The organism is Geobacter grbiciae (assembly GCF_018531165.1).
GTDB lineage: Bacteria > Desulfobacterota > Desulfuromonadia > Geobacterales > Geobacteraceae > Geobacter > Geobacter metallireducens.
This window is the reverse complement of sequence record NZ_JAHDIW010000001.1, coordinates 400,624-458,294: the sequence shown is the minus strand read 5'-3', so window position 1 is coordinate 458,294 and position 57,671 is coordinate 400,624. Positions and strand designations below refer to the sequence as shown.

Here is a 57,671-nt window from a genome sequence, read left to right as displayed (position 1 = left end):
GCAAAGCCGATCCCCTGGCCGGCGGCCACGATGGCGGTGTTGATGCCGATCACCTCCCCGTGGACGTTCAGGAGCGGCCCCCCCGAGTTGCCGGGGTTGATGGAGGCGTCGGTCTGGATGAAGTCCTCGTAGGTTTCGATCCCCATGTTGGAGCGGCCGGTGGCCGATACCACCCCCACGGTCACGGTCCGGTCGAGGCCGAAGGGGTTGCCGATGGCGATGGCCCACTGCCCCACCTGGAGCTTGTCGGAATCGGCCAGGACCGCCACGGGGAGATCCTCCTTGGCGTCGATCTTGATGACGGCGATGTCGGTCTTGGGATCGCTGCCGACAACCCTGCCGTCATAGACATTTTCGTTGGAGAGCTTGACCTTGATGGTCTCGGCGTCCCGCACCACGTGGTCGTTGGTGACGATGTAGCCACTCTTGTTGATGATGAACCCGGAGCCGAGGCTCTTGTCGCGGCGGTAGCGGGGCCTGCCGTCGCCAAACAAGTCGCCGAAGAAGGGAGAAAATTCGAAAAAAGGCTGCTCGACCTTCTTCCTGCTGATGGTGGAAATGTTGACCACCGACGGCGTAACCTTCTTCACCAACTCCACGAAGGCCTGCTGTGTGGCCATGATGTCCTTGGGAACGTCCTTTACCGGCGCTTCGGCCCGCCCCGTCTCATAGAAGAGCTTATCTTCCTTCTTCGAGCAGGCGGGCACAACGGTAAAGAGCGCAATGAGGACAATGAACAGGCGACAGATACGCATCGGAAATGCCTCGGCAGCAGCGGAAGGGATGACCTTAAACCGTTGAAAGAGTAGCCAAATTACCCTGCGATGTCAACGTCCTTTCGGCTGTCAAACTCACTCGGATTCCCATTATATATAAGCTCTTGACGCTGCCCGTTCGATTGCCCTATAACGGGCGGGAGAGAGGAGGTGACCGTGCCAGACATAAAATCCCAGATCAAGGAACTGCGGCTCGGCGAGAAGGTCCGCAAGCTCCGCCAGGAACAGCGGCTCACCCTCCAGGAACTCTCGGAGCTCTCCGGCCTCTCCAAGCCGCTCCTGTCCCAGATCGAAAACGAACAGGTCACTCCCCCCATCGCCACGCTCCTCAAGATTTCCAAGGGGCTCAAGGTGGGGATCCACTACTTCTTCGAGGAAGAGGAAGATCAGCAGAAACTGGTGCTGACGCGAGCCACCCAGCAGACAGCAACCCGGCGCCGTACCGGGAACGACGCCCCCCACGGCTACGTCTACCGCTCCCTCGCCCCCGGCATCCGCCAAAAGCCCATGGAGCCGTTCCTCGTGGAATTCGAGCTGACAGAGTGGGACGACGCCTTCTTCTACCGCCACGACGGCTTCGAGTTCATCTACCTTCTGGAAGGGGAGCTGGAATTCCACTACGGCACCGACGTCATGCGACTCAACCCGGGGGACAGCATCTACTACGATTCCTCCGAGCCCCACGGCTACATGTCGGTGGGAGAGCAGAAGGCAACAGCGGTGGCCGTCCTCTACTCGAAGGATTAGAGCTTGCGCTTTTTCAGCTCCGCCATAAAGGAGCGGAGCACGCCCCTCTTCTCGGCGTCGAGATCGCTGAACGCGAGCCCCATCCCCCCCTCCGGTTCCAGACGGCTCCAGACCACCCGGGCCTCCAGGGTGACGGCCTGCGCAGACCGGGAAGTGTAAAACTGGAGCTTTACCACCTGCCCCACCGGCCGGGGATCCTTGGTGATGATCGAAACCCCGTTCTCCGAGATGTCGAACGTATAAAGGCAGGATGCCCCGTCCAGCTCCACGAGCCAGCATCCCACCTTAACGGGCGTTCTCCTGCACGAGCGCTCTTCCACGACACCACCCTACTCGGGCAACTCCTCGCAGTCGGCATAGACCCAACTGTCAAACTGGCCGTTCTCCAGCGTGACCTGGATCGTCTCTCCCGCCTCGGTGCAGAAGGAGGTGTACCCGATCTCGCCGCTCTTCAGGTTCCTCACCTTCACCCGTTCTTCCTTCCGCTCTGTCCGCTCGCATACTGCTACGCGATCCTTGTCTTTCATGATGTTCCTCCTGTGTCCAAGCGTAGTTACACCACTAGCGTAGCACGGCAGCCCCGCTTTGCAATCGGTACCGGCTACAGCTCCTCCCCCTGACAGACCCGGACCGGCACGACCCTCGCGCAGGCCGTGCAACCGGTCAGCTGCCAGTAGAGCCGGGCCAGGAACCGCACCGTCACCACCTTGTGGATATGCGCCTGAGTGAAGCGATAGAGGAACTTCCTTACAGGGGAAACGGGAGCGCTCCCCAGAAGCAGCGGTCGGGAGTGGGCAAGGCGGAGCGTAAGCCTCACGCCACCTGCGGCTTCTTCAACAAGAAACGAAAGGGCTCCCTGGCTGGCTAACACCAGAAGGCCGCCGCAGACGGGGAGAGACAGGGATGCCCCGCTCCCTTCTTCCGACCTGACGGGCGATGCGAAGCTGATGAGGCTCACGGGGAGGCCCAGAAGGCGAAACTCAACCCCGTTGTCCGTCACCTTTGGACGGATGAGAGAAAGGGTGAATCGCCTGATGTAGGCGAGGTAGCGGTCAAAGAGGAGATCGGGGGTAACGCCGGCCGCACCGGGCTCCGGCATGGTCAGCCACTGAATGGAGAAAACCGAGGAATCCTCCAGGAGCACCTGCTGGCACGCTATCAACGGTTCAACGGGGGGCGATATTCCGGTCATGCATTCTCCAGCGGACACCATATCACACCCGCCCCTCCTTGTCCCCTCCATACCGGAGACCTGCCACAGGATCCTTGAGTTTTAGAAAAAAGTGGGCTATAAGTAAACCTCTTCCGGCCAAGACCAGCCGGACGTGTTCTCTCAAACAGAATATCACTTCAGGAGAGATGGCCGAGTGGTCGAAGGCGGCAGACTCGAAATCTGTTGTACCGCTTGCGGTACCTAGGGTTCGAATCCCTATCTCTCCGCCATATTTACCTCAGTGTAATCAACTGGTTAGACTGAGCAGGCCCCTGACTTTCACAAAAACTTTCACAAAGAAGGTTTTTATGAAACGGCAGGGGTCTTCTTTTTATCTCGACATAGTCCTTGCCGAAACAGTTGAGGACGTCCCAGTAATCGTTCTCCAACCCGTCAATATAGTTGCGACCATCTGCTTGCTCCCATGCCCCATGAGCCGCACGAGACGGAGAGCCGTCTGCATGAGCGCCACCAGCGTCGCCAATCGAGTCTCCGTGGTCATGAACCCACACCCCGGCCACATTCTGCATCCAGGTACCCAGGTTGGAGACAAGTGATGCAATCCACAGACAGCGGAAAACCGCGTGGCGGAGCGGACCCCTACCGTTGTCGAGTCTGCCATGCTGATTCCCTTTGATCTATCTGGCCAACCAGACACCGGCAGCGGTCAGCATAGTTTCAAGACCGGTTTGCAGTGTGGGATACAGTACGGGCGCCCAGAATGGTGAATGGGGACCGGGCAGCCGTTCCACCGCCCCTTCCCGTACCGCCTGGTCGTACTTTTCGGGGTCGCTGCCTCCGACAAACCAGTACATATACGGAGACTTCCATGCCTGACCGAAACGACCGAAGTCTTCGCTGGCACCCTGGGATGGCGCTTCGAACAACTGGTCGCCAAACTGGCCACGGAACGCATCGGCAACCTTTCTGGTCACTTCCGCATCATTGACGGTCAGCGGGTAATTGTTGATTTCTTCGAACTCCGGATCTTTCGGCGCATCAGAGGCGCGGGCCTCGGCGACGCAGATCCGCCTGATCGCTGCCAACACATGATCGCGCACGGCTTCGTCCGTCGTCCGCACATTCAGCTTTATATACGCCTCGGCCGGAATGATGTTTTCCGCCGTGCCTCCATGGAACTCCCCTACCGTCACCACAACCTGGGCCTGGGGAGAAATCTCGCGACCGACGATGGTTTGCAGGCGCAGTACCGCTGAGGCCGCCATCACGATCGGATCGATGCCGTTTTGCGGCATGCCGCCATGGGCTCCCTTGCCGAAAAAACGTACCAGCAGGCTGTCGCCGGAGGTCAGAATTTGCCCCGAACGATAGCCGACAGTACCGGCTCGGAACGGCAGTAGATGCTGACCCAGGATGACGTCAGGCCGCGGGAAACGCTCCGTCAGTCCGTCATCGAGCATCGCCTGCGACCCCTGGGCGGTCTCTTCCGCCGGCTGGAACACCGTCATGAGCGTGCCATGCCAGGTCTCGCGTGCCAGGGACAGTACCGTGGCGGCGCCAAGCAGCCACGAGGTGTGCATGTCATGTCCGCAGGAATGTGCCACCGGCACGGTCTCCCCCTTGGCGTTGAATCCTTCCTTGGTGCTGGCGTACGGCACTCCGGTATCTTCCTTCATCGGCATGGCATCCATGTCTGCACGCAGCATGACCGTCGGACCATCGCCATTTCTCAGGATGCCGACCACCCCGGTCTTGCCGACTTTTTCCGTTACCTCAAAGCCGGCTTCGCGCAACTTCTGCGCAACAATGCCGGCAGTACGCATCTCCTGCAGCGCCAGTTCGGGATTCTGATGGAGGTCCTTATAGATGGCTTCGATCATGGGGAGCACCCGCTCGACCTGATCGGATAACAGACTGACGAATTGTGACATAACCTCCTCCCATATTTTCAATAACTACCTTGCGCACGGGTACCGGCCGCTATTCGTGTTTTATAAACGTTCCTCGCTGATACTCCTCAAAAGCGGTTTTCAGCTCTTCCTGGGTGTTCATGACAATAGGGCCGTACCAGGCGATTGGTTCGCCGATCGGCTTCCCTGATACGAGGAGAAAGCGCACCGGCTTTTCAGTCGTGGAAACCCGCACGACATCCCCTTCATGTTCGAACAGTACCACCGTTTCCGGCTGGCAGACACAGTGGCGCTCGGTATCGGACCAACCGGCGCTGGTTGTTTCGTGGGCATACGCGTCGCGGCACTCGTCGAAATAGGCTTCCCCCGACAGGATGTAGGCAAAGGCGGTGTGCCCTGCAGGCAGAGGCCGCTGAAATACGGTGCCGGCCAGGACGCTGATGTCCAGCATCTCCGGATCGATGACGATATCTTTCACCGGCCCCTGTACGTTTTCAACCGTTCCGGCAATAACCTTCACCGATACGCCGTCCTCCAGGGTTACCTCGGGAATATCCGCCGCCTTCACATCCCGATAACGGGGGGGCATCATCTTCTGGCTGGCCGGCAAATTTGCCCAGAACTGGAATCCCCACATGGTGCCAGTGGGGCTTTCCTTGGGCATTTCCTGGTGGATGATGCCGCTGCCGGCGGTCATCCACTGCACGTCGCCGGCTCCGATCACCCCCTTGTGCCCCATGCTGTCACCATGCTCCACCAGCCCCTCCTGAACATAGGTGATGGTCTCGATCCCGCGATGAGGGTGCCAGGGGAAACCGGGCAAGTAATCAGCCGGGTTGCTGGAATGGAAATCATCGAGCATCAGGAACGGGTCGAACTGGGGTACCTGGGAGTAGCCGAAGGCCCGTTTGAGGTGGACGCCTGCCCCCTCGATTGTAGGCCTCCCCTTCAATATTTGCCTGATCTTGCGGACTGAATTCATGGCAACTCCTTTCGATTGCAGCCAATCTCTTCATGTCAGCTTATATTTCACGCTGCCGTCACCAGCGTCCACAGCTGGTGAGGCCGAGGCGATTCAGTTCCCGCATGAAGTGGCGCGAGGAGTTCATCTGCTGTTCGGGGGGAAGTCTCGGCTGTTTGCCGACGGTGGCATAGCGGTTGCCGGCGTTGGGACAGGCGATACCTGCCTTGATAAATTTGGCTCCAATCACTCAAGCCTACCGCGATACGTCAGTAATTCAATTCACTATTTGAACAGCTTTACCCGGCCTGCAACTGGCTGAAATTCTTTACTGACAGGCTCGGCAACCGGCTTACCGAACGGCATCTGCGCAATGAGTTTCCAATTGTCCGGGATGTTCCAGCCTGCTTTGACCGAATCATCGATGACCGGATTGTAATGCTGCAGCGATGCTCCCCATCCTTCCAACTCCAGGGCCGACCAGATGGCGTACTGCAGCATGCCGGATGACTGATTGGACCAGACGGGGAAGTTGTCGCTGTATAGGGGGAACTGCTGCTGCAACCCCCCGACGACCTGCATATCCTCGAAATAGAGGATCGAACCGTAGCCGCTGCGAAATGCTCCGTTTATCTTTTCCTCAGTTGCCTGGAAGCTTTCCTGGGGCATGAGTTTTTCCAACTCCGACTTGGTCATATCCCACAACCGGTCGTGGTGTTCCCCAAGGAGGACAACCACCCGGGCGCTCTGGGAATTGAACGGCGACGGCACATGCTTTACCGCTTCACCGACAATCTCCCCGATCCGCTCATCGCTCGTCACCCGTTCCTTGCTGAGAGAGTAATAGGTCCTTCTCTGTGTCACTGCATCCCAAAAGTGGGTTTTCATGATGTAATCTCCTGATCAGTCGATGTAACTTACGGCGCCCTTCATAGTGCGCTCGCCAGTGGTGAACTTGCTCTCAGGCGCCGCGTACCCCACGATGACTGCGCACTGGACACGGTACCCATCAGGGATACCCGCTTTCTGTAAAAGATCGCTGCCATCTGCTCCGTCGAACGCCAGCGTCGGGGAAAGGAGAAAACACGATCCCAGTCCGGCGCCGGTTGCCTGGAGAAGCATGTTCTCAGCGGAGACCGCCGCATTGACGGCGCTGATCGGGATAGTCACCGGACCTGAAATGAGGATCAGAACTGGAGCGTCGTAAAGCGGCTGATAGCCAGGCAGCACCGCCCTTTGCTGCAGGAATTCGATGCCTGAGTGAGCCATGGCGTCCAGTGTCACGTCGTTAATTTTCTTCCGCAGCTCGACGTTGCGGACCACCGAAAGCTGGATTGGCCCGGCATTCGGCGCCCAGCGCCCTGCTTCAACGATCTTTTCCAGGACATCCGCCGGGACCGGTGTGTCAAGATAGGCCCTTACGCTCTTTCTCGCTGTTATTGCCTCTGTAACGTTCATTCTTAACCTCCTTGCCTATCCGTTCTTGTGTTGTTCAATGGTCGGTATTTATGGTGATCATGGTTTTTGCTCCTTGCAGGTACTCCGCACCTGCTTGCCGGCACCCCTGAGTATCTTGTCCAGATTGCGCAGTAACCGGTACGTTATCCCCCAGAGCGGCTGTTCCGTCCCGTCGCCGACTCGCAATGCGGGGAATCTCCTCTGCCTTCTCCGACCGATAAATTCCACCCGGGTAAGGCGGGCAGGGTTGTTCAATTCACGGACCGGCAGCCAGAAGGCACGGGCTATTTCCGTTCTGTCCAGATTCAGGACCGGCTGTCGGTCTACCGCATACACGAAACACGCGATAACGATCTGCAAGCCGCCTGGCACAAGGTCATTGAGCCGTCCAAGATACGTTGCGATGCCAAGATCCAGGCCGATCTCTTCACGCGTCTCCCGCTCGGCGGTCTCTCGCGTACTTTTGTCGCTTGTTTCCGTTCTTCCTCCCGGGAACCCAATCTGACCAGACCAGTAATCGCATTCGTCGGTTGACCGCTGGATAAAGAGGATGTTCGGCCCGTCTGGCTGTTCCTCCAGAATCAGGGCCACTGCGGCATGGGCGCGTTTGCCAGGCTCGATAATGCGAACCGGGTGGCTGTTGAGCGCAGTGCTGATGTCTTGGGCCTGTTTCATAGCGATCTGTCCTTAGAAACGATACTGCCGGGTCAGTCTATGCTTCCTGCGATAACCGCTCAGGCCGGGAGGGGGAGGGTGCGGTCGCACCCTCCCCCTCCCGGCCCAGAGCCATTCTCTTTACTTCTTTATCATCTCGATTTCCAGGGTAATGGCTATTTCATCGCCCACGGCGACTCCGCCGGTTTCAAGGGCCGCATTCCAGACCAGGCCGAAATCCTTGCGGTTGATCTTGGTGGTGGCGGTGGCGCCTTTGCGGATATTCCCCCACGGGTCCTTGCTCTCCTTGGTGGGCCCTTCCACATCAAGCACTACCTGCTTGGTAACACCGTGCAAAGTCAGGTCTCCCGTAACTTTCAGCTTGTTTTTGCCATTCTTGGCCACCTTCTTCGAGACAAAGGTCATGGTCGGATATTTGGCCACATCGAAAAAATCGGCGCTGCGCAGATGCTCATCCCGCTTTTGCACGTTGGTGTTGATGGAAGCGGTGTCGATGCTGACGTTCACCTTGGACTTGGTGATGTCTTTGTCATTGATTTCAACGGTACCGCTATGCTTGTCGAAATTCCCCTTCACGTTGGACACCATCAGGTGACGGACTTTGAAACCGACATTGGAGTGGTCGGGGTCGATAGTCCAGGTGGAGGCGAAGGCAAAGGCCGGAAGGGACAGGGCGGCGATAGTGGCGATTGATGCGATGATGCGTTTCATGAATGGTTTCTCCTTTTCTGTTGTTATGCCTGGCTGGATGCCAGATAATTTGACATTAAACTAGTTGGACAAATTTTTTATGCTTGGCTGGTTCCCCCTTTCAATCCCAGTTTCTTGCACAAACTTCCCAGCTGTTCCTGCTCATCAGCGGAAAGCGTGGACATTTCGGCAACGATCGATGCCTCAACATCCGCAAACACTTTATTAATGAGTATTGTCCCCTTCTCGGTCAGATGGACAGTCAGATAGCGCCGGTCTTCCATGTCACGCTCACGCCTCACCAGATCCTGTTTCTCCAGGTTGTCGATCACCATGGTGATGTTGCCGGTGCTCTTGAGGATCTTGGCCGCGATGTCCCGCTGACACAATGGTCCCTTGTGCAACAGAGCTTCCAGCACGCCAAACTGGCTGATGGTCAGACCTGCTGCCGTCATCGGCCGACTGGTGCGGGAGGTCACTGACTCCGCCGCACGCATCAGCTTGGTGTAACTGTTCAGAGCACGATAGGCAGTGTAGTTGTTTGCCTGTTTCATTTTCAGCCTCTTTATTTTCATGTCATATAGCTTAACGTTAAGCTATATGATTCCAGCAAACTTGTCAAACATATTTTTCATACTGGCCAATCGGGTAACGCGTCCCGAAGCGCCTCAGACCGGAAATCCCTCTGTGAATCGCATAGTTACGAAGGACTCATAAGCGGAAATTAATCGCAAAATATATATACTTTCATACAAAAGGTGCTGTAGGATACTTGACAGAAACAGTAGTTAAATGCCGACTCGGCGCACGAAGGAGGAAAACACGATGAAGAAGGTACTTGTGGCGGTTCTCATTCCCATGGCTGTAACCATTGCCGGATGTGGTGGTGGAGGGGGCGCAGGCAGTCCGGCCACGACAGCAATCAGCGGCACTGTTGCCGATGGTTATCTCATCGGGGCAGAGGTCTTTCTGGACAAGAACGGCAACTACCAGTGGGATAGCGGTGAGCCAAAGACGACGACTGATGCCAACGGGGCATACCGCATGACGGTATCGGCCGCCGATGCTTCCATGTACCCGGTCGTCGTCCGCGCCATTGCCGGAACGACCGTTGACAAGGACACCAATACCGCGGTCGCGAACAACTATGTCATGTCCGCCCCCGCGGGGCACCCGGGATTCATAAGCCCCATGACTACGCTTGTCAGAGAAAAAATGACGGCCAATCCCGCCATGACCCTGACCGACGCCATGACGCAACTCCGGAACCAGATGAATCTGCCCGCAGGTATCGACGTGATGGCTGATTACATGGCACAGTCCCAGTCGGGAACAAATGCGGCTTCCTACCAGACCATGCACTCAATCGCGCAACAAATGGCGGGCCTCATGGGGGGACAGGCGAACCTGGTCATGCCCGGCAGCAGTGTGCAGGTCAACCGGTACCGTGACATGATGGCCACGATTAACACCAATATGTCGGGAATCGCGGCAAATGCCATGAATGGACTCGGCATGACCAGCACGTTCATGACAACCATGACGACAACCATGCAGTCACAAATCGGAGCGATACCAACGACTGGCGGCTTCGTGAACTATTCGGCCATGTTCCGCAATATGACGAGCAACCGCTATTACTGGAGCAACACTACTCCCATGACGCCAATGCGCGGCGGCATGATGTAACAAATCGATCCCTCGCCCGGATAGCGGTCTCGACGCCCTATCCGCCAACCAGCCTGAAACACTGCACTATTTGCCCGCGCACCGGGATTTGGACCAGGATTTGGTCCAACCGGTCGCGGGCATGTTTTTTTCACAGCCCATTGCCGCTTATCAGACTTCTGATACGGGCATCACCGGCTGACGGCAAGTGGAAATTCCATCGCACTACGGCGTAACTGTGGTATGAAAAAGGAATATCAAGCAACATCAGGCACAAAGGGAGGCGGTAATGTTCGTTTCGCCCACGGTCATAGTGACGGCAATTGGCTTGATGCTCGGGCTGATTGCCGGCTTTGTCATGCACCGTGCTGACTTCTGCATTGCCGGCATGTTCCGGGACCTGTTCCTCTTCCGGTCGACGGCCAGGCTGCGCGCCCTGGTCCTCTACCTGGCCGTGGCCATGGTGTTGTTTGAAGGTGCCCGACTCCTGGGTCTTCTGCCTCTCTATCCGTTCCCCCTCCTCGGTCCGGCGTCGCTTGCCGGTACCTTGGGAGGGGTGCTGTTCGGGATCGGCATGGTGCTGGCCGGGGGGTGTGTCGTCGGCACCCTCTACCGCCTGGGGGCAGGGAACCGCCCCAGCCTCGTTGCTTTCATCGGCCTGATCATCGGCAGCGCCCTGTACGCTGAGTTCCATCCGTTCTGGAAGAGCCTCCTGACCGCAACCACCCTCTTCTCAGGAAGCATTACCATTCCCCAATATTTCAGTCTGTCACCGACCCCCCTGATTGCCGTGGCGATTGCCATCCTCGGCGGACTAGTCACGTTCTGGTGCCGGCACGGACAGTTGTCACGCAGGCTCTATGCCAAGGGAGCCCTGCAGCTGTGGCAGGCGGCCCTCGTGCTTGCCGGCGTCAGCCTCGCCTCGTATCTGCTGATCGGCATGCCGCTGGGGATCACAAACGCCTACGCGAAAATCGGCGCCATGGGTGAACAGCTTGTATTCCCGGACCATGTGGCGGGCCTCGGTTTTTTTGCTTCCCAGCCCCTTTCCTGCCGAAATCCCCTGACCGGCATGATGCTGACCGGAGGGCCGGGGCCGGCCCTAGACGGTATTGCCCTGATCCAGTTCCCGCTCATTGCCGGCATCATCCTGGGAAGCACGGTTTCCGCCCTCTCCCTTGGCGAATTCACCCTTGGCCACCCCGCCCCCTGGCGGCAGTACCTTTCGGCGGCAGTGGGGGGAATCCTGATGGGGCTCGCCTCGCGCATGGCTCCTGCCTGTAATGTCTGGCATTTTCTGGGGGGGCTGCCCATCCTTGCATTTTCCAGCATTTTTTTCCTGGCAGGAATCCTTCCGGGCGCCTGGCTCGGAGCTTGCATACTAACCAGATGGGTAGTGCGCTGAGCGTGTCGCCCTACATTTTGCCGGAGATACAATCATGACATCCGCTGCTGTCGACACTATCGAATACGACATCCGGGGCCAGATATGCCCGTCCACGCTGCTCATCGCCCTGCGGGAGATCAACAGCCATGCTGCTGCCTTGCGCAAAGGCGAGGTAGCCCTCCTGTTCCTGACCACCAATCGCGACTCGACCCACACCATTCCCGAATCGGCGCAAAACATGGGATTTTGTGCTGTGGTGGCCCCCCGGGACGGCTACTATGCCATCAGGGTGTCCGGCAATGAGTGAGCATCAACCGCAAACCAGCGGCACGATAACGGCTCGAGTCCCTGACGGCCCCGCGGCCGAGCTCGCGCAACTCAAGGAGGAAAATGCCCGGCTCCGCGCCCGGCTCGCCAGCAAGTCCGACTACATCCGCCGCAAGGTCGACCAGATGCTCACGGTCATGGGCACCCGGCCGCTCCGCCAGGAGGAACTCGACGACAACACCCTGATCGACGTGGACCCCTTGGGCATCCTGGTGGATTCCTTCGCCCACATCCTCGACCATCTCCACACGACAAACCGCGAACTCACCGAGAATCGGGAGTTGTTGCAGACCATCTTCTCCTCTCTCGAATCGGGCATCCTCCTGATCCGGGAGGAAGACCATGTGATCACGGACGTGAACGAAACGGCGTGCCGCAGCCTTGGGCTGAAGCGTGAAGACATCCTCGGCCAACTCTGTTTTTCGTTCATCTACCCCGACTGCACCGGTGCCTGCCCCATGAAGGAGCAGAACCTGAAAATCGACAATTCCGAACGGATGCTCCGTGCGGCTGACGGTCACATCGTGCCGGTGCTGAAAACCGTCGGGCGGGTCATGGTGCACGGCATTCCGCACTTTCTTGAAAGCTTCATTGACATCACTGCCCAGAAAGAGGCGGAAGCAGAGATCCTGGCCCTGAATGAAGACCTGGAAATGCGGGTGCAGGAACGAACGGCGGAATTGATCCAGGCCAACCGCGAGATGGAGTCGTTCAGCTACTCCATCTCCCATGACCTGCGGGCGCCGTTACGGCACATCAACGGCTATATCAACATTCTCCGCGAGGATTATGGCGGCCATCTGGATATGGCCGGGATCAACTGCCTGCAACGGGTCGATGCCGCCAGCAAACAGATGGGAATGCTGATCGACGACCTCCTTTCCTTCTCGCGGATCCCGCGAACCCTCAAAAACCCTCAAACGGTCGACCTGAGCCAACTGGCCCGCGACGTAACCGTCATGCTCCGCGAAACGGAGCCCGACCGGCAGGTGGAGGTGGAAATCCAGGATGGATTGGTTGCCCATGGGGATGTTTCACTGTTGAACATGGTAGTCCAGAACCTGATCGGCAACGCATGGAAATTCACGGCAAGGAGCAGCCGGGCGGCCATTTCTTTCGGGAGGAAACGACAGGGGGAGAGGGACGTATTTTTTGTGCTTGACAATGGCGTCGGCTTCGACATGACCTATCAGAACAAGCTTTTCAAGGTCTTCGAACGGCTGAACGGCGAAGAATTTGAGGGAACCGGCATCGGCCTGGCAATAGTCAAGCGGATCGTCAACCGTCACGGCGGAGATATCTGGGCTGAGTCTTCTCCGGGCAACGGGGCAACCTTTTACTTCACATTGGCCTCCCCGCGGCAACCTTAGGCCCCCATCCATGATCAGTGGCTGTGCCTGTGGTGGATATCGGGCCAGTGAACGTGGGAATGGGTGAGCGGCTCATGCAGGTGGGGATGGTCATGGGGTTCCGTCCCCTCACCTTCAGCGTGCTCATGTTGATGATGCTCATCATGCAGGTGCTTGTGGGAATGAGAAAGCTCCTCGTGAGTATGGGGGTGGCCGTGCATTTCCCGCTGGAGGAGCGCTATCCCCGCCAGCATGAGTGACGCGGCAACCCAATAGGTCGCTGGCGGGCGCTCGCCGAGAATGAGAACGGAGAGGAACGTCCCGATGAAAGGGCCAATGGCAAAGAGGGTACTGGTCCTGGCTGAACCGATTCTCCGCAACGCCTCGACGAACAGAACCAGGCTCATGCCGTAGCTCATGGCGCCGATCAGGAGCGAACCGGCGACCTGAGGGACGGTTGCCGTTCCGGTTGAGAGAGCGAGCGCCAGGAGTGTGTTGAACGCCCCGGCGCCAAACCCTTTGATGCTGGCGAGAACCGTTGCCGGCAGCTCCTCGATGTCGCGAGTCAGGTTGTTGTCGATCCCCCAGAACGCGCAGGCCAGAAGGACGAGCAGCCCGGCAGAGGAAAAGGCAAGAGCGCCGTCGTTTTTAAGAATAACAAATACCGAGCCGAGAAGAATAAGCGCCTTGCCCCCCCACACGCCGAGGCCCACATGCTCCCTGAAGACAAACCACGCAATGAGTGTGGTTGCCACCGTTTCAAAATTCAATAGGAGAGAAACCTCTGAAGCGGTGCCCAATTTTATGCCATAGGCAAGAAAGAGCGGAGCGACAATACCACCGGAGAGTATCGAACCCAGCAAGGCAAGCCGCTTCTTCGGGGATAGCCGCTTTACCTCCTCGATTGATTTTTTCCCCTGAAACAACAGAAGGATGTGCAGTCCGATCCCCGACCCTAAATAGAGAAGGCCTGCCAACAGGGCAGGCGACATTTCACCGATCACCAGCTTGCATAAGACAGGAGAAATGCCGAAGAGCACCGCGGAGATGACAGCAAGGAATTGTCCGGAATACATGGGCATCCTTCAACTAGTGGCTTTGTTCAAGCGCTTCAGGATACCATACGCCTCCCAAATTGTCTGAATGAATTACCTGATTGGGGCCGCCAGTGCCCCATCACCGCGGCTGTGCCTTCAGCAGGTCCGAGATCTCCCCTTGCATGTCGGTTGCATCGATCTTCGCATTCTGGAGGAGCGCTCCCCAGCTTTTCTTTCCGCTTTTGACCTCGTGGTAGAGTTGTGGGGCCGGTTGTTTCGTCTTCCGGGCAATGACGGAGGCAATGATCAGCTCCTGGGTGGAGGCGCCATCCTTGTGCATCCCCGCCAGTTCCCCATCGTTCAGCAACCGGTACCGAAGGAGCAGCTCGTCGACCACCGCGCCGGCAAGGCGCGCTGCCGGGGCCTTCGCGGCAAGGGTGCCGGAGAACCGGGGGCCGAGGACGCCGGCCGATATCCCCTGGGATGCCACGACATCCTTCCACGATGCCCTGGACTTCTTCGCCTCAAGGAGGGACTCCGGCGACGCCGGGGATTTGGACGCGATCCAGTAGGCTACCCAGAGGTCATCCGCAGAGGTTCCCCGCTGTTTCTTCATCACGATCGTCTTTTTTTCCACATTGAACGCCGTTGCGAAAAACGAGTTCTGGGTGGTGGCCAGGAAGTACGGATCGGCCACCGTGGGGCTCGCCGGATCGTAGGAGCGGTCGGTGAAGCAATGGCAGGTGATGGCGGGAATCGCCTGCGCCGGCAGTGGGGCAAGCAACAGCAGAATCAGGATCAGGTTGTAGATACCGTAACGCATGGGTGTTCCTCTCTTTGCTGACCAATGACAGCGATTGTCGTGATGGGAGGCGGGGCACTGCCCCGCCTCCCCTGTCCATCCGGCTGGATCAGTGCTCCGCCGCGTCGTGCCCGGCCGGGGAATGCCCGGCGCCGCCGTGCTGCTCGGCATGGGGGTCTCCGCCGTGCTCACCGTGGGCGCCCGCGCCGGTGGCATCCGTATGGAGCCGCTCGACGTAGTGGGTGAACTCCACATACGCCTTCACGAACTCCCGCCCCTGGGCGACACTCTCATCCTTATGCCGGTAGGTCTCCGCGGCATGCTCGTAGCGTTTCCTGATCCCCGCCGCAACATCGTCGCTGACCAGTTTCACCAAGGCGTCGGCAGAACCGCCAACCAGGGCCTTGTCCGCCTCGGCGACGGCGGGCTCCACCGCTCCGGCAGGCTTCAGGCCGGTGAACGGTGCTCCCTCGCCGGCCCGATGGACCTTGACGAGGGTCGTGAAAAATCGTGTTTCCGCAGCCTCGGCATTCTTCCCCTTGGCGGCCAGCACCGCGTTGAAAGCGCTCTTTACCGCATGTTCATCCGTCGGCCGTACCCATTTCAGGACCGGGGTAATATCCTTGGCTTCGATGGCCTTTCGCGCGTCCTGAACGACCGGCCCGTCGAGGGTATCGCAATGGGCCGAGACGAATTGAGGAAGCGCGAGGGAGAGGGCGATGGTTGCCGCGATTCCCGCCGTTTTGATAGAGAGTATATGTTTCGTGTTCATGGTTATCTGTCTCCTGTTCTTTGATTTTTGAGTTTGGAGTAATCACGCCCGCATGGTTTTCCGGGCGCCCATGGTCAGGCAGCATTCCTCGGGGGGATATACAGGGGCCGGGGATAGCCGAGGAGGAGTCTGCCGGCATAGGAAGGGGAGAGTTCCATGATGAGCAACGTTACGGCATGGGATTGACTATGTGTGACGACAAAAGGGGTGTCCGGATGGCAGATGCCGGAGTTGTGGTTATGGCCCTCCGTGGAGTCGTGGCCGGCGTCAACATCGGTGGCAAGGCAGACGATATCCGAGGCGTGGGGCCCGCCAGGCTCGACGAACGCAAGGCCTTGGGCGTGGACCAGGGGGAAGAGGAACAGGTGAAGCACCACCATCACCATGGCCACGGCCTGTATGGGTACATGCGAAAATTTCATGGTCGCGTGTTGCCCTTTCATTAAATTGCCATGTTTTATTCTACACTTATATACCCGGTACCGACTTGTAATTCCTTGACCGAGGTCAAAAACCGTCCCCTTTTCCCGTCGCGTTCATCGCCACGGACACCTCCATCTCAGCCGAGTCTCTTGCGGAACCGCAGGGCACTCAGGGACATGACCGCCACCCCCAGGGCCAGGAGCGCGGCCATTTGGGGCCAGAGGACACCGATGCCGTTTCCCTTCAGGAAGATCCCCCGGATGATGACCAGGAAGTAGCGGAGCGGATTGAGGAAGGTGCCGTACTGGATCGCCTCCGGCATGTTCTCGATGGGGAACATGAAGCCGGAGAGGAGCACCGCCGGGATGTAGAAGAGAAAGGTGGCCATGAGGGCCTGCTGCTGCGTCCGGGAGATGGTGGAGATGAAGAGCCCGACCCCGAGGACCGACAGGAGGTAGATGCCGGTAGCGAGGGTGAGAAGCGGCAGGGAGCCCTTTATGGGGATGCCGAACCAGAAGACCCCGACCGTGGTCACCAGTGCCATGTCGAAGAAGCTGATGACGGCGAAGGGGATGGTCTTCCCCAGGATCAGCTCCACCGGTTTCAGGGGGGTTACCATGAGCTGCTCCATGGTCCCGATCTCCCGTTCCCGCACCACCGCCATGGCGGTGAGCAGCAGAGAGGTGAGCATGATGATAATGGCGATGACCCCCGGGACGTTGTAGTTTCGGCTCCGAAGATCCGGGTTGTACCAGGCACGGGGGCGGAGATCGACTCTCCCCGTCTTCGCGAGGGGCCGGGTCATCGCCCGGCTCCCCATATCCTTGCCGAACCGGGCAATGACCCGCGTGGCGTAGTCCATGGCGACAGAGGCGGTGTTCGAGTCGGTGCCGTCCACGATCACCTGCACCTCCGTGGGGATCCCCCGCGCCAGGTCGCGGCCGAACCCGCGGTTCACCTGCACCGCAGCGAGGACCTTCCCCCGGTCGATGAGTTCCCCCAGCTCCTCCGGCGAAGCAGGGGTGGAGGTGATGGTGAAGTAGCCCGAGGATTCAAGTCTTCGGGCAAGCTCCCTGCTTTCATATGAGCGGTCCAGGTCATAAACGGCGGTGGTGATATTCTTGACATCTGTAGTGACCGCGTAGCCGAACATGAGGAGCTGCAGGATGGGGGTGACGAAGATGATCGCCTTCATCCGCCGGTCCCGGAAGACCTGGCTGAACTCCTTGATTACCATTTCTCTTATCCGTTCGAACATCTCACACGATCCTTTTCCTGAATTTTCTGACCGACAGGATGAAGACCACTACGCCGAAGAGGGCGAGGAGGGCGGTTTCCGCCGCCAGGAGCCGGAGGGTGCTCCCCTTGAGGAAGATCCCCTTGAGGATCGAGACGAAGTAGCGGGCCGGGATGACCCGGGTCACGTTCCGCAGCGGCGTCGGCATGTTGGCGATGGCGTACATGAACCCGGAGAGGAGGAAGGCGGGGAGAAAGCTCACCACCATGGCGATCTGGCTCGCCACAAGCTGGGACCTGGCGGCCACGGAGATGAGAATTCCCAGGGAGAGTCCGCCGAAGAGGAAGAGCGAGGAGAGGAGGGCGAGAAGAAGGAGGCTCCCCCGCAACGGAACGTCGAAGATGAGCGTCGCCATGGCCACCGAGAGGGCCACGTCGATGAAACCGATGAAAAAGTAGGGGATGAGCTTTCCGGCGATCAGCTCGGTGGGCTTTACCGGGGTGGCGATCAACTGCTCCATGGTCCCCCGCTCCCACTCCCGGGCGATGGTGAGGGAGGTGAGAAGGGCGGCGATGACCGCCATGATCACCGCGATGAGGCCGGGAATGATGTAGTTGCGGGACTTCAGCTCCGGGTTGTACCAGACCCGCACCCGGGGATCGATGGTGGGGGTCGCGAGCCCTCCCGAAGTCCGCTGACTGAAGCGCTCCGCAACCGCCTCCACGTAGCCCAGGGCGATGGTGGCGGTGTTGGAATCGCTTCCGTCCACCACCACCTGGAGCGGGGTGCTTTTCCCCCTCCGAAGGTTCTCGGAGAAATCCTCCGGGATCCAGAGCGCCACCTGTCCCCGGTTCGCGTCCAGGGCGGCGTCGATGTCGCCGCCTTGCTCCAGGGTGGCGACAATGGTGAAATACCCCGACTCCCGGAACTGGGACACGAGCTCCCGGCTCAGGGAGCTTCGGTCCAGGTCGTAGACCACGGTGCGCAGGTTGTTCACGTCCATGGTGATGGCGTAGCCGAAGATGAAGAGGAGGATCACCGGCATGAGAAACGCCATGGCGAGGCTCAGGGGGTCGCGGAGAACCTGGATCAGCTCTTTCTTGGCTATGGCACGGATGCGAGAGAGTTTCATGGCGATATTCCTTTGCTCCCCCCTTTATGAAAGGGGAGCCGGGGGGACTTTGCAAGCATTGTTCACGACGTCTCGATCAACGTCACGAACACATCCTCCAGCGACGGGACGATCTTCTCGATCCGCGCGGCCCCGATCCCTCCCCCGGCAAGGGCCTCCCTGATCCGCGGGATATCGTCGGCCGAGTTTTCCACGGTGGCATGGAGGACACTGCCGAAGATGGCCGCTTCGATGCCGTGACTGTCGAGGAGTTCCAGCGCCTCCACCACCCCCTCCACCTCGATCTCCAGGACATCCCGGGCCATGTGCCGCTCCTTCAGGGTGCCGGGCATTCCCTCGGCAATGATCCGTCCCCGGTAGATGAGGGCGAGCCGGTCGCAGTACTCCGCCTCGTCCATATAGTGGGTGGTGACGAAGATGGTCTTCCCCTCCCTTGCCATGTCGTAGATGAGCCGCCAGAAGTTGCGCCGGGAGATGGGGTCGACCCCGGAGGTCGGCTCGTCGAGAAAGATGATGGGGGGCTCGTGGAGGATGGCGCAGCCCAACGCCAGCCGCTGCTTGAACCCGCCGGAGAGGGTCCGCGTGAGGGCGCCCCGCTTGTCGGCGATCCCCGCCATCTTCAGGACCCACTCCTTCCGCTCCCGCTTCTTCTCCCTCGGCACCCGGTAGATCCCGCTGAAAAAGTTGATGTTCTCCTCAACGGTGAGGTCGTCGTAGAGGGAGAACTTCTGGGACATGTAGCCGATGGTCTTCTTGATCTCCTCCGCTTCCCCCATGATGTCGAAGCCCCCCACCATCCCCTTGCCGGCCGTTGGAGTGAGGAGGCCGCAGAGCATCTTGATGGTGGTGGACTTTCCGGCGCCGTTGGGGCCGAGAAAGCCGAAGATCTCCCCCTTGCGGACCGTGAGGCTGATGTGATCCACGGCGGTAAAATCGCCGAAGACCCGGGTCAGCCCCTCGAACTCCACTGCCGTACCGTTTCCGTTCATTTCCCCTCCACCATGGCGATGAAGACATCCTCCAGGGATGGGAGGATCGGCCGGTGCCCCTTCACCTCGATTCCCTCCCCCTTCAGCCTCCCGGCCACCAGCTCCTCGATCCCGCTCCGCTCCAGGGAGACGTGGAGCTTGTTGCCGTAGATGCTCACGCTCCGCACCCCGTCGGTTCCCCGCACGATCTCCTCCGCCAGCCTTGCCTCGCCGGTCCAGAGCTCCACCATCGGGAAGCCGAGGGAACCCTTGATCCGCGCCGGGGTGTCGTCGACCAGGATTCTCCCCCGGTGCATGAGGCCGACTCTCGTGCAGCGCTCCGCCTCGTCCAGGTAGGCGGTGGAGACGAAGATGGTGATCCCCTCCTTCAGGAGATCGTAGAGGATTCGCCAGAAGTCCCGCCGGGAGACCGGATCGACCCCGTTGGTTGGCTCATCGAGAAAGAGGATCTCCGGGGTATGGATGAGGGCGCAGGCAAGCCCCAGCTTCTGCTTCATGCCGCCGGAGAGTTTTCCCGCCAGCCGGTCCCTGAAGGGGGTGAGGTTGGAGAAGCCGAGAAGCCGCTCGAAGCGCGGCGGCCGCTCCCGTTTCGGCACCTCGTAGAGGTCGGCGTAGAAGGTGATGTTTTCCATGACGGTCAGCTCTTCGTAGAGGCCGAATCTCTGGGACATGTAGCCGATCCGCTCCTTGATCCGCTCTCCTTCTGTCCGGACCGAATGCCCGGCCACCCATGCCTCGCCGGACGAAGGCTCCATGATGGCGGTCAGAAGGCGCATGGTGGTGGTCTTGCCGGCGCCGTCCGGACCCACCAGGCCGAACAGTTCCCCTTTGCCGATCTCCAGGGTCAGGCCGTCCACGGCGGTCAGCGGGCCGAAGCCCTTGGTGAGGTTGTCGGTGCGGATGACCGGGTTCATTTCCTGGTCCCCGATTCCCGGTCCCCGGTCACGATCCTGACATCGGCCGGCATGCCGGGCTTCAGCTCCTGGTTCGGGTTGTCCACGCTCACCTTGACCCCGAAGACGAGCTTCACCCGTTCCTCCTGAGTCTGCACGTTCTTGGGAGTGAATTCCGCCTCGGAGGAGATGTAGGTCACCACCCCCGCGAACTTCCTGCCGGGATAGGTGTCGACCGTCACCTCGGCCTTCTGGCCGAGCTTCACGAGCCCCAACTTGTCCTCCTTCACATAGATCTTCACCCAGGGGTGCTCCAGTTCCCCCACAGTGAAGATGGGGGTCCCGGCGGTAACGGTTTCACCCGCTTCCACGTTTTTCCGCAGGACCACCCCCTTTACCGGCGTTTTCAGCTCCATGTCCGCCAGCTGCTCCCGGTAGACCCCGAGCTGTGCCCCGGCCTGCCGCACCTGGGCCTCCGTCGCCCTGATCGTCTCCAGGCGCGGCCCTTCCTTTACCAGGCTCTCGTTCTGCACGGCATGATCATGCTGGGCCTTTGCCACCTCGAAGGAACGCTTGGCGACGTCCCGCTGCTGGGCGGCGATGGCGCCGTTTCTGAAGAGGGTCTCGGCCCGTTCGAGGTCCTTTACAGCCTTTTCCAGATCAGCCGATGCCGATGCGACCATGGCCCGAGCGCTCCTTTTTTCCTGGGGGCGGGAGCCGTGCTGCAGTTCCAGGAGCCGGGCGCTGCTGGCGTCGATGACGGCCCGCTGCGCTTCCATCTGGCGCAGGAGTTCCGAGCGGTCAAGCACCGCCACGGCCTCCCCCGCTGCCACCTTCCTCCCCTCGTCGGTCAGGAGCCTCTCCACCCTCCCGGGAACCTTGAAGCCGAGATCCACCTCGGTCACCTCCACGTTTCCGGAGCTTAGCAGGATACCGGTATCGTCCTTTTTCCGATTCAGCAGGAAGAAAGCGGCAACACCCGCAATGACGACCACAAGTATTAGAAGTATCAGTTTCCTTTTCATCGTGAGGCCACCTCCCCGTATGCGTTGCTCCCCAAGGCCTTGTCCAGGGCCGCCTTCGCCGCCGCCAAGTCGTAGGAGGCCTGATGCCGGTCGGTCGTTGCCCGCAGGAGCGCCGTCTGGGCGTCGATCACGTCCCTCGTCGTCCCGACCCCGGTTTCATACTTCAACTGCTCTACCCGCAGGTTCTCTTCCGCCGAGGAGATCGCCTCCCGCGCCACGGCAAGCCTCTTCTCCGCGTCGGCGACGGCAAGATACGCCTCCCTCACCTCCCGGACGATCGAAAGCCGCACGGCACGGAGCTCTTCGCCGGTCCGCTCCAGCTCCACCATCCCCTTTTTGATCTCCGCTCTGGTTATCCCGCCGTCAAAGAGGGGGTAGGAGAGCCGAAGACCGATGTTCCAGTTCTCCTTGAACGACAAGGAATCCCCCGCCCTTTCCCCGTACTCCCCCGCCACATCCACGGATGGAAGGCGTTTCCCCCTGGCGAGGTCGAGCCGTGCCTGGAAAAGTTCCGTCCGCGCCTTTACCTTCAGGTAGTCGGGACGCTGCCGCAGGGCGACCTCGACCGCTTTTTCTTCAGGCGGATACCCCTTTTCAGGGAAAGGCTCTTCGGCCACGGTGAATCGCGGGTAGCTTTCGTCCACCCCCATGAGGGAGCGCAGCAGCGCATAGGCGGCAGCGCCGGCGTTTTGCGTCGCCAGGACCTGCTGACGGCCATGGGCGAGCTCCACGTCGGTCTTCATGAGGTCCACCCGCGCCGCGCTCCCGGCCTTGACAAACTGCTCGGTGACTCGCCGGTGCTCTTCGAGTTGCCGCACATTCTGCTCGTGGGCCTTGAGGAGCTCCTCCAGCTCCAGGATCTTGCAGTAGACGCTCGTGACGTTGAAGACCAGCTCCTGTCTCCCCTGATGAAGGGCCCGCTCCGCAATCAGCCGGTTGATCTCCGCAATCTCCACGTTTTTCACCAGGCGTCCCCCCCGGTAGATGGGAAGCTTCAGGGTCAGCGACGCATCGTAGATGTCTTTGTCGAAGGGGGGGAATCCTCCGCCATTCTGCGGGGCCCCGGAGATAGGGGTGATGGGAGCGGCATAGCGGTAGCGCGTGATGCCTGCCTCCAGATCGAGCCTTGGCCACCTCCCCCCCTTGGCGGCGTCGACGGTGTGTTTTGCCGCCTCGATATCCTTGCCCAAGACCGAAAGCTTCGGCTCGTTCTCCAGGGCGAAATCAATCACCCGGGAAAGGGTGAAGGCCGGCACGCCAGCCTCTGCAAAGACTCCATGCGGCAGAAGAACCATCCCCATCAAGATCACTAACCTTTTCATGCCCGTCTCCGTTATGAAGGTTGAGTCCGCAAAATCCCCGAAGTCAGATATTCCTCGTAATTGCGCCAGAGCTTCATCCCTTCATTGACCAGGGAAAAGGAATAACCGTTCAGCGACCATTTGAGGGTCATTGCCAGCACCATTCCTATCAGCATCGAGGCGGCGGCCGCCGGATCAACAACATGCCCGATGGCGCCAGTCTTTTTTCCGTGCTGAATGAGCGCCTCTAATTCGGTTGAATACGTGTCGACAACCTCTGACACCTTTTCCCGCAACCCTTCCCCGGCCATGAAGATGCCCCCGGAGAAGACAAGCCGCACAATTCCCATATTTGCCTTGATGTAGTCGAGGTGCAGGATGAAAAACCTTTTCAGGCTGACAACGACAGAAGGATCACTGTCGTAAATGTAATCGAGATTTTTCATGAGTTCTGCGCCGATCCTCCCGACTGTTTCACTGAGGATTTCATCCTCGTTAGTGAAATGACGGTGGAGGGTGGCCTCCGTTATGCCGATTTCCCCTGCAATGGCGGTCGGCGTCAGGGTTTTAACCCCATTCTGGGCAATAATGCCGAGTGCGGCGTCCAGAATCTGTTCCCGCTTTATTCCCCCATGGTGTTTTGTTGCACTTTTGGTCATAACCCGCCTCCCTGCAAGTTAGCGCTCACTAGTGAGCGAGTTGGAAGATCTTGCCTGCAATCTCACACCTTGCAGACGAGCGACTTCACAAAGGTTTCCCAGAGCCTTTCCCCCTCATCGCTCAGTTTCGAGGAAAACTTGTTCATTACCCACCGCAGGGCGGTAAAATTGACCGTGCCGATGAACATGGTGGCCAGAGCGTTCGGGTCCATTTCCCTGTTCAATGCCCCCGCTTCCTGTCCCTGTTCGATAACGGCGCTGATCCCCCTGAAATAGTGCATGAGATTTCCCCTGACTTTTTCCCGGAGGGTCTCGTTCAGCACCAGAACCTCCTCGGTGAAGATGGTGCGGGGAATGCCCACATGCTCTTCGATGTACGAGAGGTGCCGCTTGAAGATTTCCTCAAGTCTGCGCAGTGGTTCGGCGATATCCGCAGCGGCATCGAGAATCGATGCGAGATCGTTTCCGATCTTGTCGATCACTGACCCGAGGATCTCTTCCTTCCCCTTGAAGTGCCGGTAAAGGTTTCCTTCGGAGATGCCGCTCGCAGAGGCGATCTCCGCTGTTGTTGCGCCGCTTATTCCTTTCGTTCCGATAATCCTGAGGGCCGCCTCGGTAATCTGCTGTCGCCTTACTTCCGTGGGCTCTTTTTTTCGTGGTTTCATGGTCGGTCTCTTTGCAAGTGAGCGGTTACTTGCATGACAGTATTGCAGGCTCCCTCCCGGTTTGAGTTTGATCTAAGTCAAAAAGGGCTATTTCTCTGGCAAAGACCGTCCCTAGCTCCATCTCGGCCGAACCCTTTGCATCCATGCCGTTGCCTGTTAGTCTTTCAGAGATGATTGCAGCAGGCGGGGGCCACGGAGTCGGCCCTCTTACCCTGCCGGAAAACGGCCGCGCACCGGCGCAGCCATAACCCGGCTGACGGCACAGGGAAGGTGTGAACATGGGAGAGTGGCATCTGGACATGGGGGCGACCCCCCTTGCCGGGGGAGTTCGCTTCAGGGTATGGGCTCCTTTGGCCGAGTCCGTGGCGGTCATCCGCTGCGGGGAAGAGGCATCGTACCCCCTCTCCCGGGCCGGCGAATACTTCCAGGGGACCATCGCCGGCATGGCCTCGGGAGACCGTTACTGGTACCTGCTGGACGGCACTCTCCGGCGTCCCGACCCCGCGTCACGGAGCCAGCCCGACGGGGTCCACGGTCCATCCCAAGTGGTGGCTCCGGTCTCCTTCTGCTGGACCGATGGCCAGTGGCGGGGGCTGAAGCTTGAAGAACTGATCACCTACGAGCTCCACGTGGGGACCTTCACCCCCGTGGGTACCTTCACGGCGGCAATCAGTCGCCTCGATTACCTGGTGGAACTGGGGGTGACCGCGGTGGAGCTCATGCCGGTGGCGGAGTTTCCCGGCAACCGCAACTGGGGGTATGACGGGGTTTTCCCCTTTGCCCCGCACCACGCCTACGGAGGAGCGAAGGGGCTCAAGGCCCTGGTGGACGCCTGCCACCGGCGAGGGCTCGCCGTGATCCTCGACGTGGTCTACAACCATCTCGGCCCCGAGGGGAACTATCTCCACCCCTTTGCCCCCTACTTCACCGACCGCTACCGCACGCCGTGGGGAGATGCCGTCAACTTCGACGGACCCGACAGCAACGGGGTGCGCCACTACGTGATCGCCAACGCCCTCCACTGGGTAAGCGAGTACCACGTGGACGGCCTGCGCCTCGACGCCATCCACGGCATCTACGACTTCAGCGCCCGCCACATCCTTCTTGACATCAGCCAGGCGGTCGATTCCCTGGCCCGACAGCTGGGGAGGAAGGTCCACGTCATCGCCGAGAGCGACCTGAACGACGTGCGGACCATCACGCCGCCGGAATGGGGGGGACACGGCTGCCACGCCCAGTGGTGCGACGATTTCCACCACGGGCTCATGACGTACCTCACTAAGGAACGTCAGGGGTATTACGCGGATTTCGGCCTCTTCGGCCACCTGGAGAAGGCTTTCCGGGAAGGGTTCGTTTACTCCGGCCACTACTCCCGCCACCGCCGGCGCCGCCACGGCAGCCCGTCGGCGGCCCGTCCACCCCGGCAGCTGGTGGTCTTCTCCCAGAACCACGACCAGGTGGGAAACCGGCCACGGGGGGACCGCCCCTCGCTCCGCCTCTCCTTGGAGCAGCTCAAGCTGGCCGCCGGCGCGGTCATCCTCTCCCCCTACCTCCCCCTTCTCTTCATGGGGGAGGAGTACGGCGAAACCGCACCCTTTCCCTACTTCACGAGCCACGGCGACCCGGACCTGGCGGAGGCGGTGCGGCAGGGGCGCCGGGAAGAGTTCGCCTCCTTCGGCTGGGAGGCCGAGGTGCCTGACCCCCAGGCCGAAGAGACCTTCCTCGCCGCCAGAATCGACCCGGAGCGCCGTCACCAGGGGTGGCACCGCTCCCTGTACGCCTTTTACCGGGAAGTGATCCGGCTCCGCCGGGAGCTTCCGCACCTGCGCCGCCCCGAGCGGGAGGAGGTGGCGGTGGCCGGGCTGGAAGCGGACCGGGTCATCGCCCTCCACTATCGCCATGGCGGGAGAGAACTCATCACCCTCTTCGCCCTGGGGAAAACTCCCCGCAGCGTCCGGCTCCCCTTCAGACACGGCGAATGCCGCAAGCTCCTCGATTCGGCCGGGAAGAGCTGGGGCGGTCCGGGGGGCATCGCGCCGGAACGGATCGGCGCTGACGGCGATGGCGCAGGCCTCACCCTCGCGCCCTTCAGCGTCACGCTCTACGGCACAGGGTAAGAGCCACGGCACCCCACGGAGTCACCCATGAACCAGACGAACCTTGCCAAGGCACGGATACCGACGGCAACCTACCGCCTCCAGTTCAACGAAGGGTTCCGCTTCCAGGATGCGGAGCGGATCGTTCCCTACCTGAGCGCCCTGGGGGTGAGCGACGTCTATGCCTCCCCCTTCTTCAAGGCCCGGGCCGGGAGCATGCACGGCTACGACATCGTCGACCATAACCGCCTGAACCCGGAACTCGGCACCCGGGAGGATTTCGACTCCTACTGCGACTGCCTCGGGCGCCACGGCATGGGGCAGGTACTCGACTTCGTCCCGAACCACATGTGCGTCGAGGGGGGAGGCAACGAGCGGTGGCTCGACCTGCTGGAAAACGGCCCCAGCTCACCCCACGCGGCCTTTTTCGATGTGGACTGGTCGCCGGTCAAGAAAGAACTGGCCGACAAGGTGCTCATTCCGGTTCTCGGCGACCAGTACGGAACGGCTCTGGAAAAGGGGGAACTGGCCCTCTCCTTCGAAGAAGGGGCATTCTTCATCAGCTACTACGAGCACCGGTTCCCCATCATCCCCAAGACCTACTGCCCCCTCCTCACCCACCGGCTCCAGGAACTGGAGCGGCTCCTCCCCCCTGATCACGAGGCGTACCAGGAGCTTCTGAGCATCGTCACCGCCATCTCTCACCTCCCCTTCTACACGGAGCGCGATCCGGACCTGATCCGGGAGCGCTATCGGGAAAAGGAGGTGATCAAGCTGCGGCTCGCGGCCCTCTGCCGCGATTACTGGCCCGTCAAGACGTTCATCGATGAGAATGTCCGGATCTTCAATGGCGAGAAGGGAAATCCCCGCAGCTTCGACCTGCTGGACGGAATCCTGCGCCAGCAGGTCTACCGCCTCGCCCACTGGCGAACCGCCACCGACGAGATCAACTACCGCCGCTTTTTCGACATCAACGCCCTCGGTGCCATCCGGATGGAGACCCCCCGGGTCTTCGAGGAGACCCATCGGCTGGTGCTGGAACTGGTGCGGGAAGGGAAGGTGACGGGGCTGCGGATCGACCACGCCGACGGGCTCTACAACCCCACTGACTATTTTCGGCGGCTCCAGCGGAGCTGCTTCCTGGAGACTCGCCTGGCAGGCCTCGGGAACAGGAGCAGGGCCAGGGAAGAGGAAGAACCCGCGGGAACTCTCGCCGAGGGGATCCTTCAGCTCTACGACGAGATGCTGGAGGTTTCGCCCCGGATCAAGCCCTTTTACATCATCGGCGAAAAAATTCTCATGAAGAACGAGCGGCTCCCCGAGGACTGGCCGGTCCACGGCACCACGGGGTACGAATTCGCCAACGCCGCGACCGGCCTCCTGGTGGATACCCGCAACGGCCGCCGGCTCGACACCATCTACGCGCGGTTCATCCACGAAAAGCCCGATTTCCCCGAGATCGCCTACCAGAAGAAGAAGCAGGTCATGAAGTTCTCCATGGGGGGCGAAATCAACACCCTGGGGCACTACCTCAACAAGCTTTCGGAGACCAACCGCCACACCCGCGATTTCACCCTCGGGAGCCTCACCAAGGCCCTGGTAGAGGTGATCGCCCATTTCCCCGTCTACCGGACCTACACGGCAACCCGCAAGGTGGCCGACCGGGACCGCCAGTACATCGAATATGCCGTGGCCAGGGCCAAGCGGCGCAATCCGGCCATGAGCGAATCGATCTTCACCTTCATCGAGGATGTGCTCCTGCTCCGCTTCCATGACAGCACCAGCGGGGATGAGCAGGAGCAGTGGCTCGACTTTGTCATGAGGGTCCAGCAGCTCACCGGACCGGTCATGGCCAAGGGGCTGGAGGATGCCGCCTTCTACGTCTACAACCGGCTCGTCGCCCTCAACGAGGTGGGAGGAACCCCCGAGCGCTTCGGCATCACCATCGAGGCCTTCCACGGCCAGAACATCGAGCGGGCCAGGAGCATCCCGACGGCGCTGCTTACCACCTCCACCCACGACACCAAGCGGAGCGAGGATGTCCGCGCCCGGATCTGCGTCCTCTCGGAGGACCCTGGAGCGTGGCACGACTGCCTCATGCGCTGGAGTCGGATGAACCGCCCCCACAAGGCGACCGTCCAGGGGATCAAGGTGCCGAGCCGCAACGAGGAGTGCCTCCTCTACCAGACCATCGTCGGCGCCTGGCCGGCAGAGGATTTCACGGGGAATGAACGGGACGTTTTCGTGGGACGGATCAGGGAGTACATGCTCAAGGCCATGCGGGAGGCCAAGGTGAACACGAGTTGGATCAACCCGGATTCGGTCTACGAAGAGGCGGCGCTCCACTTCGTTGACACCATCCTCCAGGACGTCACCGCCAACAACTTCCTTGCCGACCTGCGGCGGACCCTTCCCCCCCTCATCCGCTGCGGGATGCTGAACTCCCTCTCCCAGACCCTGCTCAAGGTGGCCTCGCCCGGCGTCCCCGACTTCTACCAGGGAAACGAGCTCTGGGACTTCAGCCTCGTGGACCCGGACAACCGCCGGCCGGTGGATTTCGCGAAGCGGATCGCCATGCTCGATGGATTGCGGACTGCGGAGGAGGAGCGGGGCCCCCGTGCCTTGACGCGGGAGCTCCTCGAAACCATGGCCGACGGCCGGGTGAAGCTATTCCTCATCGGGAAGGCCCTCTCCCATCGCCGTGCGCACCGCTCCCTCTTCGAGCTCGGCACATACCTTCCGCTTGAGGTTCAGGGCGAACAGAGCGACAACGTCTGCGCCTTCGCGCGCTGCCACGACGGCGCGATGGCCATTGCCGTGGTTCCGCGCTTCTTCACCCGGCTGGGGGTTCCCCCCCTGGGTGCCGCGGTCTGGGAGGATACGCGGCTCGTCATCCCTGCCGCGGGGAGCGGCCGCGCCTGCCGCAACATCTTCACCGGCGAGCGAGTCGCGATGTCGCAGCAGGAGGGAATGGCGACCCTCCCCCTTTCCGCCGTGCTCTCGGATTTTCCCGTGGCCCTGCTGGAAGCATGAAGGGATGAGTGACAAGGAGGTACCCCATGGCACGCAGAGAACCGTTGCGGAGCGGCAATCCCCTCTGGTACCGGGACGCCATTATCTACCAGCTCCACGTCAAGGCCTTCGCCGACTCGGACGGCGACGGCATGGGGGACTTCCGGGGCCTCATGGGGAAGCTCGACTATCTCCAATCCCTGGGGATCACCGCCATCTGGATCCTCCCCTTCTACCCTTCGCCGCTACGGGATGACGGGTACGACATCGCCGACTATTACAGCGTGAACCCCAGCTACAACACCCTGCGGGAATTCCGGGAGTTCCTCCGGGCGGCACACGCCCGCCGCATCCGGGTCATCACTGAGCTGGTCCTCAACCACACCTCGGACCAGCACCCCTGGTTCCAGCGGGCCCGCCGGGCCAAACCGGGATCGGCCCACCGCGACTACTACGTCTGGAGTGACAACCCCGACCGCTACCAAGGAACCCGGATCATCTTCCAGGACTTCGAAACCTCCAACTGGAGCTGGGATCCGGTGGCCAAGGCCTACTACTGGCACCGGTTCTACTCCCACCAGCCCGATCTCAACTACGACAACCCCAAGGTCCAGGCAGAGATGCTCCGGGTCATCGACTACTGGCTCGGGATGGGAGTGGACGGGGTGCGCCTCGACGCGGTCCCCTACCTCTTCGAGCGCGAGGGGACCAACTGCGAGAACCTCCCCGAAACCCACGTATTCCTGAAGAAGCTCCGAGCCCACGTGGACGCCTCGTTTCCCAACCGGATGCTCCTCGGCGAGGCCAACCAGTGGCCCGAAGACGCCATCGCCTACTTCGGCGAGGGGGACGAGTGCAACATGCTCTTCCACTTCCCCCTCATGCCCCGTATGTACATGGCCATCGAGATGGAGGACCGCTTCCCCGTGATCGACATCATCGACCAGACCCCCTCCATCCCCGAGGGGTGCCAGTGGGCCATTTTCCTCCGCAACCACGACGAGCTGACCCTGGAGATGGTCACCGACGAAGAGCGGGACTACATGTACCGCATCTACGCCGCCGACCCGAAGGCCCGGATCAACCTGGGGATCCGGCGGCGCCTCGCTCCGCTCATGGAGCGGGACCGGCGGAAGATCGAGCTGATGAACGCCCTTCTCTTCTCGCTCCCCGGCACCCCCATCATCTACTACGGCGACGAGATCGGCATGGGGGACAACTACTACCTGGGGGATCGCAACGGCGTCCGCACCCCCATGCAGTGGAGCCCCGACCGCAACGCCGGCTTCTCCGGCGCCAACCCCCAGCGGCTCTACCTGCCGGTCATCATCGACCCCGAATACCACTACGAGGCGGTAAACGTGGAGATCCAGGAGCGCAACCCCACGTCGCTCTTATGGTGGATGCGCCGCACCATCGCCGTGCGCCGCCGCCACCGGGCCTTCAGCAGCGGCACCCTGGAGCTGCTCTATCCGGCCAATCACCGGGTCCTCGCCTTTCTCCGGCGCCACGAAGACGAGGTGATCCTCGTGGTGGGAAACCTCTCCCGCTTCGCCCAGGCCGTGAGCCTCGACCTGAAGGAGTTCGCCGGCATATCGCCAGCAGACCTCTTCAGCCGGAACCGGTTTCCGGTCATCCGCGAAATCCCCTACCCCCTCACCCTGGGCCCCCACGACCATTTCTGGTTCATCCTGAGCCGTGCAGAGTCGCCACGCCTGCCAGAGGGAGAACTGCCGCGGATCAGCCTCCCGGGAGGACTCCCCTGGTGGGAGGCCCTCCAGCATACCGGAGGGGACACCCGCCTGGAACGGGCGACCACCGACTACCTGAACCGAAGCGGCTGGTTCCGGGGGAAAGCCCGGGCAATCATCGGCTATGCCCTGCGCGACACTGTGCTGCTGCGGACATCAGACCAGGTCTTTCCCCTCTTCTTCCTGGAGGTCCGTTACCAGAACGGCGCGCCGGAAACCTACCTGATCCCCGTTGCGTTTCTCCGGGGCGCCGGGGCGAAACGGGTCGATGCCGAATCGCCGCAGGCGGCCATTGCGGCCCTCTCTGTGGGGGACGAGGAGGGGATTCTCTGCGACGCGGTCTACGACCGGGAGTTCCGCGACGCGCTCCTCGCCCTGGCCCTTGGCCGGCACCGGCTTCACGGCAAACGGGAGAGCCTCCTTGTACCGCTCCACAGGGGAGGAGGCAGCATCGAACGGATGGAGGGAACGGCACATTTCATTTCCGAACTCGTCCCGGGAGAAGAGACGAGCAGCGTCATCCTCTATGGTGATCGGCACGTTTTCAAACTGTACCGCACGGTGGAACCGGGGGTAAATTCGGAGGTGGAGCTGGTCCGGTTTCTTACGGAAAAGTCCCGCTACCCCAACATTGTCCCCTTCCAGGGGAGCCTCGAGTTGCGCCATCCCGGCGCCGAACCATGCACCATTGGCCTTGTGCAGGGATATGTGAATAACCAGGGGAACGGCTGGCGGCTCGCGCTCCACCTCCTCGGCCAGTACTTCGAGCGGATTCTCTCCCGCCGGGGCGAGCTCCCTCCGCCACCGAAGCGGTTCTCGAGCCTCCTGGACGGCAGCGCATGCACCGTTCCGGAACTGGTCGCGAATCTCATTGGCGGCTTCTATCTGGAAATGGCGGGACTTCTCGGGCGTAGAACCGCCGAACTCCACCTGGCCCTTGCCGCGGGGGGAAACGATCCGGCCTGGAAACCGGAGGCGTATTCAACCATTTACCAGCGCTCCGTGTACCAGTCCATGCGCAACCAGGCACGGCGCACCCTTCAGCTCCTGTCCCAGAACCGCAATCTTCTGCCGATCGACGACCGTGAACCGGCTGACCGGGTCCTGGGGGCCGAAAAGGAGATTCTCTCCTGGCTGGCCCAAATCGTCGGCCGGCGGATAGGGACGATGAAGATCCGCATCCACGGCAATTTTCACCTGGGGAAAGCGCTCTTCACCGGCAAGGATTTCGTAATCCTCGACTTCGAGGGGGAGCCGGACCGGACCCTCAGCGAGCGCCGCATCAAGCGCTCTCCCCTGAGGGACGTGGCATCAATGATCCGCTCCTTCCACGCTGCCACGCTGACTGCCCTCGCACGGCATGGGAACGGCCGTTCCGGAGACGTCCAGCTTCTGGAGCCGTGGGCGGATGCCTGCTATTACCACGTGAGCTGCCGCTACCTCGCGGGGTACCTCGAACGGATGGGGAACAGTCCCCTCGTTCCGGCAGACCGGAACGACCTGGCGACCCTCCTCCGCTCGTTCCTGCTCGACAGGGCGCTCCGCGACCTCGGTTTCGCCCTGGGCAACCGCCCCGAAACGGCCTCGTCCCCCCTGAAGGGGATCGAGACGGTGCTGCGGGAATACGGGGAATAGTCCGCGCCGCCGCGTTAGAACAGCGCTGGGAAAATCAGTTGCGCAATTCCCGTGGCGTCAGTATAAAATCTGCGTGCCCATGAAACAACAACCCCCTCGACGAGCTCCGCTCTGGCCCACGCCATTGGTCCTGATCCACGACCTCCACCTGCTTCGCCGGTTCGTTCGGCTACGGCGGAGTGTCCTGGCCCTCCTCTCCCGTCTGCGGATCAGCGAGAGCACCCTCATGGCAGTCCTGGCCGTGGGGATAGGGCTCCTGGCGGGACTCTGCAACTACGCCTTCCGTTCGTGCATCGATTTTTTCCGCTGGCTCATCATCGACAACGGTGCCCGACTGACCGGCTATTCCCCCGACACCTGGGACGCAAGCCGGCTCTGGGCGTTGGCCTTTCCCGTCATCGGCGCGACCATCATGCTCCCCCTCTTCATCTGGTACCGAGAGGACATGGCCTTCGGCTTCCCCCGTTTCCTCGAGAGGGTCAACCTGAGGGGGGGACGACTTCCCCTGCGGCTCATGTTCACCAGGGGGATTTCATCGGCCCTCACCATCGGCTCCGGCGGCTCGGCCGGCCAGGAAGGCCCCATCGCCCAGATCGGCGGCACGGCCGGCTCCGTGGTGGGCCATCTGCTCGGCATGCCGGAGGAACGGCTCAAGATCCTGATCGGCTGCGGAGTTTCCGGCGGCGTGGCAGCCACCTTCAACGCCCCCCTCGCCGGCGTCTTTTTTGCCCACGAGATCGTCCTTCTCTCCAGCTTCGAGCTTTCCTCTTTCACGAGCATCGTCATCTCATCCGGCATGGCCACGGTCGTCTCCCGGGCCATGTACGGCGACATCCCCGCCTTTGACGTACCGGCCTACCAGCTCGTCCACCCCCTGGAACTGGCCTTGTATGCCCTCCTTGGAATCGTGTGCGGCTGTCTCGCGGCCCTCTTCATAACCGGCTATGGAAAAACCAGGGCGTTTTTCGAGCAACTCCGGGTGAATCCCCTCTGGAAGCCGCTACTCGGGGGATTTCTCGCCGGCTGTGTCGGGGTCCTCCTTCCCCAGGTCCAGGGAAACGGTTACGGATTCATTGAAAAGGCCGTCGGCAACGACGTGGGATGGCTCCTTGTCACGCTCCTCATCGTCGGGAAGATGGCCGCCACCTGTGTCACGATCGGCTCGGGGCTGCCGGGGGGAACCTTCGCCCCGTCGCTTTTCATAGGGTCAGTGACCGGCATGAGTTTCGGTTTCCTGGCAAACCTCCTCTTTCCGCTCCATACCGCAACGCCGGGGGCCTATGCCCTGGTGGGAATGGGGGCGTTCCTCGCCTCGGTCACCCATGCGCCCATGACCGGCATCTTCCTCCTGTTTGAGATGACCGGCTCCTACAAGGTTATCATTCCGATCATGCTCGCCTGCTCTATCGGCACCGCCGTGGCCCGCCACTTCCGCAAGGACGGCATCGACACTGCCGACCTGGCAGCCCGGGGGATCGACCTGAGAGCGGGGCGCGAGGAGACGGTATTGGAGAAGATCCAGGTGAGGGGAGTCATGATGCACGACGCGGAGGTTCTCCCCGAATCGATGACCATCCGTGAGTTTCTGGAACGCGCCCATACCCCTCGCCAGCACTCATTTCCCCTGGTAGACGCCGGCGGCGGCCTGACAGGCGTCGTCACGATCCATGACTTCCTGGGCGTCGCCTTCGAACCGGACATCCTGGATACGGTTCCCCTCGGGGAAATGGCAACCGCCGACGTCATCACCGTGATGGGCGACGAAAGCCTCGCTGCTGCGCTCAGGAAGATGGACCTCACCCCCATCGAAGAACTGCCGGTTGTCGATTCCGGCAATGGAAAGGTTATCGGGATTCTGTCGCGACGGGAAGTCATTGCCGCCTACAACCGGGCGATCGTGGAACGGACGTTCCGGGCGTGAGCCCCCTTCCGCCATAGCTCTCGGCATCACTTTCCCGACCTCATGCTCAAGGGGGATGTCCGGGCAAAGGTCATCTGTGGCGAGATCAACGGCGTCCGGGGATCGGTCGGGGACGTGGTCATCGATCCCTCGTACCTGGACGTCACGGTGCCGCCGGAAACGACCTTTACCCTCCCCATCAGGCGCGGGCACGAGATTTTCGCCTACGTGGCCGATGAAGAGGGATACTTCGACCCGGAGCGCAACGCCTATGCCCATGAAGTGGTGGGAGTCAACTACTTCGACATGAAGCGGGACTGCGCCTGCGGCCCGGAAAACCTCATTCTCTACGGGGATGGCGACGAGGTGGAGATTACCGCCCAGGAGAAGCCGGTCCGTTTTCTTCTGGTCTCGGGCCGGCCCATCGGCGAACCAATCGCCTGGTACGGTCCCATCGTCATGAATATCCAGGAGGAACTCCGGATTGCCTTCGAGGAATACGAAAAGGGGACATTTATCAAGCGCGGGCAGGGATGATTGTTATGGTACGTCCTTCAGGCGGTCAGCCCTGCGCCATCAACTAGGAATACTGTGACACCCCAATATGGTGTGGTAAAAAATTCTATTGAAGGACTGAGCAGATAATTGCGGCATGGGAATCTTGTTATTGACATCCCAAATCCGGTGTGATACAAGAATCTTCGCTTTATGCTACAAGGTTATCGGGACGTAAATTCAGGCATTTACAACATGTGCTTGTAGTCAAAACCCAGCAAAAAGCACCGCAGGGTTAACAACCTGCGGAAACAACTCATTCCCCAGTAGCTCAGTCGGTAGAGCGAGTGAGCTTAGAGATAATGACGAAAGCCCATGGATACAGCATCCTTGGGCTTTTTTGTGTTTGTGCCTTTGCAAGGAAATTCGAAGCGAAAAGCTCCATTGCGGTAGAAATATAATGATAACAGTCGGCTTAGACTTGTAGGATGTGTTTGTCCCCAGTTAGCTTGTAGCTTGTTTCTATCTTATCTAGTTCCGGGTACATTCCGAGGTCTCCTGCCGAAAGGGGTCCGACCCGCCCATGCGTCAACGGGGCGTCGTGATGCCACGATCGCCCCGCCGTGTTCCTCTTGTCGCAACTACCCTGATGTTGGGGCTTCGGAGGTGAGTCCCCCGACGCCCGGGCTCACTTGAACCGGGACTTGACCGAATCGAGGGCCTCGCCAACCGCGGCCCAGGCCAGTTCGATGCCCGCCTTCAGGTCTTCCCAGGCACTCCCCCCGGACTTCTGCAGTTCCTCTAACTTCTGACGGGCCACCGCTTGCTTCGCCTTCAGCGCCTCAAGCTGCTCGGCGTAATCCTGCCTGAGTTCCACCTTCACTTCGCTCGCCTTTGCCGAAAGCTTGTCGATATCGGCGTTCCACTCCTCCAGCTTCACGTGCAACTTCTTGACGAACTCGTCTCTGGTGCTCATGATCCGTCTCCTTTCGGGGATGATATGCAGAGATATCCTCTCAAGGGCATAACCAGCATCGATACAATCAGTTTACCACGTCATGGGGCACAGTCATTGGCGCCCCGTCAAAAACCCTCACGATTCGGAATTACCGCCGGTCGGCTCCGCACCGGCTCTGTCCCGCAGAATACGGATATCGCGCCGGGGGAACGGGATCCCGATCCCGTGCTCGTTAAACGACGTGTAGATGGCGTAGTTGAGGTTGCTCTTCAAAAGCCCACGTCGGTGGATGAGGGTGGTGCTCCAGACCCGCAGCTCGAAGTTGAGGCCGCTGTCGCCGATATTAACCACGTCACTCTCCACGTTTCCCACCACGATCCGATCACCGACCTTGATGGGGCGCTCGAAGAGGATGATGATGCCGCTGACGAAGTTGCTGACGATGTTCTGGAGGCCGAAGCCGAGGCCGATGCCGACGGCGCCGGCCAGAACGTTGAGTGTGGTAAGATCAATGCCGGCGGTCTGGAGGATAACGACAAACCCGATGGCGATGACGGTGTAGCGGATGATGGAGCCGGTGGCCCGGCGGGCACCCACCCCCATCCGGGTGCGGGTGAGGAACTGCTCCAAGATCCAGGTCCGGAGCTTCCCCGACAGGTAGAAGAGGAGCGCCACCAGCACCACCAGCTGGATAATGGCCCGGTCACCGGACCCAGCTTCACGAGGGGAACATCGAGGAATTGCCTGATCTGAGCCATAGTGTCTCGGAGCGTTTCCATTGAGCCTCCTTGCTAAAACGGCCAGAACCGGGGGATTAAGATCGTGGCCAACACCCAGAAGAGGATGTTGAGCGGGTCCGGTTGAAGGTCATGGGCCGGTTGAGGAGAGATTCCCCCCGGCGGACGTTTCCAGAACCGCCATGATTTCATCGAGCAGGGCTCCGATCTCGCCCTGTTCACGGATGAAGAAGCGGGCGGCGCTTGCGGCCCTCATCCCCACCCGTATGCCGAAGATTCTGTCATCCCGGAGACGGAACACATCCTCGTCCGTCACGTCATCGCCCACGAAGATGGCGCGGCGACACCCCAGATACTCCATGATGCGAAGGAGCGCTTCCCCTTTGTGGAGGGCATCCCGCGGCACCAGATTCTCCACAAACTTGCCGGAGACCCGCCGGGGACTGGGTTCCAGCCGACTGACCGCCTCCAGGATCTCCCGGTGCGCCCGCTCCGGGTCCGGAGAGCCCCGGTAGTGAAGCGACAACGTTGCACCCTTGTCCTCAATGACGACACCGGCGCTGCCGTCGGCAAGCAGGAGAATTCCCAACTGCTCTCTCCAGCCGCGGCAGAAACAAACGAATTCCCGCTCCGACTCATCGCCACCGGGAAGCCCCTCAGCACCGTGGTTACCCATCAGGAAGCGGGGAACGAACCCCAGGTGCGCCAGGGCATCGGCACGGGAACGGCCGGTGATGATCGCGACGGGCGCCATCCGGTCCAGATGAATCAACCGCGTCCGGATTTCCGAAGGGATCACGATCCCGGCGGGATCGGCGACGATCGGCGCCAGGGTCCCGTCCAGGTCGAAGGCGAAGAGCGTCGTGCTCTCGATGAAAGCCCGGAGCTCCCTTCTCCCTGAATTGCTGAACAGGTAGGTCATCGTCCCCTCCCCGGTCACGACGTTTGCCCAATCCGGGCGGCCAGCTTTTCCCGCTGGCGGACCCGAGCGGCATCCAGAAGCATCCTCCCCGCCCAGCGGTAGACGTTGAAGTCCCGCACCAGGGCGCGCATGCTCCGCATCCGCTCCCGCTGCTCGTAATCGGGCATGGTCAGGGCCCGGTGGAGGGCCTCGGCGGTCTGCTCCACATGGTAGGGGTTGACAATCAGGGCCTCGTGCAGCTCGTGGGCCGCGCCGGTGAACTGGCTCAACACCAAGGCACCCCGCTCGTCGTCCCGGGCCGCCACGTACTCCTTGGCCACCAGGTTCATGCCGTCGTGGAGGCTGGTGACCATACAGACGTTGGCCGCCCGATAGTAGCGGTTCACCTCCTCGGGCTCGTGGTGCTCGGCCTTGAGGATGATGGCCGGGCGTCCGTCGCGGGTAAAGCGCCCGTTGATCCGGTCCGTTATGGCATGGACCCGCGCCTCAAAGCTCTGGTACTCCTCCAGGGCCGAGCGGGTCGGCGCGGCGATCTGGATGAAGCTGAAGCGCCCCACCAGTTCCGGGTGGAGCTCCAGCATCCGTTCCACCGCGGCGAACCGCTCCGGAATCCCCTTGGTGTAGTCCATCCGGTCCACCCCTACCCCCAGCAGATGGTTCTCGGGAAGCCCGTGGGCACGGAGTATCTCTTCCCTGATCCGGGCAACCGGCGGGAGGGTCCCCTGCCAGGCCGGCGGCCACTGGATGGAGATGGGATAGCTCTCCACCATGGTCAGCTGGCCGCGGCGGGAGATGGTGGACGATTCGTGCTCGATCCGGGTCTCCAGGTAGCGGTCCACCGTCTCCAGGAAGTTCTTGCAGTGGTACGGAGTGTGGAAGCCGAGGATGGTGCTCCCCAGCATCCCCTTCAGAAGCTCCTCCCGCCAGGGGCAGATGCCGAAGGACTCGGGGTTTGGCCAGGGGATATGCCAGAAGGTGATGATGGTGGCCTTGGGAAGGGCCTTGCGGATCATTCCCGGCAGGAGGGCAAAGTGGTAGTCCTGCACCAGCACCACCGGGTCGTCGCTGTCCGCCTCCGTGACTACGGCGTCGGCGAACCGCTGGTTGATCTTCACGTACTGCTCCCAGTCGCTGTTCCGGAACACGGGCCGCACGTGGGCGATGTGGCAGAGGGGCCAGAGCCCTTCGTTGGCAAAGCCGTAGTAGTACCCCTCTTCCTCCTCCTTGGTGAGCCAGATCCGCCGCAGGTTGTATTCCGGCTTGTGGGGCGGCACTCGGACCCGGTCATGGGTGTCCACCGTCTCGCGGTCGGCGGAGCCGCTGCCATGGGCAATCCAGGTGCCGGAACAGGCCCGCATGACCGGCTCCACGGCGGTGACCAGACCGCTGGCGGGACGGTTGACCTCGATGGTATCGCCTTTTTTGATATGGATATAGGGCTCACGGTTGGAAACGACCAGAATCCGTTCTCCCACCAGCTGCTTGTGGAGCAGCGTTCGCAGGGATTCGGGGCACCAGGTTATGGTGGCGTCGTCGGCAAAACGGCGCTCCGCATCCAGGGTCCGCAGCAGCGCCCGCAGATCCCCCACCAAGGGCTGGAGTTCGGAAGGGGGGGCCTGCTGGCTGAAGGGCCGGAGGATTCCCTCTCCCCGCAGCATCGCCCTCACCCCCTCCATCCAGCCGCGCCAGCTCAGATGGGCGACAAACACGGTAATCAAGGAAACCACGATACCGAGGACCCCAAAGAGGATGATGACATACTTGCGGGTATCGGCGCTGCGGCGTTCCACAAAACTCATGTCGTGGACCATGATCAGGGAACCGCTCGCCGCCCCCTCCCCCCCCATGGCATGGATGGAGACATGAACCGCCCCCTGGGGGAGATACAGAAGCGAGCTCTCCCCCTTCTCCATGGCGGTGACCGAGGAGCAGCTGAGGGATTCGGGGAAGGTGGGCGTGCGATAGCGCAGGGTTCCGCCGGCGTCACAGTAACCCAGGGCCAGCAGCCGTTCATCCTGGATGGCCCGGAGCAGGAGCGAGTTGATCTTTGCCCGGTTTCCCTGCTCCAGGAGCTGGACCAGGGGCTCGTGCAGGGTGCTTGCGATCAGCTGGGAGCGGATATCGATGTCACGGACGAACCAGCGGAGGGTGAGCTTATCCACCAGCGGCACCACCGCGTAGGCCAGGATGGCCAGGGCGACCACAAGGGGAATGACAAAGCGCAGCGACAGGCGCAGGGACCGAAAGGAAACCATGGCGAACTCCTGAGAAGGTGCTGTCCCAGCATCTGCTGAAGCGGATGGCGGCAGTGAGGGGACCGAAGATACAGAACGGAACCGGGCAATCTCCCCCGGGCATCAGCCTGGGCGCTTTCATGATCGCCGGACACTAGACGGGGCTTTGATCTAACATCTTGATTTTCCATATCATACCATATCACGGGGCTCTGCTCAAAATCACAGGCACGTTCAGGCGGAAAATTGAGGGGTTAGCAGACCTCTTCCCGTTCCATGAGTGCGACCAGAGTACTCAAGATTCAGGCTCCGTCTGGGTTAATGAGCGGCGGATCTCCTCCATCCGGCGCCGGTTCAGCGCTCCGCACGACTGCGGCAACTTTCCGCCCTACTCCGTTGCGTATGCGCGAGCAGCTGTTAGAATCCAGAGTGATCATAGGAGACGACCATGAACGCACGGGTATGGACCCTCTGCCTCCTCTGTTTCACCCTGCTGCCGTGGCCCCAGAGGGGACGCCGGGTTTCCGCGGGGTGCGGAGCTGATCCGGACCGAGGAGGGTGAAATGCTTGCCCACATCAAAACGCCGACACCCTGGTTGGCGCGGGCACCGGCAACGCGGTCACCCATGCCGCCTGGTTCAGGGTGGTGGAGGTGAGGCAGTTGATATAATTCATAAGAATCGGGGGTACCTGTTTGCAGCTTCATGCCAGCTTGAACGACAGATCGAGGAATACCGGCAGCGACCCTGTCGCGCTCCCCTGGCATGCCTCATCGGAGCAGGAGGTCATGGTCAGGCTGGAAACCGGTCCGGACGGCCTGGCTGCCGCCGAAGCGGCGGAGCGTCTGCGGCGCCACGGCCCCAACACCCTTGTCCGGAAAGGGAGCGATGGCCCTCTGCTCCTGTTATGCCGCCAAATCAACAACCCCATCGGCTGGCTCCTCATTGCCGCCGGGGCCCTGGCCCTCGCCCTCCAAAAACCCACTGACGCCGCGGTGGTCTTCGGCGCCGTGGGAATCAACGCCATCATCGGCTTCATCCAGGAATACCGGGCCGGCAAGGCCATAGAGGCCCTGTCGGCCATGATTCCGGAGGCGGCGACGGTCCTGCGGAAGGGGCGCTCCTTGGCGGTCCACGCCGACCTGCTGGTTCCCGGCGATCTGGTGACCCTCCAAAGCGGCGACAAGGTCCCGGCCGACCTGCGCCTCATCAGGGTAAAAAACCTCCTGGTGGAGGAAGCGGCCCTCACCGGCGAGTCCCTGCCGGTGGCAAAGCAGACCGGACCGGTAGCCCCCGACGCCCCCCTGGGGGACCGGGTCTCCATGGCCTACAGCGGCACCCTGGTGGTGCAGGGGACAGCCACGGGAGTGGTGGTGGCCACGGGGAATGTTACGGAGCTTGGGCGGATTAACGCACTCCTCAACCAGACCAGGCAACTGGAGACCCCTCTCACCCGGCAATTGGCGAAGGTCAGCAGCGGCATCACCATTGCCGTGGTGGTCGTTGTGGCGGTGCTGATCGCCTTCGGCATCTGGATCAAGGATGCGCCGGTGGGCGAAGCCCTCATGGTGGCCGTTTCCCTGGCCGTGGCCGCCATCCCCGAGGGACTGCCCGCGGTAATCACCATCTGCATGGCCATCGGCGTCCGGCGCATGGCCGACCGCCACGCCGTGGTCCGCCACCTCCCGGCAGTGGAGACTCTGGGCTCCACCTCGGTCATCTGCTCGGACAAAACCGGCACCCTGACCCGCAACGAAATGACGGTGCAGGTAGCATGGCTTGACGGCCATGAGTACCGGTTTTCCGGCATCGGTTATGTGCCGGTGGGCGACCTGGAACATGACGGCATCCGACTGACGGAAATTCCGTCCACACTGCTGGATCTCCTGACTATCTCAATCCTCTGCAACGATGCCGCACTCCACCAGGAAGGGGACGGCTGGACCATAGCCGGCGACCCGACAGAGGCGGCCCTGGTGGTTGCCGGCCGCAAAGCGGGGATGGAGGCCCACGAACTCCGCACCCGTCATGGACGCCTGGATGTCATCCCCTTCGAGTCGGATACCAAGTTCATGGCCACCCTGAACAGGATGGAGAGCCGTCACCACATCCTGCTGAAGGGGGCGCCGGAGACCGTTATCGAACGGTGCACCCTCGACGAACCGGAGCGGCGCCAAATTCATGAGGCCATGGAGACCTACGCCCGCCAGGGAATGCGGGTGATCGCCTGCGCACGCAAAGACGCCGGCCGGGCCGAGCAGATCTCCCTGGAGGACGTGGCAGGGGGGCTCACCTTTGCGGGACTCCTCTGCATGATCGATCCCCCCCGCACCGAGGCCATGGACGCAATTCGGGTCTGCCACGACGCCGGCATCACCGTAAAAATGATCACCGGCGACCATCCCGTGACGGCCGAAGCCATCGGCCGCCAACTGGGGCTCTTGCAGGAGAGGCAGGCCGCCATGGAGGGTCGCCGGCTGGATGGGCTCTCCGACGGGGAGCTCCAGGAGGCCGCACTTGCCACCAATGTCTTCGCCCGGGTGGCGCCGGAGCACAAGATCCGGCTGGTGGAGGCCCTCCAGTCCCGGGGGTACGTGGTGGCCATGACCGGCGACGGGGTCAACGACGCGCCGGCCCTCAAGCGGGCCGACATCGGCGTGGCCATGGGAATCACGGGGACGGCGGTCTCCAAGGAGGCGGCCAAGGTGGTGCTCATGGACGACAATTTCGCCTCCATCGCCGCGGCGGTGGAGGAAGGCCGCCGGGTGTACGACAACCTGATCAGGTCACTGGCCTTCGTGCTCCCCACCAACCTGGGGCTCGCCTGCACCTTGTCCCTGTCGATGTTCTTCTTCCCCACGGTGCGGGTCGAGGGGGTCAACGAGCTCCTCATGGCCATGTCCCCCAGCCAGACCCTCTGGATCAACCTGGTAGCGAGCGTTACCCTGTCGATCCCCCTTGCCTTCGAGGTTCTGGAGCCCAACGCCATGCGGCGCAAGCCCCGCTTCCCCGACGAACCGGCCTTTTCCGGCTTCATCGTGGCGCGGCTCATGGTCGTGGCGTTCATCATGGCCGCGGGGGCCTGCGCCCTGTTCCTCTGGGAGTATTTCCGAATCGCGGGTCCCGAACCGATCACCGCGGCCCAGCATGCCCTTGCCCTGGCCGAAGCCCAGACCATGTGCGTGACCAGCATCACCTTCACCCAGATCTTCTACCTGCTCAACTGCCGATCGCTCCGGGACTCACTCCTTACCCAGGGGGTCTTCAGCAATCCGGCCATCTTCATCGGCATCGGCATTCTGCTGCTGTTGCAGGCGTGTTTCATTTACCTGCCGCCGCTCCAGGCGATTTTTGGCTCGTCCCCCCTCGACAGCAGCGCCTGGCTCTATGCGATACTGGTGGGAGCCGTTGTGCTGCCGGTCATATCGCTGGGCAAATGGGTCAGAAGGCATCGTCACGGGTAAGGGAGGACTCCATGAAGATCCTGATCATACTCACCGTCGCCACGGCCCTCACGGCCGGATTCGCCTGCCGGGCAGCCATGGAAGCATCGGCCTCCCCCCCGCTCCTGACGGTTGAATACGTTGATCTGAACCGCTACGTGGGGACCTGGCACGAGATTGCCCGCTACCCCAACAGCTTCCAGAAAGGGTGCCTGGGGAGCACCGCAAGCTACACCCTGCGGCAGGACGGCGAGATCGACGTGGTGAACAGCTGCCGGGATGCGGAGGAGGGAGAAATCCGCCAGGCGAAGGGGCGGGCCTGGGTGGTTGACAAAACCACCAACGCTCGGCTCAAGGTCTCCTTTTTCTGGCCCTTCCGGGGGGACTACTGGATCATCGACATGGGAAAGGAGTACGAGTACGCCGTGGTGGGCACCCCGAACCGGAAGTACCTGTGGGTTCTCAGCCGCACACCGGTGATGGATGACACCGTGTATGCCGCCATCATGGAGCGGGTCCGGCAGCTGGGGTTCGATCCCGGAAACGTCGTGCCGGAAGCCGGCTCAGTCCGCACGGGTAACGAACCATGAGACTCTGGGGATGCGGCTTCCACGAAGGCGGACTCGCCAGCGCCCTGACGGTCTGTCGCCACTTCGTAAGGGAGCTCTGAGGGGGACGAGCGGCGTCGACATCTGCACCCGGTGGGACGCGGCCCGGTTGAAGGCCTGGCGTTTCACCCCCCCGGCGAATCCCTGACTGTGGCCATGGCAAGCGAGCGGCAGGGGGAGATCATCCTCTTGGCCCGGCTCGACCTGGAGCGGTATCCCCTGACCAGCGGGAACCTGGCACTGGCGCTCCTTCGGTGGCTCTCCATGACTCTGCGGGTCCTCGCCACCATCTACTGGCAGACCCTGCGGCTCAAACGAAAGGGTGTGCCGTTCCGCAATCGTCCCGAATAGCCACACCTCGCGAAGGGGATTCTCCCCGACTGAGCGCGGACAGTCGCGGCGCTAATCCGTCGTCAGTGGAGATTGTGTCTGCTCCATTCTAACCGTGGAGCCGGCGGTTGCAAGGAAACGGGCCGGTTCAAACCGCCTGAAGTGAACCGTCGGGCGCCTACCGCCGCACCACTATGACCGATGCGGCCGTATCCGCCCCGCTCTTTGGCTTGGCCGGCACCGTCACATTGGCGGCCGGCACACCGAGATCCTCAACCAGGTAGCGCTTCAGGCGATCGGCACGGCGCCTGCCGTCCGGCCCCTCCGACTCCAACGCCCCGGAGCCGCCAGGAAGCTTCTTGACCATCGCCAGGGCCACGATGCTTTCCCGGGACGGGTCCCCCTTTTCATCGAAGGTGACCGGAGACAGGAACGGGACCAACTCCACCCGGAGAGAGACCGGCACCTGCAACCGGCGCTCCAGGAGCCGGGCAAGCAAAATCCGCTCGTCATCGGTTAGGGGGTAGTCACGGCGGATGGCAATGGATACCTGGGCCGGTCCCGGCTTTTCTCCGAATTCGAGCCGGATGTCGTCCACGACAAAGGGGGCCGTAAACGCCTCCAATTCAGTCCGCGCATCCCTGAGAAGCCGTGAGGTGGATGCCTGAACCGATGCGGCGCTCTCCTCACGGACAGCAGCCGACTGGCCCACCGTGGCGGCCGCCGGCAGCTCGGCCTTCTGCTCGATGGAGCCGGCCGTCACCACTACCTGCTCCAGGTTCAGATCGGCGCTCCGCCCCAAAAGTGATCCGATCTCCCTCTCGATCTCCTCCTCGGCTCCCTTCTCATAGGGCCTCACCGTGTTGACCGTCACGTTCACGCCGATCCGGCCGTTCTTCTCCTCCACCGAAAATCCAGTCACCCTGGAATGGGCCTCCTTTTCAAGGTGCAGCTTAAGCACCCGTTCCACCCGCTTCGCGAGCTTCACCTTGCGCAGGTCGGTCACCAGGGTGTGGACGAGCGGGATGGACAACAGCACAAGCACCGTTCCGAGGATCAGGAGCCGCTTGCGGGCCGGGTACCGCTCCTCCGAGACCATGGAGCTATGGAAATTGAAGAGGAAAAAGACCAGGTCCGACGCAAGGACGATGGCCACGAAGTTGGTGAAGAAGAGGAGAAAGCCGCCAAGCCCCAGCATAATCCGGCCGCTCCCCAAGCCGAAGCCGACAACCGACAGCGGAGGGATGACCGCCGTGGCCACGGCCACCCCGCTTGCAGTGATCATGTAGTTCTTCTTGGTGCAAAGGGCGATTGCCCCGGCCGTGCCGGCCAGGACCGCCACGAAAAGGTCATAGATGTTAGGGCGGACCCGGCTCAGGATCTCGGCCGTCGGCTCCTTGAGCGGAGACAGAAGTGTCACGAAGGCAGTCAGCGCGATGGTAAGCCCCACGCTCACGGCTATAACCCGCAACCCCCGGCGGGCCAGGGCCAGATCCCCGATGGTGAAGGCCAGGCCAAATGAAAGGATCGGTCCCATGAGAGGGGAAATGAGCATGGCCCCGATGACCACCGCAACGCTGTTGGTAAGGAGCCCGAGCAGGGCAATGAGGCTTGCCAGAAGAAGCAGCGACAGGTAGCTACCCGAAATCTCGGCTCCTGTCACAACATTTTTAATGGTAGCCCGGTGATCAATGTCGGAAGTGCGCTCGGCGATGTATTCGCGCAGGCGCTTTATCCGGTAACGGATGTATGGGTACGACACGGCATTCCTCCCGCTGTCTCGCTCGCAAGACGGCACGATTCAGTTTCCATCAACAGTATCAGGATATACCACTCCCCTCAACCGTCACGCCGCACAGAGCGCGGTTCGGACGCTTCAGCGCAATGCCCCGTTCCGCCGACTCGCTGATTCACCCCTCAGTTTTGCATGACAGGTGTTGACTGGTATTCTTTGTATTCAGGTCATTCTGAAGGGAGGCCCCATGAAATTCGCTCTTGTTCTCGCCATCGCGCTGGCCGCGCTGATGGTCACGTTCTCGTTGCAGAACGCCCAATCGGTCCAGATCCACTTTTTCACCTGGTATTTCGAAGGGGCCCTCATCCTCGTCCTCCTCATGAGCTTCACGGTCGGCGCCCTCACCATGTACCTGGCTTCGCTCCCGGCACGCTTCACCCGCAGCCGGCAAATGGCGGAGTATCGGCGTCAACTGGAGACCTGCAACCGCTCGCTCCAGCGGCTCCAGACCGGGAAACAGGGCGAGAAGCCATCGGAGGTGTAAACCATGGAACATGACCACCGGCTCGTGAGCGTTGAGGAGTTTAAAGCATACATCAGCCCCGAAGCCGTGGAATCCCTCCTCACCCGCCTCATGGAGGAGTATCTCGACCCGTTCGCGGCGTTTCGACCAAAGTTTCAGCTGGCCGGGAACTTACTCCCCAAGGGTGTGGCTTCTACCGGAACAGTCGAGTGATCGTGGAAAAGAACAACGGGGTACATACCGGCACTGTTCGTCAGTCTCTGGGACTGAGCCTGGCAGCCCTGGGGGTCGTCTACGGCGACATCGGAACGAGCCCCCTCTACGCCATGCGCGAGTGCTTTCACGGCAGGCACCCCCACCCCGCGACCCCCGACAACGTCCTTGGCGTTCTTTCCCTGATCGTCTGGGCCCTGCTCCTCGTCGTCTCCCTCAAGTACCTGGTGTTTGTGCTACGGGCCGACAACCGGGGCGAAGGCGGCATCCTGGCCCTGACGGCGCTCCTCAACCCCTGGGGCGATGAAAACCGGCCGCCGCGAAAGGTCCTGGTGTTTCTCGGCCTCTTCGGCGCGGCCCTGCTCTACGGGGACGGCACGCTGACCCCGGCCATATCGGTCCTGAGCGCCATCGAGGGGCTCAAGATCGCGACCCCCTTGTTCCAGCCCTACATCGTTCCCTTCACCATCGCGATCCTGGTCCTGCTCTTTCTGATCCAGCACCGGGGTACGGCCCGCGTGGGCGCGCTCTTCGGCCCGGTCATGGTTCTCTGGTTCACGGTGCTCGCCCTGCTCGGAATCAGGGGTATCGCCATGGCCCCGGAGGTCCTCGGCGCCGTGAACCCGCTGCACGCCGTCCGTTTTTTCGTCCGGGACGGCTGGAGCGCCTTCCAGGTTCTCGGTGCGGTGTTCCTGGTGGTGACCGGAGGAGAGGCCCTGTACGCGGACATGGGACACTTAGGCCGGCTCCCCATCCGGCTGGCTTGGTTCGGTTGCGTTCTGCCGGCGCTGCTGCTCAACTACTTCGGGCAGGGGGCACTGCTGCTGAACGATCCGGCCGAGGCAACGGAACCCTTCTACCATCTGGCCCCAACCTGGGCCCTCTATCCCCTGGTCCTCCTCGCCACCATGGCCACCATCATAGCCTCCCAGGCGGTCATTTCCGGCGTCTTTTCCCTCACCCGGCAGGCCGTCCAGCTGCGACTGAGCCCACGGATGAGGATCATCCAGACTTCGTCCGAGGAGATAGGACAAATCTACATCCCGGCCGTCAACTGGGCACTGATGCTCGCCACCATCGCGCTTGTCGCCGGCTTCGGCAGTTCGAGCGGCCTGGCGGCGGCATACGGCGTGGCGGTTGCCACCACCATGGTCATTACCGCCCTCCTCGTCCGTTTTGTCATGCTGGAGCGCTGGCACTGGCCCCCCGTTGCCGTCACGGGGCTCACGGCAATTTTTCTGGCGGTCGACCTGGCATTCTTCGGCGCGAACATCCTCAAGGTGGGTGCCGGGGGATGGATTCCGCTGACAGCAGGGCTGGCGGTTTTTACCATCATGGTCACCTGGCGCCGGGGGCGGGAACTCGTCACATCACATCTGCTGGCACAAGCGACGCCTCTCCCCTCGTTCCTCAAAGAACTCACCGCAACCCCTCCGCCACGAGTTCCTGGCACCGCCGTCTTCATGTCGGGAAGGCTCTTCCCCGCCCCCCCCCACGCTCATTCACCACCTGGAGCACAACAAGGTCCTCCACGAGCAGGTGGTGATCCTCACCATCCTGACCGAAGTTGTCCCCCGGGTATCCGCTTCCGAGCGGATCGACTTGAAACGGATGGGACAGGGATTTTACCGGCTTATCGTGCGCTACGGGTTCATGCAGAGCCCCAACGTGCCGGTCATCCTGCGGGAGTGCGCACCGCTGGGGCTCGTCACCGATCCCGCGACGACTACGTTTTATCTGGGCCGCGAAACCCTGATCTCCACCGAAAAGGTCAGTGGGATGCCCCGTTGGCGGGAGAAGCTCTTCGCCTTCATGGCACGCAACGCCCTCCAGGCCACGGCGTTTTACAACCTCCCGGCCGACCGGGTGGTGGAACTGGGGCAGCAAGTTGAAATTTGAAAAGGGGACGGAAAGGGGCAACCATGAACATCAGACTCGATGGCAAACGGGCGCTCGTCACCGGGGGCAATTCGGGCATCGGTGAGGCGATAGCACTGGCCCTCGCCGAAGCGGGCGCACACGTGGCAATCAATTTTCTTAGCCATCCTGAAGCGGCACAGTCACTTGTGAAGAGGATTCAGGATCAACAGGGAACTGCAATGGCGATAAAGGCTGATGTATCCAAGCCCGATGACGTGGCCTACCTGTTCGAAAGCATTGATGCAGCCTGGGACGGGATTGATATCCTGATCAACAATGCCGGCATTGACGGCGGCCGTGCACTCGGTTGGGAGGCCAATATTGCTGCATGGCGAAACGTGATTGACGTGAACCTGCTGGGAACCTTCAATTGTGCCCGCGAAGCCTTGCAGAGGATGGTGCCGCAGCAAAGTGGCGTTATCCTCAACATCAGCTCGGTGCATGAGGAGATTGCCTGGTCAGGCTACAGCGCCTATGCCGCCAGCAAGGCGGCAGTGGGGATGCTGACCAAGACCCTGGCTCAGGAGGCAGCGCCGCACGGGGTACGCGTGCTGTCGGTTGCCCCAGGCGCGATCAGAACCCCGATCAACCGCTCCGTCTGGAACGATCAGCAAAGTCTGCAAGACCTGCTTGAGAAAATCCCTCTGAAACGAATCGGCGAACCCCAGGAAGTTGCGCTCATGGTGGTGGTGCTGGTCTCCGACATCGCCTCCTATATCACGGGCCGCACGATCTTCGTGGATGGAGGCATGACTGATTATCCCGACTTCGCACATGGCGGCTGAACACAGATTTTATTGGGAGACAGCCTTATGAATACTTTGGATCAGAACGCTCCAGGATGGCCCGGCATTCCTGCACGGTGGACTTCCAGTGCCAAGTCGGGCGTGGGCACTTCCCTCAGTAACAAGAGCCGCGTCTGGTTCACCCTGAGCCACGGCATTTTCAACGAGATCTACTACCCGCGCCAGGACCAGGCCTGTGTGCGGGACTTGGGAATGATCATCACTGACGGAGCGGATTTCCTCTCCGAGGAAAAACGTGACACCAGCAGCGAAGTAAGCTGGCTGGCCGAAGGAGTCCCGGCGTTCCGTGTGGTCAATACCTGCCGGCAGGACCGCTACCGTATCGAAAAGCAGATCCTGGCCGATCCGCAGCGGGACGTAGTGTTGCAGCAGACCCGGTTCATAGCCCGGGAAGGACAGGTTTCGGATTATCGGATCTTTGTGCTGCTCGCCCCGCACCTGGGCAATCACGGAGCCGGCAATACCGCCTGGATTGACGAATATAAAGGTATTCCCATGCTGTTCGCCGAGCGGGATGGAAATGCTCTGGCTCTGGCCTGTTCAGCGCCCCTGCTCAAGCGTACAGCCGGATTTGTCGGTTCTTCGGACGGTTGGCAGGATCTGGTATCTCATAAACAGCTGCTTTGGAACTACTCACGGGCCGAAAACGGCAACGTTGCCCTGACGGCCGAGGTTAGCCTGGAAGCGGACACAGGAGAATTTCTTCTGGCCCTTGCATTTGGCCGCAATACAGCCGAAGCGGGGAACCGCGCCCGCGCCGCACTACAAGACGGTTTCAATACTGCGAAAATCGAGTATATCGAGGAGTGGATTCAATGGCAGCGGAAACTGAAATCCCTTGATAAGGATAACGGAGATGATCGGCAAAATTATTACCGGGTCAGCACCGCTGTAGTGCGCATACACGAGGCCCCAAATTTCCCTGGGGGAATAATCGCAAGCCTTTCGATACCGTGGGGATTCAACAAAGGCGATAATGATCTGGGCGGCTATCACCTCATCTGGCCACGCGATCTGGTGGAGTCCGCGGGCGGGCTTCTGGCCGCGGGCGCCTATGATGAGGTTCGCAGAGTGCTCTGTTATCTTCAGACGACTCAGGAGGCAGATGGGCACTGGGCCCAGAACATGTGGATGGATGGTTCCCCCTACTGGAACGGTATCCAGATGGACGAAACAGCCCTGCCAATTCTTCTTGTTGACTTGGCCCGGCGCGAAAAGGTGCTGGAAACGGCTGATCTGGCCCGTTTCTGGCCGATGGTTCGACAAGCCGCAGCCTATCTGGTCTGCAACGGGCCGGTAAGTCAGCAGGACCGCTGGGAGGAAGATCCCGGCTATTCGCCGTTCACGGTTGCCGCAGAAATCACAGCTCTCCTGGCAGCGGCGGATCTGGCGGATATACACAATGAACCCTCCATCGCAACATATTTACGGGAAACTGCCGATGTGTGGAATGAATCAATCGACCGCTGGATGTACGTAACCGGAACCGATTGGTGTCGAGAATACAATGTGGCAGGATATTACGTACGTATCGCTCCGGTCGAGGACGTGGACAATATTACTCGTTTTCAGGAGTGTATTCCCATCAAGAACGTTGCCCCCAAGCAGGCTGAAAGCATGGCCTGCCATCTGGTAAGCCCCGATGCCCTGGCGTTGGTCCGTTTCGGGCTGCGAGCCGCCTCGGACCAGCGCATTCTTGATACGGTCAAAGTCATTGATGCACTGCTCAAAGTGGAAACACCACAAGGTGCTCTCTGGCACCGCTACAACGGCGACGGATACGGTGAGCATGAAGACGGCAAACCTTTTGATGGCACCGGGATCGGCCGCGCATGGCCTTTGTTGACTGGTGAGCGAGCCCATTTTGAACTGGCGGCGGGACATATCGAAGTGGCACAGCAACTTCGGGCTGACTTTGAATCCTTTGCCGGGAGAGAGGGACTGTTTCCCGAACAGATCTGGGATGCTCCGGACATGCCGGAGCGGGAACTGTATTTGGGGCGGCCATCTGGGTCTGCTATGCCGCTTGTCTGGGCTCATGCCGAATATCTCAAGCTGCTCCGCTCCCTGCGCGACGGCCGCATTTTCGATATGCCGCCGCAAGCAGCGCAGCGGTACCTGACCGACAAAACCGTCTCCCGGCGTGCCGTATGGCGTTTCAATCACAAGATTCGCAACCTGCCTGCCGGCAAGATACTGTGCATTGAGACGCTGGCACCGGCAGTCATCCACTGGAGTTCCGATGACTGGAATACGTCCGGGGATGTGAGTTCAATCGATACCAGATTGGGAATTCATGCGGCGGAGTTGGCTACTGGACCACTCCTGCCGGGAAATCAGGTGAGGTTTACAATCTACTGGCCGGGGGCAGGACATTGGGAAGGGGTGGACTTCACCGTTGTCGTAATTCCCTGCAACTGATTGGAAGGTATTTGATTATTGCACTGACACGGGAAACAAGGGATAGGGAGCTGACCAATGCTTATTCTTGCTGGAGATATCGGCGGAACTACTACACGGCTCGCATACTTTGAAGCGGACGCAGGAAAACTTGCGGTAGTGGCTGAGAAGCATTATCCGAGCAATCATTTCCCAAGTCTGACTGAAATCATCGAGCTGTTCGTGTCTGAAAACCACTTGAATCCTGAAAAGGCTTGCTTCGGCATAGCCGGTCCTGTTCTTGGGGGAATGGTCAGAACCCCCAATCTGCCCTGGAGTATAGATGGAAGCGATCTGGCTACTGTTCTCGGGCTACCGGAGGTGCTACTCATCAATGACCTTGACGCTAACGCCTATGGTATTGACATCTTGCAGGATGAAGACTTTGCGGTCCTTCAGCAGGGGCAACCGGTCGCAAACGGAACAATAGCCGTGGTGTCTGCGGGGACCGGTCTGGGAGAGTCATTTGCGTACTGGGATGGCATATGTCACCGGCCGCTCCCCAGTGAGGCTGGTCACGCCGACTTTGCTCCCCGCACCAATCTTGAGACAGAGCTTCTACTTTACCTGCTCGCCGAATATGGGCGGGTCAGTTACGAGCGGGTGGTCTCCGGTCCGGGCTTATACAACATTTACCGGTTTTATCGCGATGTGCGGGGACTGTCTGAGACAAATGCCGTCATCGATGCAATGCGCTCTGTGGATCCTCCGATAGCGATCGTCCATGCAGCCATGACGAACAGTTGTGACCTTTGCAGTACCGTGCTTGACCTCTTTATAGCCATATACGGGGCCGAAGCAGGGAACGCAGCACTCCGTTTCCTAGCCACCGGTGGCGTTTACATCGGCGGTGGCATTGCGCCACGGATTGTCGATAAGCTGAAGGGAACTGATTTCATGACGTCATTCCTAACCAAGGGCCGTCTGAGTACGGTATTAGAATCTATTCCGGTGAAGGTCATACTCAACGATCGGACCGCATTGCTCGGAGCAGGGCGCTGTGCTGGTATTACTGCGGCAAATAAACTGTAAAATCAGCTTAGGCCGCATTGAGTGTTAAAGCCATTGGAGGTTCAGGAGGAATCGACCTGGAATCACCTTCGAGCGGATGAAGTGCTACAGTATCTTCAGGGTGGCTGAAACGATTCGGGTCATCTTGTTCATGACTGCATCGATCGTCGTCTACGACTTCTACCCGGTAACCGCCATACCCTGACCTGATTTATTCTGAACGACTTCATCAAGGTGTGGACCTACAAGTACCTGCGGCGGGACGCGAACTCTGCGTTGGAACGTGCCGGCCCGGGATTCCGACACGACTGGCGACATCCCTTCGGAATTGCACAAAAAAGGGGGAAGGTTTCCCTTCCCCATAACATCTCTCTCCTCTGTGAAAAGAATTTTAGTGATCGATGGCCTTGGCCATGCCGATGCCGGTGTTCTGGCGGACGTAGATCTCGTCGAACATCTCCTCGGAGCGGCGGCTCGGGAAGGCGAGGCAGCCGACGATGGCGGCGATGAAGCCGAGCGGGATGGAGATGATGCCCGGGTTCTTCAGGGCGAAGAGGGGCTTGTCCAGACCGAGCATGGATTTGCCGTCCTTGTTCTTCTCGTAGTCGGCCTTGGCCTTGTCGAGATCCTTCATCTCCTTCTCGGAGAGGACGGCGCCGTCGGCCTGCTTCTTCTCCAGGGCCACGACCACCTTCTGGGCGTCGGCGGCCACCTTTTGCGGATAGGTCATGTTGGGGGAGACCATAACCAGGGCGATGGCGGCCACCGTACCGACCACGAGGCCGGAAATGACGCCGGCGGTGTTCATCTTGCGCCAGAAGAGGGACATAACGACGACCGGCAGGTTGCCGGAGGAGGCAACGGCGAAGGCCAGGGCCACCAGGTGGGCGACGTTCTGGTTCTCGGCCGCGATCCCGATCATGATGCCGGCGGCGCCGACGCAGAGGGAGGTGATCCGGGCGGCCATGACCTGCTCGTGCTGGTCGGCGTGCCCGTCCTTGATGACGTTCACGTAGATGTCGTGGGCAATGGCTGCGGAGGCTGCCAGTACGAGGCCCGACACGACGGCGAGGATGGTGGCGAAGGCAACGGCACTGAGGAACGCCAGGAGGAGGTCGCCGATGAAGGGAGAGATATCGCCACCGATCTGCTGTGCAAGCATCATGGCGGCCATGTTGCCACCCTTACCGACCTTGGAGACGGCCTGGGGGGTCACATGGAGCGCGGCCCCGAAACCGAGCAGTGTTGTCAGGATGTAGAAGAAGCCGATGATGAACATGGCAACGATAACGGACTTGCGGGCGGCCTGTGCCGTGGGGACGGTGAAGAAGCGCATCAGGATGTGGGGCATGCCGGCGGTGCCGAGAACGAGAGCCATCCCGAGGGAGATCTGGTCGAGGGGCTGCTTCAGGAAAAGGCCCGGCTCAAGAAACCGTTGCCCGTAATCGAAACCGGCTACGGCGATGGGATCCTTCAGGACCACCTTCTGGACGTGCTCGATGATATTCGGGCTGGTGGCGATGTCGTTAAAGAACTGGAACGGGCTGAACCCTGACTTGGCAGCCACCAGAATGGAGAGGAGAAACGCGCCGGACATGAGGAGGCCAGCCTTGATGATCTGGACCCAGGTGGTGGCGGTCATCCCGCCGAAGACCACGTAGCCGACCATGAGGATGCCGACGCCGATGATGGCGAACTTGTAGGGAATGCCGATGAGGAGCTGCATGAGCTTCCCGGCGCCGACCATCTGGGCGGTCAGGTAGAAGGTGGAGACGGTTACCGTCGACAGGGCTGCCACAGCGCGAACCGGCTTCGGCTCGGTGCGGAAGGAGAGAATGTCGCCCAGGGTGTACTTGCCCGCGTTGCGGCAGGGCTCCGCCACGATGAGGAGCACCGTGATGTAGGCCACAAGCCAGCCGACGGAGTACATGAACCCGTCGTAGCCGTAGAGGGAGATGATCCCCGAAATCCCCAGGAAGGAAGCGGCCGACATGTAGTCGCCCGCGATGGCCCAGCCGTTTTGGGTACCGGTTATGCCCCCGCCGGCGGTGTAGAAGTCGGCGGCAGACTTGGTCCGCTTGGCCGACCAGACAACAACGGCCATGGTGACGGCGATGATGGTCAGGAAGATCGGGATGGTGACCATCGGGTTGGCCTTGAGCTTCTTTGGCTCGGTCGTGGTTGCGGGGACAGCTGTCTTGGCGGCGTCGGTGGCAGCCGCGGGAGCGCTGGCCGTCGGCGCCGGAACGGCGGCCGGGACGGTTACTGCTGCCGGGGCACCGGGGGCAGCCGGGGCCTTGGCAGGCTCTTCGGCGAAGGCGAACGAACCCAGGGAAAGGGCCAGAGTGATACCGGCAATCCATTTTCTCATTGCAGACCTCCTCCTATTTCAGCTCTTCGACCAGCTCGCGGGTGAGCCGGTCGAAGTCTTTGTTGGCCACATGGGCGTAGTACATGGCGATCCCCCACGAGACGAAGAACTGGGAGAGGGCGAAGAGGTAGCCGAAGTTGATCCGGCCCAGGATCTTGACCTTGAAGATGGCAGGGGCGTATGCCGCACCGATAGGAAGGAGGAAGTAGAAGACGGTGGAAAATACCCACCACCCGACAAGAAACGTTGATTTCTTGCGGTGGAGTTCAACGAATTTCGGATTGCGGGCGATGGCCGCCCAGTCGTATTGCTTTTCAGCCATGGGAGTTACTCCTTTCTGTTGTTTTCGGGGATACTGGAGCGGCGTCCCGCTCCCCCATTGTTGTATTCGGCGCTTCACCACCTCCTTTCGCAACATCTGTGCGTGGCCTTCAGCATGGCCCGTGTCCCAGCTTCATCGAGAGCAGATCAGCTCCTTCCATTAGGGAGGGAATAATCTCACTCTCCAGCCGATCGGCCACTGCCCTGAACGATGGCACGAGCATCGTAATCGCTCCCACCACTTTTCCGGCATAGTCCCGAACTGCCACGGCAACACTCACAATCCCTTCCCCAAGGCCGCCGCAGTCGACGGCGACGCCCTTGCGGCGGATCTCGTGCAGTTCCTTCAGCAACGTCCCCACATCGAGTGAATTGTTTTTCCTGCCACGTTTCTTCAGCAGGTTCAGCGGATCAGCTCCCTCAAGAGCCTTGATTGCTTTGCCGGCTGCGTTCGTGAAATAGGGGAAGCGCCGGCCTATCAGGGGCGTGGCCTTCACCTGGCGGTCACAGTCGACCATATCGAGAAACACGACGTCGTCACCCCGCATAACCGTCATATAGACAGCTTCGTCATGCTTTCTCGCCAGTTCCTCCATGATAGGATGGGCATGGTTCACGACAGGGGCCTGGCGAAGCAGCCTCTGGGCCAGCTCCAACGCCGCAACGCCAATGGTATAGGTACCGGTTTCCAGATCCTGTTCCACAAGGCCCCGTTCACACAGAGTCGAAAGGAGTCGGTATGTCTTGTTTCTTGACAGGTTGAGCGACTCTGCCAGCCTTCCAAGAGACGGATTATCCGGCCGCATTGCCAGCAGCTCGAGCATGTCGAGTGCATTGCCGACAATCTGTATCGTGTAGACAGGTCCTACGGATTTGCCGTTTCGCATGCATGATCACCTCACTCTCTTGTGTAAATTCATACTCATCTGAATCCAGTCAGCGTCACCCGCATTCTTCATGCAGCAGGACAAGGGCGTAGTCACGGGCAGCAATGCATTGCTACGGATTCGCAGCCATCAACTTCATGCCATAGCTGGCACACAGTGAAGGGAACCGTCCACGCACACCGGCGAGTCAGGCACGTGCAGCCGCCCGTCCATGGGAATGCAATGAATTCAATACGATTCGGCTGATCAGCCTGGAACAACTACGAGAGGGGGGGTGCTCGCGAGGAATGGGATGCAAGGAAGGGGGAATGAGAAGGGGAATAGACATCGGGAACCAACTGAATATTAGATGCTGGTCGGAAGGGGGTGGGCACAAGCACGGCCAGCGCCACGACAGCCGAATCAAACTGCGTGACAACCCTGTCCGAAGTCTTTGCAATGCTCTCGATGACGGCCCGGGGACGCGGCTTCGGAGTCGAAGACCGGTTCTGGTCCGGATTTCTCATTCCCAGGACAACAAAGAATGAAGAAATGATGACCGTCACTATGAGGAGAGTTCTTTTATGCATGCCCCTACCTAGCTGACAAAGTCGAACGACAAAACCTAGTCATAAGATTTTCCAAAAAGCAACCGACTGAAATACCTGATATTTCTACCCACAAAGCTGCCCTATGCAAAAAGCATTCGCCATATTTAAAAGCAAATATAACAGTTTTTGATTTGAGTGCAAACGTTTTTTACTAAAACATCCAAATAAATAAATGCAGTATCCATCCGGAATTTACCGGCCAGTAGTTATTGCGGGCATATGTTGCCGAATTGTAGCCATGAGATTTCGCGGGTAAAACCTGTTATTATTTCAGAGGCGCCGGAACCGGTCCGAAAACATGCCGCTCGAAGGAGTTGTCTGGTAATGGCCGAACCCCGCTTTGTTATCATTGGCCTCGGCACTGTGGGCCGCCCCCTCATAACCATGCTGACCCGTGACATCCCCCTCGTCTGCATCGATCAGGCAGCTGAAGCGCTCGAGGCGGCCCGCCAGATCTGCGGCGAAGCGGCAACCCTTATCCAGGGCGATGCCACAAGTCGTCTCATGCTTGAACGTGCCCAAATCGGCGAAGCCGACACGATCGTCATCTGCACCACCAGTGAGCAGGTGAATATCGAAGTGGCACGCCTTCTTGCCGAGCATTTCGTGGTACAGAGGGTCATCGCCCTCGGCATCACCCAGAAGGGAATCGCCGAACTGGAAAGCTACGGTGCCGAG

52 protein-coding genes, 1 tRNA gene and 1 pseudogene (2 of these 54 only partly in view) are annotated in these 57,671 nt (G+C 60.7%); 21 read left to right on the top strand and 33 right to left on the bottom strand.

Annotated features, from left to right (window positions below):
- A protein-coding gene (locus KJB29_RS02015; RefSeq protein WP_215733140.1) for a DegQ family serine endoprotease crosses the window boundary here: on the bottom strand, nt 1-755 show its 5' portion. The gene continues 664 nt to the left of window position 1, outside the view; 755 of the gene's 1,419 nt are visible here — the first part of the coding sequence; its start codon is at nt 753-755; the stop codon falls past the left edge of the window.
- 177 nt (nt 756-932) lie between these two features.
- On the opposite strand from KJB29_RS02015, the gene KJB29_RS02010 reads away from it, so the two are divergent.
- Nucleotides 933-1,523 carry a helix-turn-helix domain-containing protein gene (locus tag KJB29_RS02010; RefSeq protein ID WP_215733139.1) on the top strand — a complete coding sequence of 197 codons (591 nt, stop codon included), beginning with the start codon at nt 933-935 and terminating at the stop codon, nt 1,521-1,523.
- Here the strand turns inward: KJB29_RS02010 and KJB29_RS02005 are convergent.
- The 3 genes from KJB29_RS02005 to KJB29_RS01995 all read right to left on the bottom strand — a co-directional run bounded on the left by KJB29_RS02005 (nt 1,520) and on the right by KJB29_RS01995 (nt 2,715).
- The gene (locus KJB29_RS02005) at nt 1,520-1,843 is read right to left on the bottom strand and encodes a PilZ domain-containing protein (RefSeq protein WP_215733138.1); all 324 of its coding nucleotides are present in this window, start codon (nt 1,841-1,843) and stop codon (nt 1,520-1,522) included. The genes KJB29_RS02010 and KJB29_RS02005 overlap by 4 nt on opposite strands.
- A 9-nt stretch (nt 1,844-1,852) precedes the next feature.
- Nucleotides 1,853-2,050, bottom strand: coding sequence for a hypothetical protein (locus KJB29_RS02000; protein ID WP_215733137.1), 198 nt, complete (start codon nt 2,048-2,050; stop codon nt 1,853-1,855).
- 74 nt (nt 2,051-2,124) lie between these two features.
- Entirely contained in the window at nt 2,125-2,715 is a 591-nt protein-coding gene (locus KJB29_RS01995; protein WP_215733136.1) for a hypothetical protein, read from the bottom strand.
- Between the two features lie 161 nt (nt 2,716-2,876).
- Between KJB29_RS01995 and KJB29_RS01990 the strand changes: the two genes are divergently transcribed.
- Nucleotides 2,877-2,966: transfer RNA gene (locus KJB29_RS01990), tRNA-Ser, on the top strand.
- 3 nt (nt 2,967-2,969) lie between these two features.
- Here the strand turns inward: KJB29_RS01990 and KJB29_RS19650 are convergent.
- From KJB29_RS19650 to KJB29_RS01945, 9 genes are all read right to left on the bottom strand, one after another.
- A complete protein-coding gene (locus KJB29_RS19650) occupies nt 2,970-3,374 on the bottom strand; it encodes an MFS transporter (RefSeq protein WP_425514102.1) in 405 nt (134 codons plus the stop codon).
- Nucleotides 3,375-4,628: an amidohydrolase gene (locus KJB29_RS01980; protein WP_215733135.1), complete on the bottom strand. Its 1,254-nt coding sequence runs from the start codon at nt 4,626-4,628 to the stop codon at nt 3,375-3,377. It lies immediately after the preceding gene.
- Nucleotides 4,629-4,677: 49 nt separating this feature from the next.
- Nucleotides 4,678-5,589, bottom strand: a complete 912-nt coding sequence (locus tag KJB29_RS01975; protein ID WP_215733134.1) for a pirin family protein — start codon at nt 5,587-5,589, stop codon at nt 4,678-4,680.
- A 58-nt stretch (nt 5,590-5,647) separates the two neighbouring features.
- Entirely contained in the window at nt 5,648-5,818 is a 171-nt protein-coding gene (locus tag KJB29_RS01970; protein ID WP_215733133.1) for a hypothetical protein, read from the bottom strand.
- A 35-nt stretch (nt 5,819-5,853) separates the two neighbouring features.
- The gene (locus KJB29_RS01965; protein ID WP_215733132.1) at nt 5,854-6,456 is read right to left on the bottom strand and encodes a nitroreductase family protein; all 603 of its coding nucleotides are present in this window, start codon (nt 6,454-6,456) and stop codon (nt 5,854-5,856) included.
- Nucleotides 6,457-6,471: 15 nt separating this feature from the next.
- On the bottom strand, nt 6,472-7,026 hold the full coding sequence (locus tag KJB29_RS01960) for a nitroreductase family protein (RefSeq protein ID WP_215733131.1): 555 nt from the start codon (nt 7,024-7,026) through the stop codon (nt 6,472-6,474).
- Between the two features lie 57 nt (nt 7,027-7,083).
- Nucleotides 7,084-7,701: an NUDIX hydrolase gene (locus tag KJB29_RS01955; protein ID WP_215733130.1), complete on the bottom strand. Its 618-nt coding sequence runs from the start codon at nt 7,699-7,701 to the stop codon at nt 7,084-7,086.
- A 120-nt stretch (nt 7,702-7,821) separates the two neighbouring features.
- Entirely contained in the window at nt 7,822-8,412 is a 591-nt protein-coding gene (locus tag KJB29_RS01950; protein ID WP_215733129.1) for a YceI family protein, read from the bottom strand.
- A 77-nt stretch (nt 8,413-8,489) separates the two neighbouring features.
- On the bottom strand, nt 8,490-8,945 hold the full coding sequence (locus KJB29_RS01945) for a MarR family winged helix-turn-helix transcriptional regulator (protein WP_215733128.1): 456 nt from the start codon (nt 8,943-8,945) through the stop codon (nt 8,490-8,492).
- Between the two features lie 271 nt (nt 8,946-9,216).
- On the opposite strand from KJB29_RS01945, the gene KJB29_RS01940 reads away from it, so the two are divergent.
- The 4 genes from KJB29_RS01940 to KJB29_RS01925 all read left to right on the top strand — a co-directional run bounded on the left by KJB29_RS01940 (nt 9,217) and on the right by KJB29_RS01925 (nt 13,143).
- Complete coding sequence (locus tag KJB29_RS01940) at nt 9,217-10,080, top strand: hypothetical protein (protein WP_215733127.1); 864 nt, start codon at nt 9,217-9,219, stop codon at nt 10,078-10,080.
- Nucleotides 10,081-10,348: 268 nt separating this feature from the next.
- On the top strand, nt 10,349-11,464 hold the full coding sequence (locus KJB29_RS01935; RefSeq protein ID WP_215733126.1) for a YeeE/YedE family protein: 1,116 nt from the start codon (nt 10,349-10,351) through the stop codon (nt 11,462-11,464).
- Nucleotides 11,465-11,498: 34 nt separating this feature from the next.
- A complete protein-coding gene (locus tag KJB29_RS01930) occupies nt 11,499-11,753 on the top strand; it encodes a sulfurtransferase TusA family protein (protein ID WP_004513905.1) in 255 nt (84 codons plus the stop codon).
- The gene (locus KJB29_RS01925) at nt 11,746-13,143 is read left to right on the top strand and encodes a sensor histidine kinase (RefSeq protein WP_246560118.1); all 1,398 of its coding nucleotides are present in this window, start codon (nt 11,746-11,748) and stop codon (nt 13,141-13,143) included. The genes KJB29_RS01930 and KJB29_RS01925 overlap by 8 nt, the downstream gene beginning before the upstream one ends.
- 14 nt (nt 13,144-13,157) lie before the next feature.
- On the opposite strand, the gene KJB29_RS01920 is transcribed toward KJB29_RS01925, so the two are convergent.
- From KJB29_RS01920 to KJB29_RS01865, 12 genes are all read right to left on the bottom strand, one after another.
- Nucleotides 13,158-14,198 (bottom strand): DMT family transporter, encoded by a 1,041-nt coding sequence (locus KJB29_RS01920; RefSeq protein WP_215733124.1) that lies wholly within the window; start codon nt 14,196-14,198, stop codon nt 13,158-13,160.
- 100 nt (nt 14,199-14,298) lie between these two features.
- The gene (locus tag KJB29_RS01915; protein ID WP_215733123.1) at nt 14,299-14,982 is read right to left on the bottom strand and encodes a hypothetical protein; all 684 of its coding nucleotides are present in this window, start codon (nt 14,980-14,982) and stop codon (nt 14,299-14,301) included.
- A gap of 88 nt (nt 14,983-15,070) precedes the next feature.
- Nucleotides 15,071-15,733: a DUF6448 family protein gene (locus KJB29_RS01910; protein WP_215733122.1), complete on the bottom strand. Its 663-nt coding sequence runs from the start codon at nt 15,731-15,733 to the stop codon at nt 15,071-15,073.
- 74 nt (nt 15,734-15,807) lie between these two features.
- Nucleotides 15,808-16,155, bottom strand: coding sequence for a hypothetical protein (locus KJB29_RS01905; RefSeq protein WP_246560115.1), 348 nt, complete (start codon nt 16,153-16,155; stop codon nt 15,808-15,810).
- Between the two features lie 137 nt (nt 16,156-16,292).
- On the bottom strand, nt 16,293-17,414 hold the full coding sequence (locus KJB29_RS01900; protein ID WP_215733120.1) for an ABC transporter permease: 1,122 nt from the start codon (nt 17,412-17,414) through the stop codon (nt 16,293-16,295).
- A 1-nt stretch (nt 17,415) separates the two neighbouring features.
- Nucleotides 17,416-18,525: an ABC transporter permease gene (locus KJB29_RS01895; RefSeq protein WP_215733119.1), complete on the bottom strand. Its 1,110-nt coding sequence runs from the start codon at nt 18,523-18,525 to the stop codon at nt 17,416-17,418.
- A 62-nt stretch (nt 18,526-18,587) separates the two neighbouring features.
- On the bottom strand, nt 18,588-19,514 hold the full coding sequence (locus tag KJB29_RS01890; RefSeq protein ID WP_215733118.1) for an ABC transporter ATP-binding protein: 927 nt from the start codon (nt 19,512-19,514) through the stop codon (nt 18,588-18,590).
- Complete coding sequence (locus tag KJB29_RS01885) at nt 19,511-20,428, bottom strand: ABC transporter ATP-binding protein (protein ID WP_215733117.1); 918 nt, start codon at nt 20,426-20,428, stop codon at nt 19,511-19,513. The genes KJB29_RS01890 and KJB29_RS01885 overlap by 4 nt, the downstream gene beginning before the upstream one ends.
- Nucleotides 20,425-21,432, bottom strand: coding sequence for an HlyD family secretion protein (locus tag KJB29_RS01880; protein ID WP_215733116.1), 1,008 nt, complete (start codon nt 21,430-21,432; stop codon nt 20,425-20,427). Before KJB29_RS01880 ends, KJB29_RS01885 begins: the two co-directional genes overlap by 4 nt.
- Nucleotides 21,429-22,754, bottom strand: a complete 1,326-nt coding sequence (locus KJB29_RS01875; protein ID WP_215733115.1) for a TolC family protein — start codon at nt 22,752-22,754, stop codon at nt 21,429-21,431. Before KJB29_RS01875 ends, KJB29_RS01880 begins: the two co-directional genes overlap by 4 nt.
- Before the next feature lie 11 nt (nt 22,755-22,765).
- A complete protein-coding gene (locus KJB29_RS01870; RefSeq protein ID WP_215733114.1) occupies nt 22,766-23,392 on the bottom strand; it encodes a TetR/AcrR family transcriptional regulator in 627 nt (208 codons plus the stop codon).
- A gap of 62 nt (nt 23,393-23,454) precedes the next feature.
- On the bottom strand, nt 23,455-24,057 hold the full coding sequence (locus KJB29_RS01865) for a TetR/AcrR family transcriptional regulator (RefSeq protein ID WP_004513917.1): 603 nt from the start codon (nt 24,055-24,057) through the stop codon (nt 23,455-23,457).
- A gap of 278 nt (nt 24,058-24,335) precedes the next feature.
- Between KJB29_RS01865 and treZ the strand changes: the two genes are divergently transcribed.
- The 5 genes from treZ (at nt 24,336) to KJB29_RS01840 (ending at nt 34,988) form a co-directional block, all read left to right on the top strand.
- Nucleotides 24,336-26,174: a malto-oligosyltrehalose trehalohydrolase gene (treZ, locus tag KJB29_RS01860; protein ID WP_215733113.1), complete on the top strand. Its 1,839-nt coding sequence runs from the start codon at nt 24,336-24,338 to the stop codon at nt 26,172-26,174.
- 27 nt (nt 26,175-26,201) lie between these two features.
- Nucleotides 26,202-29,186, top strand: a complete 2,985-nt coding sequence (locus KJB29_RS01855) for a malto-oligosyltrehalose synthase (RefSeq protein ID WP_215733112.1) — start codon at nt 26,202-26,204, stop codon at nt 29,184-29,186.
- 26 nt (nt 29,187-29,212) lie between these two features.
- A complete protein-coding gene (treS, locus tag KJB29_RS01850) occupies nt 29,213-32,551 on the top strand; it encodes a maltose alpha-D-glucosyltransferase (protein ID WP_215733111.1) in 3,339 nt (1,112 codons plus the stop codon).
- A gap of 79 nt (nt 32,552-32,630) precedes the next feature.
- Nucleotides 32,631-34,472 (top strand): chloride channel protein, encoded by a 1,842-nt coding sequence (locus KJB29_RS01845; RefSeq protein ID WP_215733110.1) that lies wholly within the window; start codon nt 32,631-32,633, stop codon nt 34,470-34,472.
- 42 nt (nt 34,473-34,514) lie between these two features.
- Complete coding sequence (locus KJB29_RS01840; protein WP_246560112.1) at nt 34,515-34,988, top strand: pirin-like C-terminal cupin domain-containing protein; 474 nt, start codon at nt 34,515-34,517, stop codon at nt 34,986-34,988.
- Between the two features lie 646 nt (nt 34,989-35,634).
- Here the strand turns inward: KJB29_RS01840 and KJB29_RS01835 are convergent.
- From KJB29_RS01835 to KJB29_RS01820, 4 genes are all read right to left on the bottom strand, one after another.
- Nucleotides 35,635-35,922, bottom strand: a complete 288-nt coding sequence (locus tag KJB29_RS01835) for a sll1863 family stress response protein (RefSeq protein WP_215733109.1) — start codon at nt 35,920-35,922, stop codon at nt 35,635-35,637.
- A 117-nt stretch (nt 35,923-36,039) separates the two neighbouring features.
- Entirely contained in the window at nt 36,040-36,579 is a 540-nt protein-coding gene (locus KJB29_RS01830; RefSeq protein ID WP_343213530.1) for a mechanosensitive ion channel family protein, read from the bottom strand.
- 192 nt (nt 36,580-36,771) lie between these two features.
- Entirely contained in the window at nt 36,772-37,563 is a 792-nt protein-coding gene (gene otsB / locus KJB29_RS01825; protein ID WP_215733108.1) for a trehalose-phosphatase, read from the bottom strand.
- Nucleotides 37,564-37,577: 14 nt separating this feature from the next.
- Nucleotides 37,578-39,818, bottom strand: coding sequence for an alpha,alpha-trehalose-phosphate synthase (UDP-forming) (locus tag KJB29_RS01820; protein ID WP_215733107.1), 2,241 nt, complete (start codon nt 39,816-39,818; stop codon nt 37,578-37,580).
- Between the two features lie 691 nt (nt 39,819-40,509).
- On the opposite strand from KJB29_RS01820, the gene KJB29_RS01815 reads away from it, so the two are divergent.
- From KJB29_RS01815 to KJB29_RS01805, 3 genes are all read left to right on the top strand, one after another.
- Complete coding sequence (locus KJB29_RS01815; protein ID WP_246560110.1) at nt 40,510-43,260, top strand: HAD-IC family P-type ATPase; 2,751 nt, start codon at nt 40,510-40,512, stop codon at nt 43,258-43,260.
- A gap of 11 nt (nt 43,261-43,271) precedes the next feature.
- Nucleotides 43,272-43,829, top strand: coding sequence for a lipocalin family protein (locus KJB29_RS01810; protein WP_215733105.1), 558 nt, complete (start codon nt 43,272-43,274; stop codon nt 43,827-43,829).
- 111 nt (nt 43,830-43,940) lie between these two features.
- Nucleotides 43,941-44,198, top strand: a complete 258-nt coding sequence (locus KJB29_RS01805) for a DUF1365 family protein (RefSeq protein ID WP_343213529.1) — start codon at nt 43,941-43,943, stop codon at nt 44,196-44,198.
- Nucleotides 44,199-44,355: 157 nt separating this feature from the next.
- Here the strand turns inward: KJB29_RS01805 and KJB29_RS01800 are convergent, their stop codons facing one another.
- Nucleotides 44,356-45,939, bottom strand: coding sequence for a TIGR00341 family protein (locus KJB29_RS01800; RefSeq protein ID WP_215733104.1), 1,584 nt, complete (start codon nt 45,937-45,939; stop codon nt 44,356-44,358).
- 220 nt (nt 45,940-46,159) lie between these two features.
- Between KJB29_RS01800 and KJB29_RS01795 the strand changes: the two genes are divergently transcribed.
- From KJB29_RS01795 to glk, 6 genes and pseudogenes are all read left to right on the top strand, one after another.
- Complete coding sequence (locus KJB29_RS01795; RefSeq protein WP_215733103.1) at nt 46,160-46,456, top strand: LapA family protein; 297 nt, start codon at nt 46,160-46,162, stop codon at nt 46,454-46,456.
- A 3-nt stretch (nt 46,457-46,459) separates the two neighbouring features.
- A complete protein-coding gene (locus KJB29_RS01790) occupies nt 46,460-46,648 on the top strand; it encodes a hypothetical protein (RefSeq protein WP_215733102.1) in 189 nt (62 codons plus the stop codon).
- A gap of 2 nt (nt 46,649-46,650) precedes the next feature.
- Nucleotides 46,651-48,547, top strand: a pseudogene (locus tag KJB29_RS01785) (potassium transporter Kup).
- Nucleotides 48,548-48,570: 23 nt separating this feature from the next.
- Complete coding sequence (gene fabG, locus KJB29_RS01780) at nt 48,571-49,353, top strand: 3-oxoacyl-ACP reductase FabG (RefSeq protein ID WP_215733101.1); 783 nt, start codon at nt 48,571-48,573, stop codon at nt 49,351-49,353.
- A gap of 27 nt (nt 49,354-49,380) precedes the next feature.
- Complete coding sequence (locus KJB29_RS01775) at nt 49,381-51,795, top strand: glucan 1,4-alpha-glucosidase (protein ID WP_215733100.1); 2,415 nt, start codon at nt 49,381-49,383, stop codon at nt 51,793-51,795.
- A gap of 57 nt (nt 51,796-51,852) precedes the next feature.
- The gene (gene glk / locus KJB29_RS01770) at nt 51,853-52,845 is read left to right on the top strand and encodes a glucokinase (RefSeq protein WP_215733099.1); all 993 of its coding nucleotides are present in this window, start codon (nt 51,853-51,855) and stop codon (nt 52,843-52,845) included.
- 370 nt (nt 52,846-53,215) lie between these two features.
- Here glk and KJB29_RS01765 read toward each other — a convergent pair whose 3' ends face one another.
- The 3 genes from KJB29_RS01765 to KJB29_RS01755 all read right to left on the bottom strand — a co-directional run bounded on the left by KJB29_RS01765 (nt 53,216) and on the right by KJB29_RS01755 (nt 56,403).
- Nucleotides 53,216-55,195, bottom strand: coding sequence for a solute symporter family protein (locus KJB29_RS01765; RefSeq protein ID WP_215733098.1), 1,980 nt, complete (start codon nt 55,193-55,195; stop codon nt 53,216-53,218).
- 13 nt (nt 55,196-55,208) lie between these two features.
- The gene (locus KJB29_RS01760; RefSeq protein WP_215733097.1) at nt 55,209-55,517 is read right to left on the bottom strand and encodes a DUF485 domain-containing protein; all 309 of its coding nucleotides are present in this window, start codon (nt 55,515-55,517) and stop codon (nt 55,209-55,211) included.
- 109 nt (nt 55,518-55,626) lie between these two features.
- Nucleotides 55,627-56,403, bottom strand: a complete 777-nt coding sequence (locus tag KJB29_RS01755; protein ID WP_215733096.1) for an IclR family transcriptional regulator — start codon at nt 56,401-56,403, stop codon at nt 55,627-55,629.
- 914 nt (nt 56,404-57,317) lie between these two features.
- Here KJB29_RS01755 and KJB29_RS01750 point away from each other — a divergent pair.
- Nucleotides 57,318-57,671 carry the 5' portion of a potassium channel family protein gene (locus KJB29_RS01750; RefSeq protein WP_215733095.1) on the top strand. 1,128 nt of this gene lie beyond the right edge of the window, so only the first 354 of its 1,482 coding nucleotides appear in the window; its start codon is at nt 57,318-57,320; the stop codon falls past the right edge of the window.

What these genes read in the sequence shown, in the direction of transcription:
- KJB29_RS01840 (WP_246560112.1), top strand. Translation starts at nt 34,515, where the DNA reads ATGCTCAAGGGGGATGTCCGGGCAAAGGTCATCTGTGGCGAGATCAAC.
- KJB29_RS01940 (WP_215733127.1), top strand. Translation starts at nt 9,217, where the DNA reads ATGAAGAAGGTACTTGTGGCGGTTCTCATTCCCATGGCTGTAACCATT.
- KJB29_RS01960 (WP_215733131.1), bottom strand. Translation starts at nt 7,026, where the DNA reads ATGAACGTTACAGAGGCAATAACAGCGAGAAAGAGCGTAAGGGCCTAT.
- KJB29_RS01975 (WP_215733134.1), bottom strand. Translation starts at nt 5,589, where the DNA reads ATGAATTCAGTCCGCAAGATCAGGCAAATATTGAAGGGGAGGCCTACA.
- KJB29_RS01855 (WP_215733112.1), top strand. Translation starts at nt 26,202, where the DNA reads ATGAACCAGACGAACCTTGCCAAGGCACGGATACCGACGGCAACCTAC.
- KJB29_RS01910 (WP_215733122.1), bottom strand. Translation starts at nt 15,733, where the DNA reads ATGAACACGAAACATATACTCTCTATCAAAACGGCGGGAATCGCGGCA.
- KJB29_RS01920 (WP_215733124.1), bottom strand. Translation starts at nt 14,198, where the DNA reads ATGTATTCCGGACAATTCCTTGCTGTCATCTCCGCGGTGCTCTTCGGC.
- KJB29_RS01955 (WP_215733130.1), bottom strand. Translation starts at nt 7,701, where the DNA reads ATGAAACAGGCCCAAGACATCAGCACTGCGCTCAACAGCCACCCGGTT.
- fabG (WP_215733101.1), top strand. Translation starts at nt 48,571, where the DNA reads ATGAACATCAGACTCGATGGCAAACGGGCGCTCGTCACCGGGGGCAAT.
- KJB29_RS01885 (WP_215733117.1), bottom strand. Translation starts at nt 20,428, where the DNA reads ATGAACCCGGTCATCCGCACCGACAACCTCACCAAGGGCTTCGGCCCG.
- KJB29_RS01980 (WP_215733135.1), bottom strand. Translation starts at nt 4,628, where the DNA reads ATGTCACAATTCGTCAGTCTGTTATCCGATCAGGTCGAGCGGGTGCTC.
- KJB29_RS01890 (WP_215733118.1), bottom strand. Translation starts at nt 19,514, where the DNA reads ATGAACGGAAACGGTACGGCAGTGGAGTTCGAGGGGCTGACCCGGGTC.
- treS (WP_215733111.1), top strand. Translation starts at nt 29,213, where the DNA reads ATGGCACGCAGAGAACCGTTGCGGAGCGGCAATCCCCTCTGGTACCGG.
- KJB29_RS02000 (WP_215733137.1), bottom strand. Translation starts at nt 2,050, where the DNA reads ATGAAAGACAAGGATCGCGTAGCAGTATGCGAGCGGACAGAGCGGAAG.
- KJB29_RS01925 (WP_246560118.1), top strand. Translation starts at nt 11,746, where the DNA reads ATGAGTGAGCATCAACCGCAAACCAGCGGCACGATAACGGCTCGAGTC.
- KJB29_RS01790 (WP_215733102.1), top strand. Translation starts at nt 46,460, where the DNA reads ATGGAACATGACCACCGGCTCGTGAGCGTTGAGGAGTTTAAAGCATAC.
- KJB29_RS01905 (WP_246560115.1), bottom strand. Translation starts at nt 16,155, where the DNA reads ATGAAATTTTCGCATGTACCCATACAGGCCGTGGCCATGGTGATGGTG.
- KJB29_RS01775 (WP_215733100.1), top strand. Translation starts at nt 49,381, where the DNA reads ATGAATACTTTGGATCAGAACGCTCCAGGATGGCCCGGCATTCCTGCA.
- KJB29_RS01765 (WP_215733098.1), bottom strand. Translation starts at nt 55,195, where the DNA reads ATGAGAAAATGGATTGCCGGTATCACTCTGGCCCTTTCCCTGGGTTCG.
- KJB29_RS01900 (WP_215733120.1), bottom strand. Translation starts at nt 17,414, where the DNA reads ATGTTCGAACGGATAAGAGAAATGGTAATCAAGGAGTTCAGCCAGGTC.
- KJB29_RS01995 (WP_215733136.1), bottom strand. Translation starts at nt 2,715, where the DNA reads ATGACCGGAATATCGCCCCCCGTTGAACCGTTGATAGCGTGCCAGCAG.
- KJB29_RS01945 (WP_215733128.1), bottom strand. Translation starts at nt 8,945, where the DNA reads ATGAAACAGGCAAACAACTACACTGCCTATCGTGCTCTGAACAGTTAC.
- KJB29_RS01870 (WP_215733114.1), bottom strand. Translation starts at nt 23,392, where the DNA reads ATGACCAAAAGTGCAACAAAACACCATGGGGGAATAAAGCGGGAACAG.
- KJB29_RS01845 (WP_215733110.1), top strand. Translation starts at nt 32,631, where the DNA reads ATGAAACAACAACCCCCTCGACGAGCTCCGCTCTGGCCCACGCCATTG.
- KJB29_RS01865 (WP_004513917.1), bottom strand. Translation starts at nt 24,057, where the DNA reads ATGAAACCACGAAAAAAAGAGCCCACGGAAGTAAGGCGACAGCAGATT.
- treZ (WP_215733113.1), top strand. Translation starts at nt 24,336, where the DNA reads ATGGGAGAGTGGCATCTGGACATGGGGGCGACCCCCCTTGCCGGGGGA.
- KJB29_RS01810 (WP_215733105.1), top strand. Translation starts at nt 43,272, where the DNA reads ATGAAGATCCTGATCATACTCACCGTCGCCACGGCCCTCACGGCCGGA.
- KJB29_RS01930 (WP_004513905.1), top strand. Translation starts at nt 11,499, where the DNA reads ATGACATCCGCTGCTGTCGACACTATCGAATACGACATCCGGGGCCAG.
- KJB29_RS01820 (WP_215733107.1), bottom strand. Translation starts at nt 39,818, where the DNA reads ATGGTTTCCTTTCGGTCCCTGCGCCTGTCGCTGCGCTTTGTCATTCCC.
- glk (WP_215733099.1), top strand. Translation starts at nt 51,853, where the DNA reads ATGCTTATTCTTGCTGGAGATATCGGCGGAACTACTACACGGCTCGCA.
- KJB29_RS01950 (WP_215733129.1), bottom strand. Translation starts at nt 8,412, where the DNA reads ATGAAACGCATCATCGCATCAATCGCCACTATCGCCGCCCTGTCCCTT.
- KJB29_RS01965 (WP_215733132.1), bottom strand. Translation starts at nt 6,456, where the DNA reads ATGAAAACCCACTTTTGGGATGCAGTGACACAGAGAAGGACCTATTAC.
- KJB29_RS01760 (WP_215733097.1), bottom strand. Translation starts at nt 55,517, where the DNA reads ATGGCTGAAAAGCAATACGACTGGGCGGCCATCGCCCGCAATCCGAAA.
- KJB29_RS01795 (WP_215733103.1), top strand. Translation starts at nt 46,160, where the DNA reads ATGAAATTCGCTCTTGTTCTCGCCATCGCGCTGGCCGCGCTGATGGTC.
- KJB29_RS01755 (WP_215733096.1), bottom strand. Translation starts at nt 56,403, where the DNA reads ATGCGAAACGGCAAATCCGTAGGACCTGTCTACACGATACAGATTGTC.
- KJB29_RS01875 (WP_215733115.1), bottom strand. Translation starts at nt 22,754, where the DNA reads ATGAAAAGGTTAGTGATCTTGATGGGGATGGTTCTTCTGCCGCATGGA.
- KJB29_RS01915 (WP_215733123.1), bottom strand. Translation starts at nt 14,982, where the DNA reads ATGCGTTACGGTATCTACAACCTGATCCTGATTCTGCTGTTGCTTGCC.
- KJB29_RS01835 (WP_215733109.1), bottom strand. Translation starts at nt 35,922, where the DNA reads ATGAGCACCAGAGACGAGTTCGTCAAGAAGTTGCACGTGAAGCTGGAG.
- KJB29_RS01895 (WP_215733119.1), bottom strand. Translation starts at nt 18,525, where the DNA reads ATGAAACTCTCTCGCATCCGTGCCATAGCCAAGAAAGAGCTGATCCAG.
- KJB29_RS01935 (WP_215733126.1), top strand. Translation starts at nt 10,349, where the DNA reads ATGTTCGTTTCGCCCACGGTCATAGTGACGGCAATTGGCTTGATGCTC.
- otsB (WP_215733108.1), bottom strand. Translation starts at nt 37,563, where the DNA reads ATGACCTACCTGTTCAGCAATTCAGGGAGAAGGGAGCTCCGGGCTTTC.
- KJB29_RS01880 (WP_215733116.1), bottom strand. Translation starts at nt 21,432, where the DNA reads ATGAAAAGGAAACTGATACTTCTAATACTTGTGGTCGTCATTGCGGGT.